At 61.8% G+C, this 57,671-nt stretch carries 49 protein-coding genes (1 of these 49 running past the window's edge); 13 read left to right on the forward strand and 36 right to left on the reverse strand.

The window, feature by feature from the left end:
* Positions 1-354: 354 nt before the first annotated feature.
* Positions 355-2,880, forward strand: a complete 2,526-nt coding sequence (gene hrpB, locus SFU85_01840; protein ID MDX6765509.1) for an ATP-dependent helicase HrpB — start codon at positions 355-357, stop codon at positions 2,878-2,880.
* A gap of 220 nt (positions 2,881-3,100) precedes the next feature.
* On the opposite strand, the gene SFU85_01845 is transcribed toward hrpB, so the two are convergent.
* Both SFU85_01845 and SFU85_01850 read right to left on the reverse strand, forming a co-directional pair.
* Complete coding sequence (locus SFU85_01845) at positions 3,101-4,072, reverse strand: cation diffusion facilitator family transporter (protein MDX6765510.1); 972 nt, start codon at positions 4,070-4,072, stop codon at positions 3,101-3,103.
* Positions 4,073-4,490: 418 nt separating this feature from the next.
* Positions 4,491-6,386, reverse strand: a complete 1,896-nt coding sequence (locus SFU85_01850; GenBank protein MDX6765511.1) for a TIGR03790 family protein — start codon at positions 6,384-6,386, stop codon at positions 4,491-4,493.
* A gap of 120 nt (positions 6,387-6,506) precedes the next feature.
* Between SFU85_01850 and recN the strand changes: the two genes are divergently transcribed.
* Entirely contained in the window at positions 6,507-8,174 is a 1,668-nt protein-coding gene (gene recN, locus SFU85_01855) for a DNA repair protein RecN (GenBank protein MDX6765512.1), read from the forward strand.
* A 348-nt stretch (positions 8,175-8,522) separates the two neighbouring features.
* On the opposite strand, the gene SFU85_01860 is transcribed toward recN, so the two are convergent.
* The 10 genes from SFU85_01860 to uvrA all read right to left on the reverse strand — a co-directional run bounded on the left by SFU85_01860 (position 8,523) and on the right by uvrA (position 20,583).
* A complete protein-coding gene (locus SFU85_01860) occupies positions 8,523-8,966 on the reverse strand; it encodes a biopolymer transporter ExbD (protein ID MDX6765513.1) in 444 nt (147 codons plus the stop codon).
* 33 nt (positions 8,967-8,999) lie between these two features.
* On the reverse strand, positions 9,000-9,512 hold the full coding sequence (locus SFU85_01865; protein MDX6765514.1) for a biopolymer transporter ExbD: 513 nt from the start codon (positions 9,510-9,512) through the stop codon (positions 9,000-9,002).
* A gap of 30 nt (positions 9,513-9,542) precedes the next feature.
* On the reverse strand, positions 9,543-10,316 hold the full coding sequence (locus SFU85_01870; protein ID MDX6765515.1) for a MotA/TolQ/ExbB proton channel family protein: 774 nt from the start codon (positions 10,314-10,316) through the stop codon (positions 9,543-9,545).
* Positions 10,317-10,435: 119 nt separating this feature from the next.
* Positions 10,436-11,176: a 16S rRNA (uracil(1498)-N(3))-methyltransferase gene (locus SFU85_01875; GenBank protein ID MDX6765516.1), complete on the reverse strand. Its 741-nt coding sequence runs from the start codon at positions 11,174-11,176 to the stop codon at positions 10,436-10,438.
* Between the two features lie 36 nt (positions 11,177-11,212).
* A complete protein-coding gene (gene dnaJ, locus SFU85_01880) occupies positions 11,213-12,361 on the reverse strand; it encodes a molecular chaperone DnaJ (GenBank protein MDX6765517.1) in 1,149 nt (382 codons plus the stop codon).
* Between the two features lie 88 nt (positions 12,362-12,449).
* Positions 12,450-13,022: a nucleotide exchange factor GrpE gene (grpE, locus tag SFU85_01885; GenBank protein MDX6765518.1), complete on the reverse strand. Its 573-nt coding sequence runs from the start codon at positions 13,020-13,022 to the stop codon at positions 12,450-12,452.
* Complete coding sequence (locus SFU85_01890) at positions 13,019-14,455, reverse strand: GAF domain-containing SpoIIE family protein phosphatase (protein ID MDX6765519.1); 1,437 nt, start codon at positions 14,453-14,455, stop codon at positions 13,019-13,021. The genes grpE and SFU85_01890 overlap by 4 nt, the downstream gene beginning before the upstream one ends.
* Positions 14,456-14,534: 79 nt before the next feature.
* Positions 14,535-15,035: an STAS domain-containing protein gene (locus tag SFU85_01895; GenBank protein ID MDX6765520.1), complete on the reverse strand. Its 501-nt coding sequence runs from the start codon at positions 15,033-15,035 to the stop codon at positions 14,535-14,537.
* Positions 15,036-15,143: 108 nt separating this feature from the next.
* Positions 15,144-17,633, reverse strand: coding sequence for a tetratricopeptide repeat protein (locus SFU85_01900; GenBank protein MDX6765521.1), 2,490 nt, complete (start codon positions 17,631-17,633; stop codon positions 15,144-15,146).
* Between the two features lie 13 nt (positions 17,634-17,646).
* Positions 17,647-20,583 carry an excinuclease ABC subunit UvrA gene (uvrA, locus tag SFU85_01905; protein MDX6765522.1) on the reverse strand — a complete coding sequence of 979 codons (2,937 nt, stop codon included), beginning with the start codon at positions 20,581-20,583 and terminating at the stop codon, positions 17,647-17,649.
* Between the two features lie 108 nt (positions 20,584-20,691).
* On the opposite strand from uvrA, the gene raiA reads away from it, so the two are divergent.
* Complete coding sequence (gene raiA, locus SFU85_01910) at positions 20,692-21,045, forward strand: ribosome-associated translation inhibitor RaiA (GenBank protein MDX6765523.1); 354 nt, start codon at positions 20,692-20,694, stop codon at positions 21,043-21,045.
* An 18-nt stretch (positions 21,046-21,063) separates the two neighbouring features.
* On the opposite strand, the gene SFU85_01915 is transcribed toward raiA, so the two are convergent.
* The 10 genes from SFU85_01915 to SFU85_01960 form a co-directional block, all read right to left on the reverse strand.
* Entirely contained in the window at positions 21,064-23,295 is a 2,232-nt protein-coding gene (locus SFU85_01915; GenBank protein MDX6765524.1) for a hypothetical protein, read from the reverse strand.
* A complete protein-coding gene (locus tag SFU85_01920; protein ID MDX6765525.1) occupies positions 23,292-23,981 on the reverse strand; it encodes a hypothetical protein in 690 nt (229 codons plus the stop codon). Before SFU85_01920 ends, SFU85_01915 begins: the two co-directional genes overlap by 4 nt.
* A gap of 44 nt (positions 23,982-24,025) precedes the next feature.
* Entirely contained in the window at positions 24,026-24,541 is a 516-nt protein-coding gene (locus tag SFU85_01925; GenBank protein MDX6765526.1) for a cysteine hydrolase family protein, read from the reverse strand.
* 19 nt (positions 24,542-24,560) lie between these two features.
* Positions 24,561-26,084 carry an adenylosuccinate synthetase gene (locus SFU85_01930; protein MDX6765527.1) on the reverse strand — a complete coding sequence of 508 codons (1,524 nt, stop codon included), beginning with the start codon at positions 26,082-26,084 and terminating at the stop codon, positions 24,561-24,563.
* 440 nt (positions 26,085-26,524) lie between these two features.
* On the reverse strand, positions 26,525-27,250 hold the full coding sequence (locus tag SFU85_01935) for a superoxide dismutase (protein MDX6765528.1): 726 nt from the start codon (positions 27,248-27,250) through the stop codon (positions 26,525-26,527).
* A gap of 142 nt (positions 27,251-27,392) precedes the next feature.
* The gene (locus SFU85_01940) at positions 27,393-27,719 is read right to left on the reverse strand and encodes a zinc ribbon domain-containing protein YjdM (GenBank protein MDX6765529.1); all 327 of its coding nucleotides are present in this window, start codon (positions 27,717-27,719) and stop codon (positions 27,393-27,395) included.
* Positions 27,716-29,386 (reverse strand): tetratricopeptide repeat protein, encoded by a 1,671-nt coding sequence (locus SFU85_01945; GenBank protein ID MDX6765530.1) that lies wholly within the window; start codon positions 29,384-29,386, stop codon positions 27,716-27,718. Before SFU85_01945 ends, SFU85_01940 begins: the two co-directional genes overlap by 4 nt.
* 200 nt (positions 29,387-29,586) lie before the next feature.
* Positions 29,587-30,465, reverse strand: a complete 879-nt coding sequence (gene hisG / locus SFU85_01950; protein ID MDX6765531.1) for an ATP phosphoribosyltransferase — start codon at positions 30,463-30,465, stop codon at positions 29,587-29,589.
* Between the two features lie 132 nt (positions 30,466-30,597).
* On the reverse strand, positions 30,598-31,911 hold the full coding sequence (gene xylA, locus SFU85_01955) for a xylose isomerase (protein ID MDX6765532.1): 1,314 nt from the start codon (positions 31,909-31,911) through the stop codon (positions 30,598-30,600).
* A gap of 109 nt (positions 31,912-32,020) precedes the next feature.
* Complete coding sequence (locus SFU85_01960; GenBank protein ID MDX6765533.1) at positions 32,021-33,052, reverse strand: sugar phosphate isomerase/epimerase; 1,032 nt, start codon at positions 33,050-33,052, stop codon at positions 32,021-32,023.
* A 116-nt stretch (positions 33,053-33,168) separates the two neighbouring features.
* Between SFU85_01960 and SFU85_01965 the strand changes: the two genes are divergently transcribed.
* From SFU85_01965 to SFU85_01985, 5 genes are read left to right on the forward strand one after another with little or no spacing between them, the layout of a single operon-like run.
* Positions 33,169-34,059 carry a hypothetical protein gene (locus SFU85_01965; protein ID MDX6765534.1) on the forward strand — a complete coding sequence of 297 codons (891 nt, stop codon included), beginning with the start codon at positions 33,169-33,171 and terminating at the stop codon, positions 34,057-34,059.
* A gap of 56 nt (positions 34,060-34,115) precedes the next feature.
* Positions 34,116-35,390, forward strand: a complete 1,275-nt coding sequence (gene hemL / locus SFU85_01970) for a glutamate-1-semialdehyde 2,1-aminomutase (GenBank protein MDX6765535.1) — start codon at positions 34,116-34,118, stop codon at positions 35,388-35,390.
* Positions 35,387-37,147, forward strand: a complete 1,761-nt coding sequence (locus SFU85_01975) for a SpoIVB peptidase S55 domain-containing protein (GenBank protein ID MDX6765536.1) — start codon at positions 35,387-35,389, stop codon at positions 37,145-37,147. Before hemL ends, SFU85_01975 begins: the two co-directional genes overlap by 4 nt.
* Entirely contained in the window at positions 37,144-39,255 is a 2,112-nt protein-coding gene (locus SFU85_01980; GenBank protein ID MDX6765537.1) for a WD40 repeat domain-containing protein, read from the forward strand. The genes SFU85_01975 and SFU85_01980 overlap by 4 nt, the downstream gene beginning before the upstream one ends.
* A 3-nt stretch (positions 39,256-39,258) precedes the next feature.
* Complete coding sequence (locus tag SFU85_01985; protein ID MDX6765538.1) at positions 39,259-39,930, forward strand: UDP-N-acetylglucosamine diphosphorylase; 672 nt, start codon at positions 39,259-39,261, stop codon at positions 39,928-39,930.
* Positions 39,931-40,093: 163 nt separating this feature from the next.
* On the opposite strand, the gene SFU85_01990 is transcribed toward SFU85_01985, so the two are convergent.
* The 7 genes from SFU85_01990 to gcvT all read right to left on the reverse strand — a co-directional run bounded on the left by SFU85_01990 (position 40,094) and on the right by gcvT (position 46,723).
* Positions 40,094-40,567: a hypothetical protein gene (locus SFU85_01990; GenBank protein ID MDX6765539.1), complete on the reverse strand. Its 474-nt coding sequence runs from the start codon at positions 40,565-40,567 to the stop codon at positions 40,094-40,096.
* 276 nt (positions 40,568-40,843) lie between these two features.
* Entirely contained in the window at positions 40,844-42,211 is a 1,368-nt protein-coding gene (locus SFU85_01995; protein ID MDX6765540.1) for a cytochrome c peroxidase, read from the reverse strand.
* Positions 42,212-42,473: 262 nt separating this feature from the next.
* The gene (locus SFU85_02000; protein MDX6765541.1) at positions 42,474-43,670 is read right to left on the reverse strand and encodes a hypothetical protein; all 1,197 of its coding nucleotides are present in this window, start codon (positions 43,668-43,670) and stop codon (positions 42,474-42,476) included.
* A gap of 13 nt (positions 43,671-43,683) precedes the next feature.
* Positions 43,684-44,625: a hypothetical protein gene (locus SFU85_02005; protein MDX6765542.1), complete on the reverse strand. Its 942-nt coding sequence runs from the start codon at positions 44,623-44,625 to the stop codon at positions 43,684-43,686.
* The gene (locus SFU85_02010) at positions 44,622-45,230 is read right to left on the reverse strand and encodes a hypothetical protein (protein MDX6765543.1); all 609 of its coding nucleotides are present in this window, start codon (positions 45,228-45,230) and stop codon (positions 44,622-44,624) included. The genes SFU85_02005 and SFU85_02010 overlap by 4 nt, the downstream gene beginning before the upstream one ends.
* 3 nt (positions 45,231-45,233) lie before the next feature.
* The gene (gene gcvH / locus SFU85_02015; GenBank protein ID MDX6765544.1) at positions 45,234-45,614 is read right to left on the reverse strand and encodes a glycine cleavage system protein GcvH; all 381 of its coding nucleotides are present in this window, start codon (positions 45,612-45,614) and stop codon (positions 45,234-45,236) included.
* Positions 45,611-46,723, reverse strand: a complete 1,113-nt coding sequence (gene gcvT / locus SFU85_02020; GenBank protein ID MDX6765545.1) for a glycine cleavage system aminomethyltransferase GcvT — start codon at positions 46,721-46,723, stop codon at positions 45,611-45,613. The genes gcvH and gcvT overlap by 4 nt, the downstream gene beginning before the upstream one ends.
* Before the next feature lie 249 nt (positions 46,724-46,972).
* On the opposite strand from gcvT, the gene SFU85_02025 reads away from it, so the two are divergent.
* The 4 genes from SFU85_02025 to SFU85_02040 all read left to right on the forward strand — a co-directional run bounded on the left by SFU85_02025 (position 46,973) and on the right by SFU85_02040 (position 49,372).
* Complete coding sequence (locus SFU85_02025) at positions 46,973-48,088, forward strand: PLP-dependent aminotransferase family protein (GenBank protein ID MDX6765546.1); 1,116 nt, start codon at positions 46,973-46,975, stop codon at positions 48,086-48,088.
* 114 nt (positions 48,089-48,202) lie between these two features.
* Positions 48,203-48,580, forward strand: a complete 378-nt coding sequence (locus SFU85_02030) for a response regulator (GenBank protein MDX6765547.1) — start codon at positions 48,203-48,205, stop codon at positions 48,578-48,580.
* 200 nt (positions 48,581-48,780) lie between these two features.
* Entirely contained in the window at positions 48,781-48,969 is a 189-nt protein-coding gene (locus SFU85_02035; protein MDX6765548.1) for a Flp family type IVb pilin, read from the forward strand.
* Positions 48,970-49,183: 214 nt separating this feature from the next.
* Positions 49,184-49,372, forward strand: coding sequence for a Flp family type IVb pilin (locus SFU85_02040; protein ID MDX6765549.1), 189 nt, complete (start codon positions 49,184-49,186; stop codon positions 49,370-49,372).
* 63 nt (positions 49,373-49,435) lie between these two features.
* Here SFU85_02040 and SFU85_02045 read toward each other — a convergent pair whose 3' ends face one another.
* Genes SFU85_02045 through ccoN form a run of 7 tightly spaced genes read right to left on the reverse strand, consistent with a single transcriptional unit; the run spans position 49,436 to position 57,063 of the window.
* The gene (locus SFU85_02045) at positions 49,436-51,814 is read right to left on the reverse strand and encodes a heavy metal translocating P-type ATPase metal-binding domain-containing protein (GenBank protein MDX6765550.1); all 2,379 of its coding nucleotides are present in this window, start codon (positions 51,812-51,814) and stop codon (positions 49,436-49,438) included.
* Complete coding sequence (locus SFU85_02050) at positions 51,811-52,488, reverse strand: sulfite exporter TauE/SafE family protein (protein ID MDX6765551.1); 678 nt, start codon at positions 52,486-52,488, stop codon at positions 51,811-51,813. The genes SFU85_02045 and SFU85_02050 overlap by 4 nt, the downstream gene beginning before the upstream one ends.
* Positions 52,478-52,639 carry a hypothetical protein gene (locus tag SFU85_02055; GenBank protein MDX6765552.1) on the reverse strand — a complete coding sequence of 54 codons (162 nt, stop codon included), beginning with the start codon at positions 52,637-52,639 and terminating at the stop codon, positions 52,478-52,480. The genes SFU85_02050 and SFU85_02055 overlap by 11 nt, the downstream gene beginning before the upstream one ends.
* Complete coding sequence (gene ccoG, locus SFU85_02060) at positions 52,636-54,027, reverse strand: cytochrome c oxidase accessory protein CcoG (protein MDX6765553.1); 1,392 nt, start codon at positions 54,025-54,027, stop codon at positions 52,636-52,638. The genes SFU85_02055 and ccoG overlap by 4 nt, the downstream gene beginning before the upstream one ends.
* On the reverse strand, positions 54,024-54,569 hold the full coding sequence (locus SFU85_02065) for a cbb3-type cytochrome c oxidase N-terminal domain-containing protein (protein MDX6765554.1): 546 nt from the start codon (positions 54,567-54,569) through the stop codon (positions 54,024-54,026). Before SFU85_02065 ends, ccoG begins: the two co-directional genes overlap by 4 nt.
* On the reverse strand, positions 54,566-54,748 hold the full coding sequence (locus SFU85_02070) for a hypothetical protein (protein MDX6765555.1): 183 nt from the start codon (positions 54,746-54,748) through the stop codon (positions 54,566-54,568). The genes SFU85_02065 and SFU85_02070 overlap by 4 nt, the downstream gene beginning before the upstream one ends.
* A complete protein-coding gene (gene ccoN, locus SFU85_02075; GenBank protein MDX6765556.1) occupies positions 54,748-57,063 on the reverse strand; it encodes a cytochrome-c oxidase, cbb3-type subunit I in 2,316 nt (771 codons plus the stop codon). Before ccoN ends, SFU85_02070 begins: the two co-directional genes overlap by 1 nt.
* Positions 57,064-57,579: 516 nt before the next feature.
* On the opposite strand from ccoN, the gene SFU85_02080 reads away from it, so the two are divergent.
* Positions 57,580-57,671: the beginning of an ATP-binding protein gene (locus SFU85_02080; GenBank protein MDX6765557.1), read on the forward strand. It continues 1,366 nt past the right edge of the window; the window shows 92 of its 1,458 coding nt (coding positions 1-92); it begins with the start codon at positions 57,580-57,582; the stop codon falls past the right edge of the window.

Below are 57,671 nucleotides of genomic sequence, written 5' to 3' on the forward strand. Positions count from 1 at the left end.
AAAAAGGACGGGTGAACCCTTTGCGGAGCGGCTGGGACGCATGTGGGAATCTCTCGGCGTGGAGCCGGCGAAGTGGGGCTTTTGGTCGGCCTGGGTCATGAAGTTTGGGAAGTTCATCGCTCCCAGGAAGTATTACCAAGCGACCCTAGCCGATGTCGAGGGGAATGGGTGGTGATAGCGCATAGCCAACAGCTCCCCGTGCGGGCGATGCCCAACGGGGCCTTCGGGACACTTGACTGGCGCTGGAGAGACCGAGCGGGAATGGGGGGCAGTGGACGGACGACGGACGACGGACGACTGACCCATTCAGATCTGCTTGGCCCGGGGCCTGTTGGTGGCTACTCTTTCGCTTCGATGAATCCGAAGGAATTGCCCATTCATGAGATTGCCCCGGCTCTCAATTTGGCCCTGGGCTCGGGCAACCGGATGGTCATCCAGGCGCCGACGGGGTCGGGCAAGTCCACCCAGATCCCGCAGTTCCTGGCCGATCATCCGGCCATGGCCGGGCGGGAAATCATCGTTCTCCAACCGCGAAGGCTGCCCGCCCGCATGTTGGCCAAACGGGTGGCTTGGGAACGCGGGGTGGATTTGGGCGGCGAAGTCGGCTACCAGGTGCGTTTTGACAGCCGTCGCAGCCGCGAGACCCGCATTTGTTTCATCACCGAGGCCATCCTGCTGCGCCGGATGATGGACGATCCGGAATTGAAGGGCGTGGGGGCGGTGGTCTTTGATGAATTCCACGAACGACATCTTTACGCCGACGTTTCCCTGGTTTGCTGCAAAAGACTGCAGGAGACGCTGCGACCCGATCTGCGCCTGGTGGTGATGTCGGCCACGCTGCAGACCGAGGGTCTCCAGGCCTACCTTGAGTCGAGCACGCTTCTGCAATCGGAGGGGCGGACTTTCCCCGTCACCGAGGAGTTCCTTGAGGAAGAGGACACCATCCCGGTGTGGGAGGCGGCGGCGCTGGAACTGGGACGGGCGGTGCGTCGTGGTTGTGAAGGCGACGTCCTCATCTTCATGCCCGGGGCCTACGAGATCAACCGCACGATCCAGGAGGTGCGGATGTTGCAGGAGAACAAGAACTGGCTGGTATTGCCCCTGCACGGGGAGCTGCCGCCACAGCAACAGGACGCGGCCATGGAGGAGTCGGCCACACGCAAGGTGATCGTTTCGACAAACGTGGCGGAAACGTCGCTGACCATTGATGGCATCCGTTTGGTCATTGATTCCGGGCTGGCTCGGGTGGCGCGCTTTGATCCGCACCGGGGCATCAACACCCTGGTCATCGACAAAATCAGCCGGGCCTCGGCCGAACAACGCAAGGGCCGGGCCGGTCGGACCGCACCGGGGCATTGCATGCGCCTGTGGGCGGCGCATGACCACCGGAACCGGGCGGTGGCGGAATTGCCGGAAATCAAGCGGGTGGACCTGGCGGAGATCTGCCTGACGCTTCTGGGGGCAGGCCATGACCCCGCCGCGTTTGAGTGGTTCGAGGCTCCGTTGGAAAACAGCCTCAAGCGGGCGCTGGTGTTGTTGGAGGACTTGGGGGCGATGGAGGCCGGGGCCATCACGGAGTTGGGTCGTCGCATGCTGGCCTTCCCGGTGCATCCGCGGTTTTCCCGGTTGTTGATCGAGGCCGGACAACGCGGATGCGTCCGCCCGGCGGCGCTCATTGCCGCGCTGTGCCAGGGCCGGAGCATTCTCCAGCGGGCGGATTCGCCGCAAATGCGGGAACGGCGCGAGGATGTCCTGGGGGGTGAGGGACGCTCGGATTTTTTCCAACACATGCGGGCCCATCAATATGCCGCGCGGGTCAATTTCCGCGTGGAGGAATGTCGCAAGCTGGGCATCCACGCCCAATCGGCCTCGCAGGCGGGCCAGTTGCAGGAACGGTTTCTCGAGATCGCCAGGAAGCAGGGCATCCCGATCGAGCAGAAGGCGGCCGATGAGGCCTCGATCCGCCGGAGCGTGCTGGCGGCTTTTTCCGACCAGGTGGCCCGGTTGGTCGATGGCGGGACCCTGCGCTGCGAGTTGGTGCATGGTCGCCGCGGGTCGCTGGCGCGGGACAGTGTGGTGCGTGAGGCGGGATTGATGGTGGCGTCCGAGATCAACGAAATCGAGGGCCGGGACAAGGAGTTGAACGTCATCCTGAACCAGGTGACCGAGATCGAGGAAGATTGGTTGCGCGAGTTGCAGCCGGGGGCGTTCCGCGACCGCCATGAGGTGCGCTGGGACCCGGTGGTGCGCAAGGTGCTGGCCGAGCGGGTGGTGGTCTTCCGGGATCTGGTGTTGCGGCGGGAGGCGGCGGCGGTGCCGCCCCCGGAGCAGGCTGCCAGCCTGCTGGCCCGGGCGGTGCAGGATGGGAAGTGTCCGCTGACCCATTGGGACGATGCGGTGGAATCTTGGATTGTGCGCCTGAACTGTCTGGCGGCCTGGTGCCCGGAGTATGAACTCCCTCCCGTGACTAGAGAGGATCGGTTGGCTCTGCTGGAACAGATCTGCCACGGGGGTTACAGCTACAAGGACATCAAGGACCGTCCGGTGGCGCCAGTGGTGCACGGATGGTTATCGCCGTCCCAGCGGGATCTGCTCGACCGGATGGCCCCGGACCGGATCGAATTGCCCGGGGGGCGCAAGGCGCGAATCGTTTACGGGGAGGGCAAGGACCCTGTGGTGGCCTCGCGCATCCAGGATTTGTTCGGATTGCAGGAGGCGCCGAAGGTGGCGGGTGGGAAGATCGGGGTGACGGTGGAAATCCTGGCCCCGAACATGCGGGCGGTGCAGATGACGCGCGATTTGAAGAATTTCTGGGCCGAAACCTACCCGCAGATCAAGCCCGAGCTGGCGCGTCGATATCCCAAGCACCGCTGGATTTGAGATTCAGGGTCTAGGATCCAGAATTCAGGATTCGGGATTCAGGATCTAGGATTCTGGGTGGGGAAGTTAAATTCGAAGCACCCTCCAGTCAGACCAAATGAATGGAGTGGGCGATAAATGCCTTATGCGAGGACGAAGCGGGGGAGCCTCGCCCTCCCGCTGCTTCTGTCGTTTGTTCCCTTCCTCGTGCTCTCGGGGGCGAATCCAGCCGGATACGGTGTTATCCCCGGCTTGAGTTTTTGGGGACAGCGTCACCCGCGGGAGGAGATGGTTTCTGAGGAGCTTCATCCTCGCGGCGCTCCAGAACGTCATCGACCCAGGATGCCGGGTCGTCGAGGGATTCGAGGTGGGTGAAGACAATGGCCCCCGGCAAAACGTTGCGGATATCACCCTCGATCTGTTCCAGCAGGTGGTGGCCGTGTTGCACGCTCCAATCGCCGGGCACCAATACGTGCATGGAGACAAACTTCAGGGCCCCGGCGTGGCGGGTCCAAAGCGCATGGAACTTGATGGCATCGGCTTCGTAGGACTTGAGGACTTTTTCGACGGCTTGACGGTCTTCCTTGGGCAGTGCCGTATCCATGAGGCCGACAACGGAACGCCGGACGATTGAAAAGCCGGTCCACAAGATGTTTGCCGCCACGACCAGCGCGATGATGGGGTCAAGATTCTGCCAGCCGGTGACCGCGACCAGTCCGACCCCGAGAACCACTCCCACCGACGTCCAGACGTCCGTCAACAAATGATGCGCATTTGCTTCCAGGGTGATGGACCGGTGCTTCTTGCCGGCGCGCAAAAGCAACAGGGCGGTGGCCAAATTTGCGAGCGAGGCCCCGGTGGAAATGGCCAACCCAAGGCCCACGGACTCCAAAGGAGCGGGATGAAGAAGCCTGTGGCCAGCTGTGACGGCGATGCAGAGTGCGGCAATCAAGATGAGTGCGCCTTCGAACCCGCTTGAAAAATATTCCGCTTTGCCGTGGCCGTAGGGATGATCTTCGTCCGCCGGTCGCTCCGCCACCGTCAACATGCCCAGGGCCATGACACCCCCAAGCAGATTGACTATGGATTCCAAAGCATCGGAGAGCAGCCCAACAGAACCTGTCAGCCACCAGGCCCCCGTCTTCAGGCCCATGGTAAACAGGGCGGTGAAGATCGACAGCCAGGCGAATTTAGTGAGAGAGGATCTTTCCATAGGAGGATGGGACAGGCTCTAGGCCGGAACAGTTCAGTTCACCACGAAGGACGCGAAGAACGCGAAACAGAAACACATGATTGGGAATACATTTTGAAGTAATCCTACTGCATGACATTTGGATTCGGGTTGACCGATCGGTGAATGGAGTTTTTGCCAGCCAAAATCCGTATGACTTCGCGAACTGAGCGTTTTTCGCGGTAAACAACTGCATAGTTACGGCTAGGGACGATGATAGTGCAACGGGCGGGGAAACCACAGGGTGCACGACCCGGGCCGTAAAGCCAATGATTCGCGCCCTGTCATGGTCATTATCCAATGAGATGGAGCAGGTCACAGAGTTTCTCAGAAAAGAACGAGGCTCCTGACTTCCCGCAGATGCGCAGAGGGTGCTTCGCTCGGGAGGCCGAAGACAAAATCAGGGGATGGCGGGTTTGAATTTTTGGCTGGGGGTGGATGGCGGGGCCAGTGATGAGGGCATGCTATTGGGGGCGGGTGGAGGTGTGTTTGAAGGGGCAGGTGGGGGGCTTCCGGGAAACCGGGGGGTCGCGGCCGGGTGGGCGGAGGAGGGAGCCACCGGAGGCGGGGGTGGGGGCGTGTAGGTGGGTGTTGATGAAGTTAGGCTGGGGGTGCTTGCCGGGGTGGATGGCGGCGTCGATTCCATGGTGGCTTGGTGGGCTTTCATGGCGGGCGACAGGCGGTCCCAGCCGATTTTTCGAGCGTAGGCCAGGGCGGTTTGGGGCACGGCATAGCGTACGGATTCCTTCGGATAGCGTTCCACCAGTTCTTCGTACAGGCGCATGGCTTCGCCGGGTTGTTCGGATTTCTGGAATTGCCCGGCGATTTTCAAACCGAGCCGGATGTTGGTGATGGGACTGGTGCCTTCCTGGCGGGCCTTGTCGTAGCAGGCGCGCACGACATCGGTGGTGGCGCCAAGATCCCGCACCAGATCGGCGCATTCCTCCCAAACGACCGGGCAGGGTCGCGATTCTGCGGCGCGGATCAGGGTGGTGATTTTTTCCAGGTCTTCGCCCGGTTGTTGGGCGAGGAGGCGGAGGGTGCGGGCCACGATCCAGTCGGAGGAACGGTCCTGGCGGCCTTCGGCGATTTGCAGGCTGTTGAGGAAGGAGCGGGGAAAGGGCCGGTAGAGGGGGTCGCCGACGAAGGTGGTCATCCAGGACAATCCGACCTGGGACTGGTAGGCGGCCTCGGCAAAGGTCAGTCCCTCCAGCAATCCACGGAAGAAGATCCCGACCTGCGGGGTCATGCCGAGGTAGGGTTCGTAGACGTTGCCCATGGTGGCGGCGGCGCCGCGGTGGATGAGCGGCCCGGCCCAGAACCGGTCCGGCACACGCAGGCTCTCACCGCTGAAGGAATGGAGGTGGTAGGCCACCGCACCCGGGGCGAAGCGGAAGCCGGGAACGGTGAAGGGGCCGCGGACATCCCGCTCGTACCAGCCGGCGTATAGGGCGACGTCCTCCCACGGTTGTTTGTCGTCGTAGACGGGTTCGGCTTCGTCGAGTTCGGCATTGAAGCCGCCATTGCGGCAGACGGTGAAGGCTTGGCGGATCCAGTCGTCGCCAGCGGTGTAGGGATTGGCGGGATCGCGCAAATTCCGGCTGTCGAAGAAGGCCCTTCCGGCCAGTTCCATTTCCTCGGTGGCCACCGAGTCGCGCATCATGCGGCGCACGTCGTCGGGGGTGGGGCCGTCGAGGCGGGTGACGAGGATGAGGTTGTCGGCCATGAACTGGTTGAATTCGCGGCTGCGGTCGCTGTGGAAGTAGGGATTGGGGATGGCGCTGGAGAGAGGATAGGATCCGAGGGTGAGGAGGGAGAGTTCGGAGTCGACGGCGGCGGCGTTGCTGCGCAGGGGTTCCTTGATGGATTCGGGGGCGATGATGGTGGGGTCGCCTTCGATGCGGAGGGGGATGCCCCGGATGAGGGCGATGGCCCAGATTTGGTTGCCGACGGCCTGTTGGGTGGGGAAGTCCTCGTTGTTGAAGCGGATCTTGCGTGGTTGGCGTTGGAGCCACTGGTTGGATTCCAAGAAACGGGAGATGGGGTTGCGCAGGGTTTGGTCGAATTCCTTGCGGGTGATGGTTTCGTTGGTGGAGGCAGGCAGGCCGAGGATGTGGTCGGCCGGGATTTGCCGGAGGCGGGCGTACTCGGCGGCCAGGGCGGTGGAATCGGGATCGCTGCTGTTGAAGACGACGAGGAGTTTGTCGTGCAGATCGGCGGCGGTGAGGGGGCAGAGCCCGGCCAAGCCCCAGAAGAGAAGGGCGGCGCGACAGAGACCGGCCGGAAAAAACCGCATCCAATAAGGATAGGCGCGTAGCCGGGCAGGGGCCAGAGGGAAAAAGGAGCGAAAACGGAGCCCAAACGAATCGAAAGCGGACACAGTTGACCGCGGGCGATCCGGCGGCAATCTTGGCGGATGCTGCTGACCCTGCGCATCCGCAACCTGGCCCTGATCGAGGACCTGACCTGGGAGCTGGGCCCTGGATTCAACATCCTCACCGGCGAGACCGGGGCGGGGAAATCCATCCTGATTGATGCCTTCAACCTGCTCCTGGGCGAGCGGGCCGACCGCACCCTGATCCGCGACGGGGCGCAGGAATGCGCGGTGGAGGGTCTGCTGGAGGTCTCCCGGCCCGTGGCGGCGAAGATCGGGGCATTGGGCCTGGATGGGGTGGAAGTCGGGGAAGGGGAGCTGTTGCTCAAGCGCACGTTTTCCCTGCAGGGACAGAACCGGCAGTCGGTCAACGGCAGCCCGGTCACTCTGCAGATGCTCAAGCAACTGGGGGATCTGTTGGTCGACCTGCACGGACCGCACGATCACCAGTCACTCCTCTCCAAGGACCAGCAGATCCGCGCGCTGGACGCGGCCGGGCCGTATGCGGACGAATTGTCGAAGGTGCAGGAGGCATGGGCCGTGGTGCAGGCCTTGAAGGGCGAGATCGAGGCCTTGGAAGCGGCCGCGCAGGGGGATGTGAAGCGCCGGCTGGATTTTCTCCAGCACCAGATTTCCGAGATCGAACAGGTTGATCCCAAGCCGGGCGAGGACGAACAGATTGAACAGGAATACCGGGTGGCGACCCATGCGCAACGGATTGTCGAACTGGCCTCCGGCGCGTCGGCATTGCTGGCGGAGGGGGAGGGCAATGTGTTGGAAGTTCTGGCACGGGTGCAGCGTTCCTTGCAGGAATGGGAGGGGCTGGATCCGGCGGCGGAGTCCGTGGTGGCGCAAAACAGCGCCGTGGTCGGCCAGGTGCAGGAATTGTTGCGTGATATCGAGACCCGGGTCCGTTCGGTTGACCTGGATCCCTCCCGGCTGGGCGAACTGGAGGCACGGTTGAATCTTCTCCAGGGACTGAAGCGCAAGTATGGGGGGGGTGTGGCGGCGATTCTGGCGCAGCGCGACCAGATGGTGGTGGAGCGCGACCAACTGGCCCATCTGGAAGAAAACCGGGCCGGGCTGAACAAGCGCTTGGAGGCGGCCTCGACTGCCCTGCGCGCGGCCTCGCAGGCCCTGACCCAATCAAGGGCGGCACATGCGCCTAAGCTGGCCCAGTCGGTGGCCCGTCAATTGAAGTCGCTGGGTTTCAAACAGGCGAGTTTCGAGATCCATCTGGAGCCCAGGAGCGAGCCGAACAGCCGCGGCCTGGATGAGGTGGATTTTGTTTTCGCCCCGAATCCCGGGGAGTCCCCGCGGCCCCTGCGGAGCATTGCCTCCAGTGGCGAAATGGCCCGGGTGATGCTGGCCTTGAAGTCGGTGCTGGCCGAGCAGGACGGGATTCCCATTTTGATTTTTGATGAAATCGACGCCAACGTGGGCGGGGAAACGGCGCTGGCGGTGGGCGAGCGGTTGCGCAAGCTGGCCGATTGCCACCAAGTGCTGTGCATCACCCACCTGCCGCAGGTGGCGGCGGCGGGGCATCGCCATTTCCGGGTGGAAAAGAAGACGGCCAAGGGTCGCACCACCACCCAACTGGAAGACCTGGATGCGGGCGGGCGCAAGGAAGAACTCGGGCGAATGCTGGGCGGGGCGAACGCCAGTGCACTGAAACTGGCGGCCGAATTGTTGGGTCACTTCGGGAAGTGAGTGAGGACAGAGGGCGGGGGAGAGGATTCGGGATTCAGGATCTGGGGGCAATGCCGATAACTGAGGGTGCCTGCCTTGCTGTAATACCCAATTGAATTGAGTGGGCGTAAAAGTGCCTTATGGGAGGGCGAAGCTCCAGCTGAGCCGCCCTTGGAATAGAGACATCAAACCGGCCCGGCAGGAACCTCGCCCTCCCGTTTATTCTGTCGCTCAGTCATTTTAAACTGGTATGTAGGTCGAGGGCGGGGGACAGAGGGCGGGAGCCGGAAACCTCAAAACCGAACGGGGAAAGGATTCCCCGTCTACAAAGGGATCCGGGGTGTGCCGTCCACCAAGGAGACCAACCGATTACTTCGGGGTGGAATCGGCGGGGGCGCGGAAGCTGAGCTTCTTGACCCCGGCGTAGCTGGCGGCATCGAGGACGTTGATGAGACGGCTGTGGACCGTCTTGGCACTGGGGGCGATGATGACCGGAGGCGGGTCGTCGGCCAGGGCTTCGGTGGCGCGCTTCAACTGTGCGCGCAATTCGTTCAATTCCAAGTCGGCCGGTGTGCCGACCGGGGAACCGTTGTAGAAGACCACGCCCTCGGCATCCAGAGTGACGAGGATCGGGGTGGTCGGTGTCCCTGGAATGGTGCTCTTGCCCTCGCCGGGGACCTTGACCCCGAGTTCCTGTTCCTTCTCATTGGCTCCGGCGGAGACCATGAAGAAAAGCAGGAGCACGAACATGACATCCAGCATGGGTGCAATCTGCAATCCGAATTCGCCTTCTTCTCCTCCGCCGCTGGCCATGGTGTGGGTTCCTGGGGTGTGTGGGGTTGGGGTTTACTTGGTTTCGAAGCCGCGGGCGCGCTTGCCCTCTTTGTCTTCATTGATGGCGAAGGAGACATCGGGGACACCGGCCTTGGCGCAGGCCTTCATGACCTCGTGGATGCGCTGGTATTGGGTGTTGACGTCGGCGCGGATGAAGACGCGGAACGGCTTGTTGGGGTCATAGCCCGGGGACTGGGTGTACTGGCCGAGCTGGCTCTTGACCAGGGGAACGAGGTTTTCCGGGTCGGTGATTTTTTGTTCAAGGCCCTTGACCTCGATGGAACCGTCGAGTTTCTCGATGTTGATGTCCATCAGGGCGTCCTTGCCCTCGATTTCCTTGGCGTCGAGTGCCTTGGGGAGGGTGAGGTTGGCGCGCTGCATGGTCACCTCGGTGGTGGCGGTGGCCATGAAGAAGAGGAGCAACACGAGCAGCACGTCGACCATGGGCGCCACTTGGAACTCCATCTCCATCTCGTCTTCCGCCAAGACGGTGGGGACGGTGGGGCCGCTGTGGGGTTGGGACATAGGGCGAGGAAGGCTGGAGCGTGGACGGGATCAGGAGTTGGCGTTCAAGCCCAGGTTGAGGCCTTGCAGTTGCTCGAAGGGGATGAGACGGAGAAGACCGCGGATTTCCCCGTGGACGTCGGCGAAAACGACGGTGGAGGCGTTTTTGAAGTAGTAGAAGAAGACAAAGCCCGGGACGGCGACGACGAGGCCGGCCAGGGTGGCGATGAGCACTTCGGAAATGGCGGAAGAAAGGCCGGTCATGTTGGCGACACCGGATTGGCCGAGGACCGCGAAGGCCTTCATCATCCCGGCGACGGTACCGGCGAGACCGACCATGGGGGAAACGACCCCGATGACCGAGAGGTAGTTGTTCTTGGCCTTGATGCGGGAGGATTGTTGGGTGAAGCCTTCGTTGACGATCTCATCGACGGCATAGCGACCGAGAGTGACCGAGGCGAGGGCCGGTCCCATGACGGCGGTAAGGAAGCACTTGTTGGCCCCGCAGACGTCGAGGGCCTGCTGGTAGTTGCCGCTGACTAGGGCATCGCGGAGCAGGGCGACTACGGCGGGAGGAGCGAGTTTGGCCGTGCGGAGACGGATGAAGAGCTCGACGATCAGACCGAGCATGACCACGGAAGAAAGGAGGAGGATCCACATCACGACGGCCTTGGGGCCGGGAGTGATGAAGATTTCGTAGAACTTCACATCCTTGGGCGCGCCGGAGGCGTCTTCGGCGGCCATCGCAGGAAGCAAGGTTAGGAAAAAGGCGAGGAGGGTGAGGAGCTGCAGGTTGAAACGGGCGAGGATGGGGATTCTTTTCATGGGGGGATGACTGGTAAGGGAAAACAATCGCGCGGCTCTCTTCCGGTGTCAAAAGTAAAAAATACTGATCGCAACTATTTTAGGAGACACGGGGTCGTGCCGTCGCGGGTGGGGGTGGTTCAGGCGGAGGCGCGCTGGAGTTCGTACAGAAGGATGCCCATCGTGTAGAGGGCAGCGGTTTCCGTGCGCAGGACAGTCGGTCCGAGGCTGACCGGAAGGTAGCCCGCGCTGAGGAAGGCCCCGGTTTCCGCCGGGGTGAAGTCGCCTTCGGGTCCGATGAGGAAGGTGAGGTTGTTCCATTGAGGGGTTTGGCGGGCCTCGGCGAGGACGAGATGGAGGGGGCGGGCGCCGGGTTGCAGGGAGGCGATCATTTTGAGTCCGCCCCAGGCTTTCTGGGAGTCGATGAAGGCGGAAACGGAGAGCGGGGGATGAATATCGGGAAGCCAATTCTGGCCGCATTGTTTGCAGGCTTCGAGGGCGGTCTGGGACCATTTTCCCGCCTTGGATTCGGCGCGTTCGCCTTCGAGTTGGACCACGGACCGGTCGGAGAGGATGGGATAAAGGGTAGGCAGACCGAGTTCGGTGCCTTTCTGGATGATGAAATCCATGGCCTTGTTTTTCGGCACAGCCTGGCCGAGACGGAGTTGGAAGGCGGGAGCGGGCGCCTGATGGATGGATTGGACGCGGAAGCGGAGCCCGTCTTTGTCCGCACTGGCCACCGTGGCCCGGGCCTCCCGTCCCTTGCCGTCGAAGACCGCCAAGGCATCGCCTTCTTTCAAGCGCAAAACGGAAAGAGCGTGGTGGGATTCCTCGCGGGAGAGGATTCCGAGGTCGAGATTGGGGGCGAAAAAGCGGTGCATGGAGGTGGTGACAAAGATGGGAACCGGTGGCGTGGGTCAGCGGAAGAAATCCTTGGCTTTCTCGAAGAAGGATTTGGTATCGGGGTTGGTGTCTTCATCGCAGACCGCGGCAAAATCTTCGAGTTTGGCTCGTTGTTCGGCGGTGAGTTTTTTCGGGACCTCGATGTGGACACGGATGTTGAGATCGCCGCGGGTGCCGCCGCGAAGGTCGGGGACCCCTTTGCCACGGAGGCGGAAAACCTTGCCCCCCGGGGTGCCGGCCGGGATTTTCAGTGCGGCCTTGCCCTCGAGCGTGGGCACAATGATTTCACCACCGAGGGCGGCCTTGACGAAGCTGATGGGCACTTCGCACAGGAGATCGTTTTCTTCGCGGTGGAAGAGCGGGTGTTCGCGGACGTGGATGACGATGTAGAGGTCGCCATGGCCACCGCCGCGCAGACCGGCCTCGCCCAGGCCGGGGGAGCGGAGACGCGAACCGGAATCGACGCCGGCGGGCACGCGGATTTTGACCTTGGTGCTTTTTTCGGCACGACCCTCGCCGCCGCAGGAAGTGCAGGGGTGTTCGATGACCACGCCCGATCCATGGCAGCGGGGGCAGCTTTGGACCATGTTGAAGAAACCGCGGCTGACCGAAACCTTGCCCGCGCCGCGACAAGTCGGACAGGCCACGGTTTTGGAGCCTTTGGCCGCCCCACTGCCGGAGCAGGTTTCGCAGTTTTCCAATTTGCGGAGGGTGACCTCTTTTTCGCACCCGGCCACCGCATCCTCGAGACTGATTTCCAGGTCGTAGCGCAGATCGGCCCCGCGGCCGGATTGTTCACGTCCTCCGCCGAAGGCTTCGCCGAAGATGTCCCCGAAGATTCCTCCTCCTCCGCCCGCGCCGAAGACCTCCCGGAAAACATCGAAGGGGTCGTGGAATCCCCCGCCAGCCGCACGTCCGGACCCGCCGCCCTGTTGGAAGGCACTGTGGCCGAAACGGTCGTAGGCGGCTTTTTTATCGGGGTCGCTCAAGACCTCGTAGGCCTCTCCGAGTTCTTTGAATTTTTCCTCGGCCTGTTTGTCGCCCGGGTTTTTGTCGGGATGGTATTTGACCGCCATCTTGCGGTAGGCCTTCTTGATCTCTTCTTCTCCGGCCTCGCGGGAGATGCCGAGGACTTCATAGTAATCGCGTTTGGTGGCGGCCATGGATGGAATCTAGGGGGAATCAGGTCAGGACAAAGGAAAAAACGGGGGCAGGGATCCGGGATCGGGAATCATCATGAGGGACTGGGGATTAGGCGGCGGGTGTTTCCGCCGGGGTGTGGGCCACGACGACCGCGGCCGGACGGAGGAGTCGGTCGCGGAGTTTGTAGCCTTTGCGACGCTGGGCGAGGATGGTGCCCTCTGCTTGTTCGGGGGAGGGTTCTTGGGCGATGGCTTCGTGCAGGTGCGGGTCGAAAACTGCGCCGACGGCCTGGATTTCCTCGACCCCGCAGTCTCCGAGGAAGCGCTGGATCTGGGTGCGAACCATCTGCATGCCCTGGGCGATGGTGCGGGCGTCGGGGGCGGTTTCGGCGGCGGCCAGGCCGAGTTCGAAGTTGTCGATGACGGGCAGGAGGGACTCCAGGAGCGATTCGTTGGCGTAACGAACGGCCTCATCCTTTTCACGGGCCAGGCGTTTGCGGAAGTTGTCGAAATCGGCCTGCATTCGGATCATCTTGTCCTTGGCTTCAGCAAGCTGTTGGAGAAGTGCGGACGGGTCCGGGGAAGCGGAGGATGCGGGGCTTTCGGCGGGGGTTTCCGGGGCGGGCTGCTTGTCCTGGAGATTGTCTGGATTGTCTTGATTGTTTTGGTCTTGGGGATTCATTTTTTCTGGAGGATCAAGAGGGTGATGTCGTCGTTCTGGCTGGCGGTCCCGCGGAAGCGGGCGACCCGCTCCACGATGTTGACCGTCAGGGCGGAGGCTCCGTCTTTGGAGCATTTCCGGAGGGAATCCAGCAGGGGATCCCGACCGAATTCACGCCCTTCCTCGTCGACGGCTTCATTCACGCCGTCGGTGTGCATGAGGAGCGTATCACCCGGTTGCAAGGGAACAACCAAGTCCTGGATCACCATATCGAAGACGTCCCCACTGTCAATTCCCAGGACCATTCCGGGTGATTGGAGGAGGCGGACGACGCTGCTGCCGGCCTGGTGGAAGAGGGGGGCATCATGGCCGGCCTTGGCCAGGGTGATTTCGTTTTTACGGGTGTCGAGGATGGCGTAGGCCATGGTGATGAACATGTCGTTGCGCAGGTCGGGGAAGAGGACGCGGTTGACCCGGCGGAGGAGTTCGGCGGCGGAGGTGCAGCCGCGGGCATGGAGGCGTAGGACACTGCGGCACATGGCCATGACCAGGGAAGCGGGGACCCCCTTGCCGGAGACGTCGGCGATGACGATGCCCCAGCGGTCTTCGTCGACCTGGATGAAATCGAAGTAATCGCCACTGACGTACTTGGCTGGAAGGTTGACGGCGGCCAAATCATAGCCGGAGATGTCGGGGCAACGGGCGGGGAGGAGGATCTGCTGGATTTCCCGGGCGACAAGGAGGTCGCGGTCGAGTTGTTTTTTTTCCGCCAGTTGCGTGTACACGGCGGCGTGGTGCAGGGAAAAGGCGGCCTGGGCGGCAATGGATTGCACCAGGTCGAAGTCGGCTTGGGAGAAGGCGTCCTGGGGGGCGGGGTTGGCTATGGTGAGGAGGCCGAGGGTTTCTTCGCGGTATAGCAGGGTGAGGCAGATGAGGGAATAAGGGGTGAATTCGGGGTCGCGGGAGGGCGGAAAAAACGTACCGGCTTCCTCGCCGTTGAGAAGGAGTCCGCCGCCATGAAGGAAGAGTTCGGCGGGAGGGGAAGGAGGGTCGAGCGGGAGGGGGTGGTCGCGGAGGACGGCGCGGAGTTGCTCCGGACCTTGGAGGGCGCGGGCCCAGGCCTCCGGACCAAGGGGGACGGGCGGTGGAAACAGACCCCGGACCATGGCGGGGAAGAGACGGCGGTGTTGGGATTGGTGGAGGAAGATGGCTCCACTGCGGGCGGAGGTGACGCGCATGACGGCATCGAGAATCATGCCGAGGAGTTGTTCCTGGTTGACGTCGCCGGTGAAGGCCTCGCCGATTTCGTGCATGAATCCGAAGTAGTTTTTCTTTTCCGAGAGGAGCTGGCGGACATGGCGGCGCGCGGCGGTGAGCCGGACGCGGCAATTCCACCACAAGGCGGAAGATGCGACGGCGGCGAGCAGGGCCGCGGCAGCGAGGAAGATGGCCATGGTCGGGGGTGGCATCATGCCGGAAAACGCCCTCCGGTCACGCGGGGAATTTCGGGGAGGGCTGCGGAGGGACGAAGGCTCAGGAAGTCTTGCGTCCGAGTTTGTTTTCCAAAAAGGTGATGACGTCCTGGAATTTGGAAGCGTTGTCGCGGTTGAGTTCGATCAGGTTGCGGTGGGCTTCGAGCATGGTGGTGGCGACGTCTTGTTTGCAGGGTTCCCCCGGGGCCGGGAGGGGACTCAAGGGGGCGGTGGGCGGGGCGGGTGCGGGTTCGAGGTGAAGGATCCGGTCCAGACCGAGGGTGGCAAGGAGTTCGGCGTTGCGCGGGTTGACGTTGACCACGCGGGGCAACTGGCCTCCGGTTTGTTTCTGGATGCGGGCCAGGCCGGCGAGCACACCCATGAACGTGCTGTCCATGTGGGGACACTCCTGGAGGTCGATGGTGAAGGTGTTGACGCCGAGATCGGCCACGGTCTGGGCGTAGGATTTGACCAGGGAAGCGTTTTGGAAAGATCCCATGCCGACGACCTTGATCATGCTGACGGGACCCTCTTGCGAGACAAGTATGGTGGGGGCAACCACGTCTCCACTATAAAAAAGTCCGGCGATCAGTCAATGGCGGGCTTAAGCACCTTGGGGTCAGTGGGTTGTGCTCGGTACCAGTGCCGTTTAAGCGACGCAAAAGCAGAATCAGGCGTCTTCAAAGAGGAAATTGCGGGATTTGAGGTCCTCGATTTTTTTGCGGAATTCCTCGCGGTTCGGGTCGCCCAGGCGTTCGAGGATGCGGTAAATTTCCACCGCGCCGCGGATGTCTCCCTGGTCTTCGCGCATCTGGGCGGCGGCCAGACCCGATTTGATGAACCAATGGAATTCGGGTTCGGGGGATTGTTGCGTGACTTCCGGGGGGAGAAGCCGTCCGTAGACCACATCGAGGTAGGCCTGGAGGGCGAGGTTTTTGCGGTCGAGCCGGGCGAGGGTTTGACCGCGGAGAAAGCCGGCTTCGTTGCGTTGTGAGGTATTGGCGGCGGGGGAGGCGAGGATGGCTTCGGTCACGGCCAGCGCCTGGTCGAGTTTTTTCGGATCCTGGGTGGCCAGGGTGAAGAGTGAGCCGGCTTTGCGGAGGGAGGCTTCGACCCAAGCGGCATCCTCCTTGCGGTTGGCCAGGATGGAATCGGCGACGGTGAGGGCCGCTTCATACTGGCTGAGATTCATGAGGCAGCGGATTTGCAGGAGGCGGGCGTCGATTTTGACCGGGGATTTTTCCGCGACCTTTTCCAGAAGCGGGATGGCTTCTTTGAACTCGCCACGGGTGGCGGCGGCCTTGCCGGCGTAGTAGGCGGCGACCGGGGCGAGGCTGTGGTCGGTATGCGACTGGGTGAATTCCAGAAAACGGGTCTGGGCTTCGGCGAGGTTGCCCTGTTGGTATAGCCAGCGGGCGACTTGGAACTCGGCGTTGATGACGGCCGGGTGGCCGGGGAAGCGCTCGATGAATTGTTGCCATTCTGTGCGCACGGCCTCGCCCTTGAGGAGGTCGAGGTTGACTTCGGTCAGGATGCGCCGGTAGGAGGCATCGGCCAGGCCGCTGTAGGTGGGGAAATCTTTTTCAATTTGGCGGAGCGAGCGGATGGCCGAGGCGGAATCTCCTTTTTCCAAGGCGCCCAGGGCCAATTGGTGGGCGGCCTGGGCCGCGCGTTCAGGGTCATCACCCCGGGCGGAAAGCTCTTGGTAGATTTTCGCAGATTCTTCCGTCTTCCCGTTCTGGTTGAGGAGGCGGGCCTTTTCCATCAAAGCGACCGGACGGTGGCGGGACTGGGGGTTGAGTTGTTCGAGGGCCTGATAGGTGAGATTGAATTGATCGAGATTGCCGGCGCGGGACCAGGCGAGGAGGGCACGGAAGAGGTTGGCTTCTTTTTCGTCCGGGGAATCGGCCGCCCCTACGGCGGCGAGAAACTTTTGGGCAGCGCCCGCATCGTCTTTTTTCTCCGCAAGCCATTCCCCCTGCCGGATGAAGGCGCGGCAGGCGTAGGGTCCGGTTTTGTTCTGGGTGATGACTTCTTCCATGGCGGCAGAGGCCCCCTCCAGATCGCCTTTGCGCTTCAGGCACTCGCCCATGAGGATGCGGGCGGGCCATCGCCATTCCGAACTGGGATAGGAATTGATGAGGAAGTCGAGTTCCGCGATGGCGGCATCGTCGTTCCCCTGGTCGCGGTAGAAGCGGCCGATGGCGAAGAGGCCGACCGTGGATGTGCCCTCTTTTTTGCGCACGAATTGGCGGACGCGCAGACCGGCTTTGGCCAGGGTATTGGATTTTGCGTTGGCTTCCAGGTAACGGACGACGGCGGGTTCGACGACCTTGGGGTCGAGGGCGAGGGAGAAGGCCTGTTCAAAGGCGTCGGAAGCGGCGGTCCAGTTCTCTTTGGCGGCGTGGGCGAGGCCGGTTCCAAACCAGGCGAGGGGAACGAGGTTGCGGGGCCGGGCGCGGGAATCGCCGGTGATTTTGCGGTACCATTCCAGAGCGCGGTCGGGTTCTTTTTCGGCCTGGGCCAGTTCTCCGGTCCAATAGGCGGCTTCATACGTGGTCGCGGGGTCGGGTTTTTCAGAGGCCAGCGATTCGAGGAGCGTGTGGGCGGTGGTGAAGTTGCCGCTGGTGATTAGGATGCGCGATTTCTGCAGGGCGGCCTTGCGGGCGGGAGGCTGGGCGAAGCCGGCAGCGATGATCGGGTCGAGGAGGGCCATGGCCTCGCTGTTTTTCTCCAGCCGGTGTAGAGCGGCAGCGAGTCCGATGCGGACGTCATCGGCAAGGGGGTCTTCCGGGTGGTTTTTCAGGAACGTCTGGTGGCGTTCGGCGGCTTCGGCCCAACGTTCCTGGGCGGCAAGGGTTTGGGCTTCCCAGTAGAGGTATCCGGTGCGGAATTTGTCGTCGCCTTTGGTCGGCGGCGTTTTGAAGATTTCCAATGCCTGGGGCAGCTTGCCTTGGAAAAAATAGGCCTGACCGAGAAGCCATCTAGCCTCGGTTTTGAAATCTGAATCCGGGTATTTGGCGAGGAACTTGGTCAGACGGTCCTCGGCCGCATCATACAGGTTGTCCTGGAAAGTCTGTTGCGCCAGCGACATGGCCCTTCGCTCGAAGAACGAGGATTCGGCGGCCAATGGGGTGACGGCGGCGAACCACCCCAGCACAAGCCAAGAAGCTTTAAAGCAAAGTGGGTTCATCCTGGGGGTCGGGCCGCTGGGTGCCAGCGCGGGGTGCGCGGAGCTTGGGGCCAAGGAATTGTCCGGTGAAACTGGCGGGATGGGCGGCGATTTGTTCGGGAGTGCCTGTGACCACGACAGTTCCCCCGGCGGCTCCACCCCCGGGTCCCAAGTCGATGATATGGTCGGCGTTTTTGATCACATCCAAATGATGTTCAATGATTAAGATCGTATTACCAGCATTACGGAGCTTGAAAAGCATGGAAAGCAGGACTTCGATGTCCGAGAAATGCAGGCCAGTGGTTGGCTCATCGAGAATGTAACAGGTTTTACCGTTTGTTTTACGATAAAGTTCAGCGGCAAGCTTGATTCGCTGGGCTTCGCCGCCGCTGAGGCTGGTGCCTCCCTGGCCCAAGGGAAGGTAACCCAGGCCGACATAGGCGAGGGTCTCGAGCCGGTCCGCCACTTCCGGGATGTTCTTGAAGAGGGTGAGGGCCTGCTCGACGGTCAAGCCCAGGACATCGGCGATGGTGTGGCCCTTGTAGGTGATCTCGAGGGTTTCGCGGTTGAAACGCCGGCCTTTGCAGGCCTCACAAGTCACATGCACGTCGGGCAGGAGCTGCATTTCCATGGTGATGATGCCGTCACCCTGGCAGTGTTCGCAGCGGCCGCCGGGGGTGTTGAAGCTGAAGCGTGATTTGGTGAAGCCGCGCACGCGGGCGAGCGGGAGTTGGGCGAAGAGGTTGCGGATGCCGTCGAAGGCCCCGAGGTAGGTGGCGGCGTTGGAGCGTGGGGAGCGGCCGATGGGGGACTGGTCGATGATGACCGCTTTTTCCAGGGCTTCGAGACCGGTGATGCGGCGGTGGGCCCCGGGCCGTTCCTTGCCGGTGCCGAAATGGCGGAAGAGCGCACGGCTGAGCACATCGTGGATGAGGGTGCTTTTGCCCGATCCGCTGACGCCGGTGATGCAGGTCAGGCAGCCGATGGGGAATCGGACATCGATGTTTTGCAGGTTGTTTTCCGTCACACCCTCGAGAGTGATCCAACCCTGCTCCGGGGCGGTGCGCCGCCCGGTGAAAAGATCGAGTGTTCCTGCGAGGTAGCGACCGGTGAGGGAAGTCGGGTTCTGGATGATCTCCCGAGGGGTGCCCATCCCGGTGATCCGCCCGCCGTGGATGCCGGCGGATGGACCGACTTCCACCACCCAATCGGCTTGGCGGATGGTATCCTCGTCGTGTTCGACCACGACGATGGTGTTGCCCTGGTCGCGGAGGCCTCGGAGGGTGTCGAGCAGGCGGGCGTGATCGCGGGGGTGGAGGCCGATGCTGGGTTCGTCGAGCACGTAGAGGACCCCGGTGAGGCCGGAACCCAGTTGGGAGGCGAGACGGATGCGCTGCATCTCGCCTCCGGAGAGTGTGCCGGTTTCGCGGTCAAGGGTTAGGTAGGGCAGGCCGACCTCGCAGAGGAAGCGCAGGCGGCCGCGGATCTCGGTCAGGAGTTCCCCGCCGATAGCGCGGTCGCGGTCGCTCCATGGATTTTGCTCGAGGAATTCAAGGGCACCGGAGGCGGTGAGGGCGCAGAATTCGTGGATGCCCAGGGGTTGGGCACCAGGGCCACGGTCCAGGCGGACGGCAAGGATTTCCGGGCGGAGTCTTTTCCCGGCGCATTCGCGGCAGGTCTGGCGGGTCATGTAGCGCTTGAGCCGTTGGCGGGCCAGAGGGCTTTCGCTCCGGTCATGCAGGTCCTGGATCCAGGCGGCCAGGCCTTCGAAAGGGCGGGGCTCGGTCACGACCCGGCCGTCGCGCAGCGTGGCCATCGGAACGGGTTCTCCGCGGGAACCCTCAAGGATGAGGTTGCGGAACGATTCCGGCAGGGCGGCCCAGGGCGTGGCAGTGGAAACCCCGGCGTGGCGGGCGAGGTCGCGGAGAAGGGAGCGATGGTGGCCGGTTTGGCGTTTGGGGATTTTGGCCCATGGGGCGATGGCCCCGTCGTCGAGACTTTTGCCGGGGTCGGGCACGCAGAGGGTGGGGTCGGCGATGATTTCCGTGCCCAGTCCGTGGCAGCGGGGACAGGCGCCAAGCGGATTGTTGAATGAAAAGTGCCCGGCACTGAGGTCGGCGAAGCGGTGGCCCGTTTCAGGATCGAAGTTCCGGTGGCTCAGGGCCCATTCCACCGCCGTGCCGCCATCCGCAGGGGGCCAGTGGACGATGACGACCCCGTCGCCCGTTTTCAGGGCGAGTTCGAGCGAATCGGAAAGACGCGAACGGGCCGCGGGTTCGACTTTGAGCCGATCGACAACAACCTCCAGTTGGTGCGTCCGGTTGCGGTCCGGTTTGGGATTTTCGTCGAGAGTGAGGAAGGTTCCGTCGAGGCGGATGCGGGCGAAGCCCTCGCGGCGTAGCCGGTCGAGCAGGCCGCGGAGATCGCCGGCATCCCCGGTGGGGAGCGGGGCCAGAAGCACGAAGCGGTCGCCGGCCGGTTCATCCAGGATGCGGGTGGCCATGTCCTCGACGCTCCAGCGCTGGAGGGGTTTTCCGGTGACCGGGTGGTGGGGGCGTCCTAGGGTGGCGAAGAGGACACGGAGGTGGTCGAAGATTTCCGTGGTGGTGGCGATGGTGGACCGGGGGTTGCCGCTGGCGGTGCGCTGCTCGATGGCGATGGCGGGTGAGAGGCCTTCGATGGAGTCGACGTCGGGCCGGTCGAGACGGTCGAGAAACTGGCGCACGTAAGAAGAGAGGGAAAGCATGTAACGGCGCTGGCCTTCGGCGAAGAGCGTGTCGAAGGCGAGGGAAGATTTGCCCGAGCCGGAGGGGCCGGTGATGACGGTGAGGCGGTTGCGGGGGAGGTCGAGGTCGACTCCTTTGAGGTTGTGGGTGCGCGCCCCGCGGATACGGATGGTTCCGGCGTCCGTGAGGGGTGTGGGGCGGGCGATTTTCATCAACCCGCCAGCCTATGCCCGGAAAGGACGGGTGCAAAGCGCGAATGCGCAGGGAGGGACGGGGGGTTGGAGTTGCCATCATGCCGGGCGAGTCGTAACTTAGGATTGATGCAAATCCATATCAGTTCCCGCCACCTGAAACTGACCGGGGCCATCCAGGCCTTTGTCACCCAAAAAATCAGCCATCTGGAGCACCTGACCGACGACATCATCGCCGCGCATGTGGTGTTGGACCACGATGAGCTGCGCAACCCATCGAAGGCCTTTTCGGTGAAGGTCCATCTGGCGGTGCCGGGGCCGGACATCCACATTGAGGACCACAAGAGCGATCTCTACGCGGCCATTGATGTGGCGGTGAACAAGCTGGAACGGCAGGTGCGGAAGCGCAAAACCAAGATCGTGGACCAAAAGAAGGCCAAAGCGCAGCGGGCTGCGGAGCGTACGAAGCGACTGGGACTTTGAACAAACCGCGCGGTCAATTCACCGGGCACGCACGAAGGTGTATTCGGAATCCCAGGCGGGTTTTTCGACCTGACGCACGCGGATTTTGAATTCGGACGGCAGGTCTTCGGGCAATTTGACCTCGGCGCGCGGTCCCTTGATGTTGACGTTGGGAAGGCTGCCGGGATGGTCCCAGTTGCCGAGCGAGGCGATGCGCGATCCGTAGTCCAGTTCGGCTTCGAAGCGACCGGGAGGCACGAGGTCGGGTGAATCGTTCAGAATCCACAATTCTGCGCTGAAGAGCTCACCGGGTCTCCAGGAAAACTTCGGAACGCGGGCGCTGGCGATGACCGGGCGGCAGGAGGATACGACGGCGAAGTAAGCCGGCTTGGGTTTGTCCGGCCAGTTGATGAGGCTGTTGTTGGCGGCAGTGGGCCACGGTTCATTGAGGCACCAACCGAGGGCCATCGATGCCACCGGCTTCTGCCGCCTGGCTTCCTCATAGAGGCATTTCAATCCCTGGCATTGGAGCATTTGCGAACGCTCGACCAGTTCCTCCAGGGATTTCGACGGACCGAAGTAATGCTCGACGGTGGACAACATCAACCAGGATTCGGGATCACCGGCCCAGGCCCTGAAGGCGTGGTGCCATTCCCAGGATGTCCCGGTGGACGGGGGAAAAAGATCCTTTTCGGGGATGAAGGTGCGCAGGTAATCGGACGGGGATGCCCCCGGGCAACCAAACTCGACGTAAGCCGTGCGCTTGCCGGACTCGCGGGCGAAGATTTGGAAGACTTCCTCCCCTTCCAGAGTGCGGAAGCGGTAGTCGCCATGGACCATGCCCATGAGTGGGGAGGTGGGGAGGAAGGGGGTTTCCGGGTCGAGTTCGTAGCAATTGCGATTGAGCAATCGGAGGGCATGGGACTGGTCGGTCATTTGCGACCAGCTGTTGAAAAGTTCGTTGCCTCCACACCAGATGGCGTGGCAGGCGTGCCCGCGGATCTGGCGGATGATCGAGCGGGACTCGCGGTCAAGGACGCGCAGGTAATAGGAGTCGGGCTCGGTCTCGTAGGAAAGGCAGGCCAGGGGGAATTCCGTCCAGACGAGCAATCCGAGTTCGTCGCAGATGTCGTAAAATTCCGGTTTGTTGACGGCACCGCCACCCCAGCACCGGACGAGGTTGAAGTGGGCGTTCCTGGCCATGCGGAGGAGGGGCAGGTAGGTTTCGCGGGTGACGGTGCCGGGAAAGATCTCGGGCGGCACCCAATTCGAGCCTTTGGCGAAGATTTTGCGGCCATTGACTTCCAGGGTGATGGGCGGGTTGCGGCGGGAGACGGGGGTTCCGCCGGTGGCGGGAAGGGTCCAGGCACCATCGTGCATGACCAGGCGGATGCGACGGAACCCGATCCGTTGTTCGATGGCATCGAGTTCCTCACCGGCCTGGCCGATGAGCTGGACCCGGAGTTTATAGAGGGGTTGTTCGCCGTGACCGTTGGGCCACCAGAGACGGGGAAAGGCGACGCTCTTGGACCAGGATAGCTTTTTCTCCCCGGTGGCGGATTCGTCGAAGCCGAGGGAATTGGTGAAGAGCGGGGCATTGTCGGGATCGAGAAGCGTGATGCGGAGCTGGCCGCGCCCGGGCAGGCTCATTTCGGTACGGACCTCGAGTTTGGCCTCGACCATGCCGCTGTCGAATGTGGTGCGGATGTTGACTTGGTGGATGTGGAAGGCGGGGCGGTATTCCAGGTAGGCGTCTTTCCAGATCCCACTGGGGATGAGGCGGGGGTGGAAATCCCAACCGTAGGAAACCGGCGGCTTGCAGGATCCGTCGGCCTGGGTGCGGTCCCGGCTCCGGTCGTGGGCTTTGGGGGGCGGAAAAAGTACGATGAGGAGTTCGTCGCCAGTCCGGGCCTGTTCGGTCAGGTCGAGGCGGACCGGGGTGAACATGCCTTCCTGTTCGAGCAGGATCTGGTCATTGAGCCAGATTTGAAATCGGTAGTCGATGCCTCCACAGACAAAAAACAAATGGTGGTCCGGCCGGGCGGTGGGCAGCTCCAGGCGGGCCGAGTAGGTCCAGAAGAAGTTTTCCAATCCCGCATACTTCAGGAAATGGTCCTCCCGCCAATACTCCGGCCAATTCTTGGACCGGCCCCAGTCGAGCTGGACGGAGCCGGGAACCGTAGCGGGAACGGTTTGAAGAGGCGTTGATTCGAGGGAGGTGTGGTTTCCCACGACCCAGGAAAGGGGGATTCGGCGGAGTGTGTCGTTCATGCTGCGGTGAAATCCATGATAGGCCAGTGTTCGGATGCATGGAAGGCGGGGCGGGGAAGGCCTGCGGTGGAGGATAAAATGGGAAGATCCCGCCCACGGGTGTAGTCGTAACGGCAGAAGGCGGTTTTCCAGGGTCTCACCGGACGGATGTCGCCGTTTTCCAGGAAGGCAGCGAAAGGCAGGGTGGCGCCGGCGAGCCAGCGGTTTTTTTCTCGCTGCACCCGGGTGTGGGTGACCAAGCCTTCGGGCGAAAAGGCATAGTCCAGGAACCAGTCGGTCCGTTCCGGTTTGGAGGCCAGCAATTGATCGCGGAAGGCGGTCCCCGGGAATCGTAGGCGGCAGCCGTGGTTCTCGGGGGTGAGGTGGATCTCGAAGTAGCTTTCCTGTCCCTCTGGTCGGAAAAAAATCTCGAAGACATCGCCCGTCTGCCAACAAGGCTCCTGAGTGCCCCGGGCGGAGTTGTGGATGTCGCGGTCGGGCAGGACGGCCAGCACATGCCAGGCCTGGTCGGACCATCCAAGAGTGACCTGTCCGGCGAGGAAATCGGTTTCGGGTGCTGGGCGCCAGGGTTGGCCCAAGCCAATGGTGGGATGGTTTTGCCATGCGGCTTCCCATGCGACCAAGTCATCGGGGGGAGGCGGTCCGTACGGGCAAGAATGCGGTCCGGGGTTCATGGCCTCGTCCATGATGGGCCATCTATTCCGGGCGGCAACGGGAAATGACGATTGCCTCAAAAGACATCGCAGGAGTTGACCACCCGGACCCGGGCGCTGAGTGAGCGGAGGGCGATGAGGTGGACCATTTTGTCGGAAGTGGCGCAACCATCAGCCAGCACAGTGGTGGCGTATTTCTCCGCTTGTTTGGACAAGGCGGTGTGGGTGACGCAGTTTTGCGTCAGCATGCCGCATAGGAGTATTTCCCCGATTTCCCTATCATCGAGGTAAGCGGCCAAGCCGGTATCCTGGAAACTGTCGGCGTAGGCCTTGACCATCACGGGGGCATCTGGTGCGGCGGCGAGGATATCGGGATGGAGATCCGCCCCGGAGGTCCCCTCGTTGAAAAAGGGGGCGGGTCCGGAGGCGGACCGGAAGATGTGTTGGATGAGGACGACCTCGATACCGGTATGGCGGGCGCGGTGAATGGTCTGGACGATGGTGGCCAAGGCGGGGTGCACTTCCCAAAGCGGGTAATGTCCGCCGGGGAAATAGTCGTTTTGGACGTCGATGACGATCAGCGCTTTTTTCATGAAATGAGCGGGATCCGGTTCAACCGCGGATCAGATCGATGGTGGGGGGGAGATCCTTGATGATCTGCGAGGGTTCGGGGCCGACACCAAGGTAGCGCAGATTGGGCAGGGGATCCGTCGCCCCGGCCACCTCGACCAGTGCGCGGACCATGGCGGCAGTGTATTGTTTGGCTTGGGGGGGAAGGTCGGAGAATCGCCGGATGCCGGATAGGTCGCCCGTCCAGCCGGGGTGCCGGGAATAGACCGGGCGGAGGGTTTTGCGGACGGCATCATTCCGGGGAACATGGGTGTAACGTTTGCCGGTGGCATCTTCGTAGGCCGTACAGATGAGGAGGTCGCCGTTCCATTCCCCGCGGTGGGTCAGGGCGTCGAGCTTGTTGATCATCAGGTCCTGGTAGCCGCCGTAGCGGAGCGCATCGCCCTTTTCCACGGCGTCATACCAGCCGACCATGCGTTGGCGTCCGGTGCTTGTGCCGTATTCGAGTTTCTTCAAGAGAACGGATAGGGGATGGGCTTCGTCCATCTCGGTCAGAAAGACGTGGGTTCCGACTTTGGTGTCGTAGGCCTTGGCCACGCCGATGGTGTGGATGGGTTGGACCGGGATGCCGGCGCTTTCGAAGAACTCGGGGGTGAAACTGTGGGAGGCGGTGACGTTGGGGGAAAACCCGTGCCGCTTGTCCAGCCAGTAGGCCTGGCCGAATTCGCCCACCACGGTGTGTCCGGCGGCGACTTCGCGCAGGATGATTTCCCTTACTTCGCCGATATTGCGGGTCAGGCGCTGACCGGCTTCCCAATAGGCGTCGGTCAGGTTTTCGAGGTTGAGACTGAAGGGTTCGGCTCCGCGGAAGCGGGTGAAGTCGAATTCCTCCTTGGGGAAAACACCGAGGGCGAGCGCATCGGCGTTGGCACGGAGTTCGGCCTGGGTGAGGGTGTCAAAGAAGGAGGAAAATGTGGACGGGGAAACGCGGCAAACGAACTCGATGGTGCGGAGGGCTCGGTCGGCGCGCTGGGTCAATTTGCGGGTGAAGTCGGCCCGGGGTCCGAGGAAGTCGGCGTAGGTGATCTGCCACTGGCCGGTTTCCTCCATGTAGGCCGGGGTGATGCCCCGCCCGGTGGAACCGCGGGGTTCTTCGCCGAGGACATGCTTGCGGTAATCTTCCCAGGCGAGGTCGAGGAGGCGGTGGGTGAGGTCGGAGACCTGGGTGCGTTCGTCGAGAACGAGGCGGGAGAAGACATCGTGGCCTTTGGCCTCTTTTTCGCGGCCTTCCCAGCCGATCTTGCGGGGGTCGGCGACCACGCCCGCGCCGATGCAGAGGTGGGGAATGGTGGGCAGAACGACGCCGCAGGGGAGGAGGTTGAATTTTTCCCCGGCGACCGTGTGGCCGGAATTGGCCCCGCCGTTGACTTTGAGAACAACGGAGACCGAGGCGGAGGTGGACTGCAATTCGTCGACAACCTCGGGGATGAGGCGGCCCTTGCCTTCGTCACCGAGGGAGATGCCGACGTCGGCGATGAGGCGGCTGGTGAAAGGAGTCAGAGACATGGAAGGGATCAAGCCAAGCGATACGGAGGGCAGGGTTCAAGGCTGGAATTTTCCCTGGAAACCAGGTCGCGGGGCCCATCGCAGGGAAAGAACCGGAACGGGAAGGGAGATCTTGAACCCGTCGCCCTACTCTGGCGAAGCCGATGAAACGCATCCCGCTTGTCTTTTTTAAGCGCGCGGAGATGGAGATGGTTTTTTGGGCGGGAAGGACTGGGGTGAGGACGGTTTACCCAGGACAGATATGCTGGCCCGGATGACCGCCGCCGTGATCCCTTGCAAAGACTTTTCCCGCGTCGGGAGCAGTCCGGGGGCGGTGGGACGTGAGCGAGCAGCCATGATCGGTCTTTTGGGCTTGGATACCCGGCTCGAGGCGGATTTTGAGGGTAGTTTCGACATGGCAGGAGCTCTTCATGAGATGCTACCAGCGAAAGAATGATTCATCAAATTTTTCGGGTAAATCGTTCCGAAACCGCGTCCCAAGCGATGATGTTGAAGAGGGCGGAGAGGTAATCGGCGCGGCGGTTTTGATAGCGGAGGTAGTAGGCGTGTTCCCAGACGTCGAGTCCGAGAAGGGGCTGGTTGCCGTGCATGAGGGGGTTGTCCTGATTGGGGGTGGGTTCGATGACCAGTTTTCCTTCTTTGGAGAGAGAAAGCCAGGCCCAGCCACTGCCGAAGACCTTCAGGGCGGTTTCGGTAAGGGATTTTTTCAGGCCGTCCATGCCGCCGAGATCGCGGTCGATGGCTTTGACCAAGGCCGGGGAGGGCGATGCGGGCTTGGCGGAAAGGCTGGTCCAGAAGAGGGTGTGGTTGACATGGCCTCCGGCGTTGTTGCGTACCAGCGTGCGGAAGGCTTCCGGGACCTGGTCGAGTTTTTGGATCAAATCCACCGGGTTGGTGGTGGGGAGGGCGTTGGGTTGTTCCTTGACCAGTTTGTTGAGATTGTTGACGTAGGCTCCGTGGTGCTTGTCGTGGTGGATGCCCATGGTCTGGGTGTCGATGTGGGGTTCGAGCGCGGCGGGTGCGTAGGGCAGTGGAGGGAGGGAAAAGGGACCGACGACAGGTGCGGGTGCGGCGGCGGTGGAGGAAGTTTGGGCGTTCAAGGCGCCGGGAAGGGCGCTGGCGGCGCTGGCGAGCGCGAGGGTTTTGAGGGCGGTTCTACGGTTCATGGGATGGTCTTGGGTTGAGGGTGCGGTTTTTGAATGCAGGGGCATTTTAGCAACCGGGTGGCAAATCACAAGGCCGGTTCCGATGGCATGATGGCTGAGTCGCACCTTGCGGGCGGTTCAAGAGGAAAGAAATACGACCCCGCTATGCTTTGCGGACGAAGCAGGCTTTAAGGCCGATGGCCACGCCGTCGATTTTGCAGGAGATTTCATGGTCACCTTCGACGAGGAGTATGGGTTTTGATTTGGTGCCGCCTTTCAAGACCTGGGAAGAACCCTTGAGGGGCAGATCCTTGATCAGGGCAACGATGTCGCCATTGGCCAGGATGTTGCCGTGGGCGTCTTTGACCACCCGGGTGGGCTCGGGCTCGGGTTCGCGGGGCCATTCGTGTCCGCAGGTGAGGCACTCCCAATGGCCGGGGTGGGAAATGACGTCGGGCATGCTGCATTCGGGACAGGTGGGAGTACTCATGGGGTGTCTGGGGGAAGTTGTTGGATTTTTTCTCGAACGGAGGTGGGATTCTCGCTCTTTTCCAGGGCCCGGGTCCAGCATTCCCGCGCGCGGGCGGGATGGCCGAGTTTCAGCCAGGCATCGCCGAGATGTTCGAGCACGACGGGATCGCCGGGCATTTTCTTCTCGGCACGGGCGAGATAGGCCCGGGCGTGCCGGTATCGGCCCTGTTGGTAGTGGACCCAACCCAGGCTGTCAAGGTAAGCGCCGTTGGTGGGCTGCAATTCAACCGCCCGCAGGATGAGGGCGCGGGCCTCCTCGAGGCGTTCGCCCCGTTCAGCCAGGGAGTAGCCGAGGAAGTTCAGGGCTTCATGGTCGTCCGGATTCATGTCCAGACAGCGGCGGAGGGCGAGTTCCATGGTGACCCGTTCAGCGGCTTTTTCCGCACAGACGGCTTTGCGGAAGTAGAACTCCCGGTTGAGCAACGAATCCAGCCCGCCGAGGGCGAGCGTTTCCGTTTTGACGAAGGCTTCAAGGGAGGCCGGGTAGTCCCCCTGGGCAAATAGCACCATGGCGCGGAGGTAGGGGAAGGCGGGCAGGTTGGGGAAGCGACGCTGGGCGTCATCCAATGTGGCCAGGCAGGCGGAATGTTCGCCGGCCTTGGTCTGGGCCTCGGCAAGGGCAAAGTAAACGCGGGGTTCTGGAGGAGCGAAAATCACGGCCTGTTGGTAGAACTCAGAGGCTTTGGCCCATTGGCCGAGTTTGGCGTGCAATTCGCCGATGGCAGGGAGGAGTTGACGCTGGGAGGGATCGCGGTCGTAGAGCCATTCGAAGTAGGGAAGGGCCTCCGCGTATTGCTGGAGTTTGAGGTGGCACTCGCCGATGCGCAGGCGGAGCAAGGGCAGGTTGGGGCGGCGTTTTTCTACCACTGAGAATTCGGCCAGGGCCTCTCGGATGTTTCCGGCCTGGAAGGCGGCCTGACCAGAGGCGAGCCGCAAGGAAAGGTTGTCCGGATCGAGGGAGGAAGCCTGTTTGAGAAGAGGTGCGGTTTCGCGGGCGGCTTCGGAAGGCAGGGTTTTGCCGTCGGAAGGGAGGACTTGGATCCACAAGAGGGCTTGGCGGGCGTAGTAATCGGCGCGGTCGGTTTTGATTTTCTGGGCTTCCTGAAAGAGCTGACGCAATCGTGCGGGTTTGTCTTCGGCCAGGGCGACAGAGGCGAGGGTGGCGTAATTGACCACCAGGAGAGGGTTGAGGGTGCGTGATTTTTCCGCCCAAAGGGAGGCCTCCCGGAGCTGATTGAGGTGGACGTGCACGAGGGCACGGAGGGCCATCAATTCCGGGGACTGGGGCTGGCGGGCGAGCGAGGCCGCGACGGATTCGAGAGCTTCCGTGGGGCGGTTGGATTTGAGAAGCGAGAGAGCGACACGGGCTTGGGCGGGGATGTATTGGGGGTCGTCCTGGACCGCTTGGCGGAAACGGGCGAGGGCCTCGGTCGCCCGTCCCTGTTGTTCCAATTGGAGGCCGAGGGCGAAAGCGGCCGCGGCGGCGGCCCGTTGGGGACGGCCCGCAGCTGCCGTGGGGGTGGGATTTTTGTAGTTTTCGAGGTCTTCCTCGATCTCCGGGAGTGGATTGTGAACCTGGGGGGGAAGGGATTGTCCACGAAGCAGCAGCGGGGTGAGTGTGAACACGCACCCCGCAGCAAGCAGTGAGGAGAGAGACCGGGAGCGCACCCGGACAACCTAGAAAGCTAGGACTTGTAGCGCAACCGCTTCTTGTGGCGATTCAGACGGCGACGTTTGCGCCGTTTGTGCTTGGCTATCTTCTCTTTGCGCTTCTTTTTGATCGAACCCATAGTATTGAGAGGCTGGACAGATTATGGACCTTTGTTTCAGTAGACAACTTTATTCAGCGGATATTCAATGATTCCTTCAGCACCCAATTCTTTCAATTGGGGGATGATTTCCCGGACCACGACCTCATCGATGATGGTTTCGATGGCAACCCAATTGCCGTTGGCCAGGGGGGCGACGGTGGGATTGCGCAGGGCGGGCAGGGCTTGGAGGAGTTTTTCCAGCCGTTTGGTGGGGACATTCATCTTCAGGCCGACCTTGTCCCGGGCGTTGAGGGCTCCTTCGAGGAGGAGGGCGAGCGTGGAGAACTTGCGCCGGGCGGCCGGTTTCTTCCAAACGCCATGGTTCACCACCAATTGTGGATAGGATTCCAAGAGGGTGTCCACGATGCGCAACTTGTTGGCCCGGAGCGAACTGCCGGTTTCGGTGATATCGACAATCGCGTCGACCAGCTCGGGCACCTTGACCTCGGTGGCGCCCCAGGAGAATTCGACGTGGGCCTTGATCTTGTGGCGGGCGAGGTAGTCCTTGGTGATATTGACCGCCTCGGTGGCGATGCGCTTGCCCTGGAGGTGGGCGGGTTTGGTGATCTTGGAGTTTTCCGGGACCACCAGAACCCAGCGGGCGGGCGAAGAGGTGGCTTTGTTGAAGGGGAGGTCCTTGACGACCTGGACCTTGGAGCGCGACTCATGCACCCAATCACGCCCGGTGAGACCGGCATCGAGGAAGCCTTCCTCGACGTATTTGGCAATTTCCTGGGCACGCAAAAGGCGGATTTCCAGTTCGGGGTCGTTGATGGAGGGTTTGTAGGACCGGGACGAAACCGTGATATGGAAGCCAGCGCTCTTGAATAGAGCGAGGGTGGCTTCTTGCAGGCTGCCCTTGGGCAGACCCAGCCGTAACGGTTTCGAGCTCATGAAGCCGAAAAGAGTGGCGGCAGGGGGCGGGGGCTGTAAAGACGAAAGATATCCCTTCGCCGAAGCGGGGTCGCGCGGAATCGGCGGGCAAGGCGGGGCCTCCCGCCTTGCCTCATCCCTTCGCTCTTCTTATCAGATGAACTCGTTGATCAGATTTTCCAAGTATTCCTGGCGACCCGAGGTGTTCGGCGTGATTTCGTTCTTCTTGAGGATGTAGGCCTCGAGGTCGGTGAGGGAAACCTTGCCTTTTTCAATGTCGGCCCCGATGCCGGAATCCCAAGTCTGGTAGCGTTGTTTGACGAACTGGTCCAAGCGGCCGTCTTTGCGGATGGCGGCGGCGATTTTGAGACCGCGGGCAAAAGCATCCATGCCGCCGATGTGGGCGTGGAAGAGATCGACCGGCTCGAAGCTTTCCCGGCGCACTTTGGCATCGAAATTCAATCCACCCGTGGTCAGACCGCCGGCTTTGAGGACGGAGAGCATGATCTGGGTGGTGAGGTAGATGCTGGTGGGGAACTGGTCGGTGTCCCAGCCGATGAGTTCATCTCCGGTGTTGGCGTCGATCGAGCCCAAAGCCTGCGCTGCGGCGGCGACTTCCAATTCGTGCTGCATGGTGTGGCCGGCCAGGGTGGCGTGGTTGGTTTCGATGTTCAGTTTGAAGTGTTCGAGCAGTCCGTATTCGCGCAGGAAGTTGAGGCAGGCGGCGGAATCGGAGTCGTACTGGTGGCGGGTGGGTTCCTTTGGCTTGGGCTCGATGTAGAACGGACCGGTGAAGCCGATCTTCTTCTTGTGCTCGACGGCGAGGTGGAGGAAACGGGCGAGGTGGTCCATTTCGCGTTTCAGGTTTGTGTTCCAGAGGGTGCTGTAGCCTTCGCGTCCACCCCAGAAGACGTAACCGGCACCGCCGAGTTCATGCGTGACCTCGAGGGCCTTCTTGACCTGGGCTGCACCATAGGCAAATACATCGGCATTCGGGCTGGTGGCCGCGCCGTGCATGTAGCGGGGATGGACAAAGAGGCAGGCCGTGCCCCACAGGAGCTTGATGCCGGTGCGCTGTTGTTCCTCTTTGAGGACCTTCACCACCTCGTCGAGGTTTTTGTTGCTTTCGGCCAGGGTCGCACCTTCGGGGGCGACATCGCGGTCGTGGAAGCAGTAATAAGGTGCGCCGAGTTTGTCGATGAATTCAAAGGCCACGCGGGCGCGTTTCTGGGCGTTGGCAATGGAGGAAGAGCCGTCGTCCCACGGGCGTAGGGCGGTGCCGATACCGAAGGGATCCTGTCCTGTGCCGCGGAAGGTGTGCCAGTAGGAAACGGCGAAGCGCAGATGGTCCTTCATGGACTTGCCTTCGACCAGCTCGGAGGCGTTGTAGTGCTTGAAAGCGAGCGGGTTTTTGGAGGAGGCACCTTCGAAGGTGATTTTTGAGATGTCAGGGAATGCGGGGTTCATGATCGGGTGATGGTTGGTGTTGGATTTTCAGTTGCGGGTTGGGAAGAAATTGCCGGCGGGCTTTGATGCTCGAAGGGGGAAAAGGGATGCGCGTTCCATTCTCCCCGGATTAAGCCCCCATGCCGTCCTCGAAGGAGCCTTCAGCGACGGGGAAGCAAAGGTGGTCCCGGGTGTAGGCGATGCCGGCGGCGCTGGTGGCGTCAAGCCCGCGATAGGCGCTTTCGGCTTCGACCACCAGGGGCGCGGTGGTACTGCCGGTGATGCGGCAGTAGCGGGCCGGGTAACCGATGCCGATGAGCATCTCGACGTAACGGGGCATGCTGAGGTCGCCGCTGGCCAGATCGACGAATTGCATGGCGCGGTCTTTCCAGTCCGGGGCCATTTTCCGCAACGCAATGCCCGGGCGGATGGTGTAGTTTTTGACATGGGCAGCCAGGACGCGGTCACTGATGGCGCGGAATCGGTCCTCCCAGGATTCACCCTCCCAGCAGTGCGAAGGGTCGGCGTTGACCGTGAGGCAGGGGTCGCCGTCACAGACCTTGACCAGGAGGAGGAAGTCCTCGGCTGTCATGGCCGCGGTTCCAGGGTGGATTTCGTGGGCAAGGAAGATGCCGGCCTGGCGGGCGGTCTGGCGGATTTTGGCCGTTTTGCTTGCGAAGCGCTCGCCGCCTTCCTTGATCAGGTCATAACCCGGGCCGTTCCAAAAGCCCCAGGGGTAGCCACTGGCGGTTTCCCAGCCGAAGGCGGTTCCCCAGAACATGGGGAGAATTTTGACCCCGAGTTGCTGGCAGAGTTCCAGTAAACGAAGGACGTAACTTTCAGCCCAGGCCTCAATTTTTTCCGGTGACAGGGCCGCGACTTCAGCTGGGATGAAGGGTCGGACGGTGGGTGAGGCGGTCCAGGCGGTGGTGTGCACCCAGAAGGGACAGTGGGCGGAGATGCCATCGAGCTTCAGCCCGTGTTGGTCAAAGGCGTTCTGGATTTCCTTGGCGGTTTTGAATTTGGACCCCTCTTGCAGCATGTAATTGGAGGGCTGGGCGCCGGCTGCACCGGACGATTTGGCAAAGGCGAGGAACTGGTCGAGGGTCTTGGCCCCATGCTGGGCGCCTTCGATGCTGGCGTGGAAACACGGCTTTGACATGGATCGCCATATTGGCTTCGTTGTGTTTGAGTGCAACGGAAAATGTTGCTTAGGCTGCCATAATCAACCATTCCTTTTACATGGACTGTTTGGGCAATAAGTTCTATTCAGGCTCTATGAAGTTTTTGAGGATTTTGGCCGCTGGATCAATTGCCTGCACCCTTCTCGGTTTCGGAGTCCTGCGTGCCGAGACCACGCTCGATGCTTTGGAATTGGCATTGAAAAAAGCCCAGCAGATCCATGATGAAAGCAACAAGAATGCCGAGGAAAGTTTTTCCCGGGACATCACCCAGGCAGTGTCGGGGTCCGGTGCGGCGCAGACTTTTTTTGAATCTTGCGGGGGCAAGCTGCCCGCCCCTCCCGACGAACTGTTTGCCGCTCTCCGCAAAGACCGGGACAAGAAAGAACGGGAGCAGATCAGTGGAAAATTCCGCCAAGACCAGGCTCTGACCGTTCTCGACTACACCGAATTGGTACGATTCGCCTACCTCTTTGTATCCGGGGCATCCAACCCGAAGAAGGATCCTGCTTGGCAGGCTTGGCTGGAAAGCAAAACCAAAGAATTCGCCGACTTGCGCAGCACGTTTCTTTCCGGATCTTCCGTCCAGTCGTCGCCGATGCTTCGGCAATATGGACTCGGGGGGAAATTCCGCGGGCGCAAGGAAGGCGAATGGAAACTGGAAGCCATTCCAGACCTGTACAAGGAGTTCGTCGTTGATGCCCGCATGGAAGAGAAGGCACTCAATCCGGCCATCGCTGCCTGGGATCTCTACCTCCAGGCCTTGGAAATCCGCACCGCCAACCCCGGACGATGGGGCAATGTGGAGGGCCCGCGGGCCCAGTTCCTGAAGTTTCAAAGCCTCTTTGCCATCAATCCCACACAGGACATGCTCCTGGCCATGGTGGACATCCTCCAGAACCACCCCCATCATCCCGACTTCGCGGCCATGCAGAAGAAATGCCAGGAATTCCTGGCCCAGTTGAAATCGCAGCGTCCGGCAGGCTGACACCCCGTCCCGGTTTGGGTTGCCCTCGCCCAATCGGATGCTACGTTGCGCTTCGCATGTGGCCGAATTCCGCGGCGCTCTTCGAGCGCGCATTGCAGGTGATTCCCGGGGGCGTCAACTCGCCCGTCCGTGCTTTTCGCGCTGTGGGAGGGAATCCCTTCTTCGCCCGCTCGGCTTCCGGGGCTTGTCTTTTCGATGTCGATGGCAACCGCTACGTCGACTACGTCTGCACCTGGGGTCCGGCCATTCTCGGTCATGCCGCAGAGCCGGTCCGCCGCGCGGTCTCCCAAGCCCTCGAGTCCGGTACCAGTTTCGGTGTTCCCGGCCCGCTTGAAGTGGAGATGGCTGAGACCATCGTCCGTTGGGTTCCCTCGGTCGAGAAAGTGCGGATGTGCAACAGTGGTACCGAGGCCACCATGTCCTGCATCCGCCTGGCCCGTGGCTTCACCGGTCGTGACAAAATCATCAAATTCGAGGGCTGTTACCATGGTCACGTCGACTCGCTCCTCGTCAAGGCCGGTTCCGGCGCGCTCACCTTCGGCCAGCCGGACAGTGCGGGCATACCCGTTGCCTTTGCCACCCAGACCCTCACCCTGCCGTTCAACAACCCGGCCCGCCTCAAGACCGCCTTCCAGGAGCATGGCGATGAACTGGCCGCTGTCATCCTGGAACCCATCCCGGCCAATGCCGGTCTCATCCCTCCGCATCCTGAATTCCTCCATGCCCTGCGCACCCTCTGTGACCACTACGGCACGCTCCTGGTTTTTGACGAGGTCATGACCGGTTTCCGATTGGCCCGCGGCGGGGCCCAGGAACTCCTCGGCATCACCCCGGACCTCAGCGCTTTCGGCAAGGTCATTGGTGGTGGGCTGCCCGTCGGGGCCTTCGGCGGACGGGCCGGGATCATGGATCATTTGGCCCCCCTCGGCCCGGTCTATCAAGCCGGAACGCTCTCAGGCAACCCGCTGGCCATGGCCGCGGGTTTGGCCCAGTTGCGGGAGCTTGAAGCCCGCGATGGCTTCCGCCTCCTGGAGGAATCCGGCGCCGCGCTGGAGTCCGGGCTGCGCGGCATCCTGGCTCGCTGGGGCAAACCCTTCCAATTGATCCGCCGCGGTTCGATGTTCTGCCTCTTTTTCACGGCGCGGGAAATCCACAACCTCGATGACGCCAAGACCAGCGATACCGCGCTCTTCGCCCGCTTCTTCCACAACCTCCTGCGCGAAGGGGTTTATTTTCCACCTTCGCAGTTCGAAACCTGTTTCCTCTCCCTGGCCCACGGCAGCGCGGACATCGAGGCCACGCTCCTGGCGGTGGAAAAGGCCCTGCCGTGAAATACCTGGCATGGGATTGGAACCTGGGATGGACCCTGGCTTTGGTCCTCAGTACAACTTCTGTTCCTGCTGCCCCATTGCCGCAGATCTATCCGGTTGAAGATTTGCGTCCGGGCCAGCGCGGAATCACCCGCACCGTGCTCCAGGGCACCCAAATCGAAGAAATCCAGACGGAAATCCTCGGTGTGCAAAAGGCCGCCCTGGGTGCCGGCCACGACCTCATCATTGGCCGCCTCATCGATCCGCGCACGGAAAAAACCGGGGCCGTGCATGGCATGAGCGGCAGTCCGTTGTACATCGACGGCAAACTCGTCGGCGCCCTCTCGCGTCGCATCACCCTCTTCGAGAAGGACGGCCATTGCGGGTTCACCCCGGCGGCCGACATGTTCGATGTTGAACGTCGCAGTTCGTCCACCGCTCCCGAACCTTGGCAGGGTGGTTGGTGGACCTTGCTCGCGGCCCCCTTCACGGGCAGTGGTTGCGGCTCCGCCGGACAATGGCTTTCCGTGCCGCTTCCCGTCCCGGGTTGGGGGCCGGCCATGGAACAGGCCTTCAAGCCCTTCTTCGAAAACATCCCCGGCTTCCTTCCTGTTGCCGCGGCCGCAGGTCGCGCCGACTCTTCTTCTCGCCTGCCGCTTCCGCTCAAGGACGGTTCCCCGCTCGCGGTTGTTCTGGTGGATGGCGACTTCTCCATGGCGGGCACCGGCACCCTGACTTGGACCGATGGCCACCGCTTCATGGCGTTCGGCCACCCCATGATGGGACTCGGGTCCGCCGCACTGCCCGTGGCACCGGCCGAGATCATCACCACCATCCCCAGCTACTTCATGCCGCACAAGCTTTCCAATGCCGGGAGTGTCAGTGGCACGCTCACCCAGGACCGCCTGAGCGCAATCAGTGGCACCCTCGACCGTGCACCGGCCATGGCCCCCTATCGGATCAAGCGCACCCACAACGGCGAACCCCGCCCGGACCTCAAGGGCCGACTGGCCCTCCACCCCCGTCTCAGCCCCATGTTGGTCGCGATGTTGATGGCGCGCACCCTGAATGACGAACAGGACACCTCGGAGTATGTCACCGTTCGTCTGCACGGCAGCATCCAGCTTCAGGGTCTGCCGGCATTGGTTCTTGACGGGGTCTACAGTGGGGACGACAGCGAACGCATGCGGGCGGTGATGGATCAGGCCCTGCCGCTCCTGCGGCTCTGCCGCGATTTTCCACGCCAGGTGGCCATCGAAGGACTGGAACTTTCTGTGGAGTCATTTGAAAAAGATGCCACCTGGCAGATTGACGATCTGCGACCCTCCGCCACCACCGTCCGGCCGGGAGAATCGATCAGACTCCTGACCCGTCTGCGCAGCCCGGCGGGAGTGGAACGCTGGGTGGAGCAAGTTTTGGCCCTGCCCGAAGAAGTGCGAGAAGGGACCGTGGAAGTCCGCGTGCTGGCCGGAAGCGAGCTCCGCCAAGAACGCCTCAATGACCGCGACCTGGGGCGAATGGACCAGCCGCGTGATTTCCTGCGCGCCTTGGACGTCTCGGCTGATGCCGACCGCCTTTATGCCCAGGTCAACCTCCTCGGTCCGGCCGTGGCCACGGGTGGATTCCTCCAGGCCGGGTTGCCCGGCAGCATCGCCCGGCAGCAGGCCGGCACACCGGATCCTGTCCGTTCCACCCGCCGCACCGTGGCCGAGGTCTCCGCACCGCAACAGGGTGTGGTCGCCGGTTCCCGCCAGTTCACCCTCAGGATCATCCCATGAATAAATTCCAATATTTGGTTATACTCTCCGTTTTCCTAACGGGTGCGCCGCTCCAAGCGGTGCAAACCACCCGCATCCTCATCGATTCCTTCTCCGATTGGGCCGAAGGCCGTCCACAGGGCACGGCGGTGGTGGAGCCCGGACGGCTGTCTACCGCTCCCTCGTTCGCCCCGGTGGCGGAACTCAAGTCCGCCGTCCTCTGGGCCGGAGCCCTCGAACGCAACGGTTCGGTTCTGCTCGCCGCCGGGAAGCCGGGTGCTGTCTGGCGTCTGACCCCCTCCGGTCGCCTCGACAAGCTCACCGAATTCCAGGAACCCGACGTTTATGCGGTCGCGTCCGGACCCAAGGGTGAAGTTTATGCCGCACCTTCCCCGGGTGGAAAAATTTTCCGTCTCGGCGACCAGGGCCGGTTCGAGGAATTCTATCAGACCGGCGAGGACTTTGTTTGGGATTTGAAAGTGTCCCCCAGTGGTGTTCTTTTCGCCGCCACCGGCACCAAGGGGAAGATCCACCGCATCACGGGCAAGGGCCAGGGGCAGGTGTGGTTTGACTCCGATGAGGCCCATATCCGCTGTCTCGCATTCGACAGCGGGGGCAACCTCCTGGCTGGAAGTTCGGGAAGAGGTTTGCTCTACCGCATCACGGGCCGGGACCAGGGGGTCGTGCTCCTCGACAGCGGAAAGGACGAGATCGCCGCCCTTGCGGTGGATTCAACAGGACGCATCTTCGCTGCTGCTTCATCCGGCACTGGAGGCAGCGGGGGCGGGGGTTCCTCGCCCGAACGTCCGCGCAGTGCCCGCCCGGCCATCACCCTGGAGACCGATGGGGAATCGCCACTGTCTTCCGTCGCCGCTTCATCCTCTACCCCGGGATCCGATTCCGTCCGCAGTCCTGCGGGTTCCTGCACTACGGACCTCTACGTTCTGGGTCGCGACCTCAGCCCGCAGAAACTGCGCGAATTCAAGGATGACATCGCCGCCCTGGCTGTTTCCGGCAACAAGACCTATGCCGCCTCCGCCGCCGATGGACGCATGTATCAGGTCAACGACGGCCGCGAAATCGCCCTGCTCGGGGGCATTGAGAAACAGCCGGTCATCGCCCTGCTAGGCCAGGGCGGCATCCTCACCGCATTGAGCCAGGGTCGCAGCCGGGTCTGGCGTTCCGGACCGGAAGGGGGTGGGACCTACCAGTCGAGGGTGATGGATTCCAAGACCTTCGCCCGCTGGGGTGCGTTCCGTGCCCAGGGGGAGGGGGACTGGACGGTGCGGACCCGCAGTGGCAACACCAGTGACCCCGACAAATCCTGGTATCCCTGGATGCCGCTGGACGGTGGAAAAATCGCCAGCCCGCAGGCCCGTTATCTCCAATTTGAAGTGAAACTCGAACGCGGGTCACTGGAACAGGTGGAAGTTTTCCTTCTCCCGGTGAACCAGCCCCCGCGCATCGATCTGCTGCGGGTGTTGGAGCCGGATACCGCTTACGAGGTCATGCTTCAGCCCGCGCCGCCGCCCCAGCCCCAGGGCGCGGACCAACTGGCCAAGGGGGCCGATGGCCCGCCCCTGCCACCCGCCCGTTTCCAACCCTCGACCGTCCGCGGTGCCCGCTCCGCTGCCTGGCAGGCATCCGACCCGAACGGCGACCGTCTGCGTTTCGCTGTCTATCTCAAAAGGGAAGGGGAAGGCGCCTGGGAATTGTTGGAAAAAGAATGGCTGCAGCCGGTTTTTTCGTGGGATGCCAGCGGCTGGCCCGACGGAGCCTACCGCTTCCGGGTTGTGGCTGACGACGGGCTCGACAATCCGGAAGAGGGAACCCTTCAAACGGAAAAAATCAGCGAAGCCCTGACCGTGGACCACACCCCGCCTTCGGCTGTGATCGTCCGCAAGACCCCGCTTCTGGTGGAAATCGCTGTTTCCGACCAGACCAGTGCGATTGCAGCCGCCTACTGTTCCACCAATGGCCATGACTTTGAACCACTCCTGCCTGCCGACGGCATCAACGACAGTCTGCGCGAAACATTCCTTCTGCGCCGAAAGGAAGGCGCCACGTTGTTCTTCCGTGTCGAGGACAGCCATGGCAATGTCACTGGACTCCGGATTTTGCCGGACTGATCTATGTTTGCTCCATCCACCCTTCTCGATCTTGCCTCCACCGCCCACGCGACTCTTTTTGATGGGGCCGGCCAGGCTTGGGAGGTTCTTCCGCGTATCGCCGCCTACCTCGATGCCAATCTCCGGCCGGGCAACCATGGAAGGGTTGTCGGCACCCCCCATATTGGTGGGCGCGTGTTCATCGGCGAGGGCACGGTGGTTGAACCCGGCGCCTGCATCCTCGGTCCGGCCTGGATCGGCAAGGACTGCCACATCCGCCACGGGGCCTACATCCGCGAGCAGGTCATCGTGGGTGACGGCTGTGTCGTTGGCAACAGCACGGAGATCAAAAACAGCGTATTATTCAACGGCGTCCAAGTACCCCACTTCAGTTACGTCGGTGATTCCATCCTCGGTCACAGGGTCCACCTGGGAGCGGGGGTGATTCTCTCAAACTTTCGGTTAGATGGCCGGCCTATCATGGTGCGTGCCGGGGGAGACAAGATCCCGAGCGGCCTGCGCAAATTCGGGGCCATCATTGGTGACCGGGCCGAAGTGGGCTGCCATTCAGTCCTCAACCCCGGATCGGTCCTCGGCCGGGAAGCCCTTGTCTATCCGGGCACCATTTGGCAGGGCTTTCTTCCCGCCGGCAAGACAGCGCGGATGCCCGAGCCGTTCGGTAAAATCGTCGGTTGATTCCCAACCAGCCTTGCTGGTTTGCCGGTGATGCGGCAGCCCGCTTGATGTTTGACTGCTGCTTGAGGTGCAAGCAGGGACAAAAATTCAGCAACAGATTGGCTATCAGAGCCTACCTCCGGCCGGACTGGAATAGCTGGAAGGCGATGATCGTCTGGAGGAATCAGCGCTGGCCGGTATTGGGGGGGATGATTTGTTCGGCGGCGGGGGTGGTCGGCGTGGTGCTGGTCGGGGTGACGGAGTAGGTGGCGGACGGGGCGCCCTCATTCCAGCGCAGGGCCAGGGCCCGGCCTTTCTGGTAGCTGCCGTTCCAGTCGCTGACCTGGGTGATGCCCTCGCCCTGGACCAGGATGGCGTGGGCGCCGAGTTCGGCCGCTTCTTTCTGCATGGCGCGCAGAATGGCATCGTCGGAGGCAAGGGTGCTGGCCTTGCTGCCGACGGTGCCAATGACGGTGTAGGGCCGTGCCGGCTTTTCAAAGAGGATTTCCACCTGGGCAGAATTGGTCGGCTGGTAGAGGGTGCTGCTGGTGCGGGCAGCCGAGCCGGTGGTGCAAGAAGTGAGGGCCAGAAGTCCGAGAACAGCGGGAGCCAGGATCAAGACGAATGGGATGCGGGCGCTTTTCGTTTGGGTGATCATGACCTCAAAAGGAGCGAGCCGCAGGAGGGACAAGCTAAAAGTTGAAGGAGGGCGGATGGGGGGATCCAGTTTTAGGTTTTAAGTATTGAGTTTAAGCATCGGAGGGTAGGTCTCAAAACGAAGACGGGAAAGTTGAGGCAGATGCTAGATGGCGGATTTTCGGGAACTGGAAACGGAAAACTGAACACTGAAAACAGGGAACGGGGAACGGGGAACGGGGAAGGGGGAAGGGGGAAGGGATTCCCCGTCTACAGAGGGCTGCGGAAGGCGGAATGGTCAGGGGACGCTGTACGTGAAACGGTAGAACATCTTGTTGGCGGATGTGGGGAAATTCCGAACGATCATTCCATTGGCGTCCGAGGTGATCGTGGCGACATCGGTCCAAGTCGTCAGGTCGGTGGAAGATTGCAGTTGGTAGTCGAGGTTGGCGGCGGCGTTGCAGGTCAGGGTCATGGTGCCATTGCCGTTGAGGACCATGGAGGTCGCGGAGTCAGGGAGTACGATCAGGCTCAAGTTGCCGTTGACGTCGAAGGGATTGGACCATTTGGGGTCGGTGTAGACGTTGGAACCGGTGAGGGTTTTGAGGAAGGCCTCGAGGTCGGCGCGTTGCTGGGCGGTGAGATTGAGGTTTTGCACCTGGCCGCCGGGGCGTTGCAGGCGGGGGTCCAAGTTGGTGTTGTTGGCGGGGATCGCATTGTAGTGGGCGATGACCGCAGCCAGCGTGGTGAGCGACCCGTCGTGCATGAAAGGGCCGTTGGTGGTGCTTCCGCCGGGAGCCATGAGATCACGCAGGCTGGGGGACCGGGTATTGGTCAGGTCGGTCCCGCCGGAGAGAGAGGCGACGATGCCGTTGTTGCGGCTGTTGGGATCGATGTCGAATTCCGGAGGGCGGTGACAGCCGGCGCAACCGGCACCATTCGGACCCGGCGCGGCGAGGTAGAGGGCCTTGCCGGCATTTTCGTTGGCGGTGAAGTTGGGGAAGTTTTGATTCTCCCCGTTGACTTGGGCCCGGCCGGTATCGTATTTGCTGTCGAAGGACTGGATGCTGCGCACGAATTGGGCCAGGGATTGTTGGATACGGGATTCCGTGATGTCCGGAGTGTCGAAGGTCATGGCGAAAAGGACGCGGTATTCCGGGATGGCGGAAAGTTTGCTCTCGAGATCGGTAAAGGCGGGGTCACCGGAGGTGCCGCTGAAGCCCATTTCGGTGTGGTCCTGGATGGGCTGGGTGGTCTGGGCCTCGAGGCTGGCGGCGCGTTCGTTCCAAAAGAACTTGGCCTCGGTGCCGAAGCGGGCATTGATGAGTCGCATGGAGTGGCGGCCGGTGGTGCCATTGACGCCGACGCTGGCGGTGGCGTTGTCGGAGAACGCATGGGCCTGCTGGTGGCAGGAACTGCAACTGACGGTGTTGTTTCTCGAGAGGCGTTTGTCGTGGAAGAGGACGCGCCCGAGGGTGGCGCCTGCATCGGTGATGGGATTGCCGGAGGTGTTGTCCTTCGTGATGTAAGCGGGTTTGGTTTGGTTGGCGTAGTTGTCCAGGGAAGTCAGGTCAATGACTCCGTTTTGAGCCTGTAATGGAAGAGGGAGCAGGAAGATCAGGACCGGGAAGTGCCGGTGACCCAATTGCAAAGTAGAGAGAAACATAATAGGGATCAGGAAGGTTGAAGGACTTATGAGTAAAACAAATAGAAGTGCAAATAGTTGCGCCGGTTTTTAAGAAAATGCCAGATCGGGAAGGACTGAGATCGGCTTCAAGCGCCACGGAGCGGGGATGCGGCTTACTAAATCAGGGTTCATCAACCCTCCAAGGGGCAATCGGCAACTGATCCGGCCCTTCATGAACCTTTCCCCAAGGTTCTTGGATTTGGGATGGTTCTTCCACTCCTCTTGTGATCAGGAACCGAAATCAGGGGGTGATTCCCGGAATCGCGCCGCCAATGATCTGGTTCATGCCCACCAGCTCCGAGAACAGGCCGATGTTGCCGGCCAGGAACCAGAGGGAGAAGGAGGGTGGTTTTTCGTGCCGGATCAGGAGGTTGAACGCCAGGGTGAGGGGCAGCACGACGCGGCAGACGGTGCGGGCTTCCGCCCAGACGGCGGGTCCGAGCACAAGCAGAAGCAGGGCGAAGCCGATACCCATGCGCCAGAAGGGGTCATCTTGGTGTTTCTTCAAGTTCAGGGCGAGGTAAAGGGATTGCACGAACAAACAAAACGGAATGGACAAGGTGAGCAGACCGTACAGAGAGGGATGTTTTGCAAAGGAGGCCCAAAATTCACTCAGGGCGGGCCAGACAGCGGTCAAAGGGAGGGCGAAGTTTCCAGAGCCCACGAGTGACCCATGTGCCCTGTAAAGGAAATGGATGTAAACCAACCAAAGGGCAAGCGGAAGGAGGACCAGTGTCAGACGGAGCAGGGAGGAGGGCCACGATGCTGGGTTGTGGAAGCGTCCTTTCCAAACGGCGAGGAGCGAACAGCAGGCGGTTTCGCGGGTGAGGAGGGATAAGCTGAATAAGGTGTTGCCGGCGTATCCCGGGAAAGTCACGGCTGCCAGCCCGAGCACTGCGGAAGGCAGGTCGGTGAGTGATCTGGTTAGGGAAAAAAGCGACCCAGAGCCGAGGGCGCAGGCCACCAAGCAGGACAGGTCCCTGATGGACTGCAGCCTGGTGATCCGGGCCACAAGGACCAGTAGAGCCAGCCAGCAAAGCGGATTGATGAGGGCGAATACCTGGATTTTGCGCACGGGATCCTGGTTCCAAGTGGCCAACCAGACCAGGGCGGGCATGAAGATGCGACGAGCCCGGTAGCTGGGGCTGTCCAAAGCCCGGGTCAGTCCGGGGTGACGGAGCGTGGGGTCGAAGGCCATCTGGACATAGTATTGCGCGTCATAGCCCGCGGGGGAATTGCGCGGCGGGGCCAGTTTCCGGATTTCGGGAAGGCTTGTTTGTTCATGCGATTGCCCGAACAGAATGAGACGCTCGAGTCCCCTGGGTTTCTGGCATGCGAGCACGAACCAATGGGGCGGGATGGATAGCAGGAGAAGCGCGGCTGCGGCGGCACATACGATGACTGCGCCTTTCCCCGACCAAAAGTCCGTCTTAAACACTGGGATCCGCCGTTTAATCGATCAGGAAGGAAGCGTCGAGGAGGTCATCCATGCGGACGTTGGTCAGGATCCACACGCCGGTCTGTGGGTCGAGGCGGTAGAAGAACTGCCAGCGGAGGGGTTTCTTCTCGGTGGAGACGAGGTAGGTGAGCAGCCGCAGGCGCGGGCTGAGGGGGCGGTTGTCGAGCAAGTTGTAAGAAAGAATTTTGCCGTATTCTTGTTCGGACTGGCGTGCCTTCTCCTCGAAGGCCTTGACGGCGGCGGCCTCGCCGGCCAGTTCACTCCCGAGAATGAGGTCGGCGAAGGCTTCCGGGATGGCCCCGCTCTGGAGATTGATGAAAAATTTCTCGTTCTTGAGGAAGACGGGTTCGGGCGGCTTGGCCGAAGAGGGGATGGAAGGGAAGTAATTGCGCAGATCATCGGCCTTGAGATTGGCCAGGGTCCAGTCGTTGCCGATGGGTGCGAAGAAGAGGAAGCGCCAGCGGACAGGGCGTTTTTCGTGTTCGACGATGTAGGTCAAAAGGAGGAGGCGGTCGCCGATGCGGCGGCTATCGAGCAGGTTGTAGTATTTGATCCGTCCGTAGGCCTGGATGCTGCCGCGGGTGACCTGGGTGAAGCTGTCGATGGCATCTTTTTCCTGGAGAAGCTTGGAGCCGTCGAAGAGTTTGAGGAAGGCCTGTTCGATGGACTGTTCGGCGAGGGTGGAAAAGAAGAGTTTGATGCGTTCCTCGACACGGGCGGGGAGGGTGTTGTCAGAAACGGTGTTGCCGCGGGCCTGGACGGGTTCGATGGGCCGGAAGGGAGCCGGGTTCTGCGCGGACAGATGCTGGGTGATGGAGAATAAACAAAGGAAGAGGAGGCGGGAAAGGAAAACGGTGGGAGCTGACCGGGCGGACTGGGAAGCCCGGCTACCCTGGGGTGGGGACAAAGCGGGACGCTGGAAAAGGCCGTTCATCGGGGTTGCAGAAGCGGCAGGAGACGGGATTTGCCGTCCCGGACCAGGGTGGTTCCATGGGCGAAGGCGCAATGTTCAAAGCCAAGTTTGGCTAGGGGCCCGAGCGAGAGACGCAGGGCGGCCGGGTCGGAACAGTATTTGTCCGGGAGGCGGGAGAGACCGGTTTCCGCGAGGTTGATGAGCGCATCGCCAAGGATGAGCAACTTGAGGTGGGGGATGTGAAGGGCGTGTTCCCCGGGGGCTGCCCCGGCGAGGGGCAGGGGGTGGACGCCGTGGATGGAAGGGGCGGTTTCCAGGACGACATCGGGCTTGTAGGAAATGTCACGGGTCGCCATGGCGGAAAAGGCCGTGGGGATATTGAAGGATTTTTTCCAAGCGACGGAAGCTCGCTCGTGGTTGCCGTTGGTCAGCACAATCAGGACGGGCTGGCCGAGTCCGAGAATGGCATCGCGCACTCCCGGGACTTCTTCGATCGGGTCGACAAGGATCACCTTGCCCTCGTGGCTGAAGGCGTGGGCGGTGAGGGTGACGCGTGCCGTTGGGGAATGGGCGGACCATTCCACCAAACCGGGCAGCGGGAAGTGGCATTCCGGTTTGGTCGCCATCGGTTACTTCCGGATCACGTGGGTATAGGCCCGGGCATCGAGAAGCGAGGAGGCTTCGGAGGGATTGGCCAAACGGATTTTGAAAATCCAGGCCTTGCCGTATGGATCGGAGTTGACCAGAGCCGGGTCGGCGGTGAGGTCGGGGTTGGTGGCGGTGATTTCGCCGGAAAGCGGAGAGTAGATGTCGGAGGCCGCCTTGACACTCTCGACCACCGCCACCGGTTCCTTGGCGTTCACGCTCCGACCCACTTTGGGAAGTTCGACAAAAACGACGTCACTGAGTTCGTTCTGGGCGTGATCGGTGATGCCCACGGTGGCGGATTCGCCCTCGAGGAGGATCCATTCGTGGCTTTCGGTGTATTTGAGCGTTTCGGGGATGTTCATTCGGGTTTGCGGTAGAAGGGTCGCTTGACGATGACGGCGGGCAGTGTGTTGCCACGGACTTGGATTTCCAAGGTATTTCCGAGGGTGGCTTCGGGGGTTTCCACCAGGGCCAGACCGATGCCTTTACGGAGGGTGGGGGAAAGGCCTCCACTGGTGACCTTGCCGATGGGGCGTCCGGACTTGAGGACGATGTAGTCGGCGCGGGGTGGGGCACCGGGACCGGTGACTTCAAAGGCGATCAACTTGCGGGCCGGTCCGTTTTCACGCTGCTCACGAAGGACTTCGCGCCCGATGAATTTTTCCGGTTTGTCGAAGGAGACAAACGAGGAAAGGCCGGCTTCGAGCGGTGTGATGGTTTCATCGAGTTCGTGTCCGTAGAGGCTCAACCCGGCTTCGAGACGGAGGGTGTCACGGGCACCGAGTCCGATGGGGACGCAGCCCAGGCCGCGTCCTTCCTTGAGGAGGGCTTTCCAAAGATCCTCGGCAATGGCATCGCTGAAAAAAAGTTCGAACCCGTCCTCGCCGGTGTACCCGGTGCGGGAAACGAGCACGGGTTGTTTGTTGAACGCCCATGTTTCGATGGCGTTGCGTTTGGGGGCGTGGAATTCGTCGGGAAAGACCTTTTGGATGACCTGGACCGCCCGGGGGCCCTGAAGGGCGAGGGCGGCGCGGTGGTCGGGGTCGAAGTCCAGGGTGGCATTGGCATTGAGCCACTTCTTCATCCATTTGAGGTCACGCTCGGTGCGGGCGGCGTTGACCACGAGGAGGAAGTTCTGGTCGTCGAGGCGGAAAACGAGGAGGTCGTCGACGACGCCGGCGGACTCGTTGAGCATGAGGGTGTACTGGCCCTGGCCTGGGGAAAGCTGTCGGACGTCGTTGGTCAGGAGGGTGTTGAGCCAGGCTTCCGAGGAAGTGCCGGACACGAAGACCTGGCCCATGTGGCTGATATCGAAGAGGCCCACGGTGTTGCGGACAGCGGCATGTTCCTCAAGGATGCTGGTGTAGTGGACCGGCATTTCCCAACCGCCAAATTCGATCAATTTGGCCCCGGCTGCCTTGTGCAGGGTGTAGAGCGGAGTCTGCCGGGGTTTGGAATCAGCGGAAGGCATCTGGACAAACTACCGGAGCGTCAAACGAGGTGTCAACCGTCGCCTAAGTCTTCCAAGTCTTGTGATTCGTCTTTGGGCAAATAGCTTGAGCTGAATGCCTTGGACAATGAATCGGGCGAAATCGCGGGTTGGGATTGATGCGACGCCGGGATAAGGTCTAATGGGGGTATGCGCAAAAGGCTGAATCAACCTGAAACAGCCTCCGTCATGCCGCGACGGTTCAGACCGTCGACGGGATTGCTTGAGTTGATGCGTTCGGTGGAAAGGCCGGGTTGGATCAACCTGGGTGCCGGAGTGCCTTCGCCCAAGCTGCTGCCGGTGGCGGCCCTGCAAAAAAGCTTCGTCCGCGCGGGGGCGAAGAACGGCCTGGCCATGTGGGCCTACCAGCGACCGGAGGGGCATGCGGGTTTGCGCGAGGCCCTGGCGGAACGCCTGCGCAACCGAAAGGTCCGAGTCGGGGCCTCCGAAGTCCTGGTGACCAACGGGTGCACCCAGGCCCTCCATCTGGCCCTGGCCTTGCACACCCGGCGTGGCGGCGTGGTGGCCTGTGAGTCGCCGTGTTATTACAACTTGCTTGAGCAAATACACGCGGTGGGGGCGAGGTCGTTGTCCCTGCCGGGTGATCCGGTGCGGGGACTGGATGCCGATCGGATCGCGCCGTGGCTGGAACAATGGCGGCCCGACTGCCTGGTGGTATGTTCCACCCTCTCCAATCCGGGCTGTGCGACCATTCCGGTGCGGTGTCGCGCGGCCCTGGTGGACCTGTGCCGTCAGTTGGGCGTGCGATTGATCGAGGACGACATCTATGGGGAATTGCGTGAGGGTGGGGCCCTGCCGCCCCTGCGATCCTACGACGACGGTAGCACCGTGACCTATGTTTCGTCGACTTGCAAATCGGTGGCACCCGGCTTGCGCGGTGGGCTGATGCTCCCGGGCGACCATTTCGAGCAGGCCGTCAGGCGCAAGTGCATGAGCGATCTGCACGGCCCGACGGTGGCCGAGTCGACCTTGGCGGCTTTTTTGGAATCTGGCGGGATGGAGCCGCACTTGGAGCGCCTGCGTGCGGCCTGCCATCGGAGGCGGGCGCGCCTGCGGAAAGCGGTGGTGCGGTACTTTCCGGCGGGCACGCGGGTGTCCGATCCGGAAGGAGGGTTCCTTCTCTGGGTCGAATGTCCCGGTCGGGTGGATCCGGGACGTTTGCACCAGGAGGCGGCGAAGCGCGGTGTGTCTTTTGCCCCCGGGGAGATTTTTTTTGACCGCGCTTCTCCGAACACCTGCATGCGTTTGAACGCCGCGCGGGCGGAGGAGTCGGAACTGGAGCGCGGGGCCGGCCTTATGTCGGAAGCTTGGGCGGCGTGTGTTTGATTGCGTTCTTGCTAGCATGCAACGTGTGTGTTAGTTTCAGCCGGCATGTTGCGGTTGCAACGAACCTAGGCACCCGATCCTTGCATCCGTTCTAAAGTATCAATCCTCCTGCGCATGGCCTCCATTCTTGTAGTTGATGATGATGTGGGGATCCGCTCCCTGCTTCGGCTGTTGCTGGAGCAATTGAGCCACACGGTGAAGGAAGCGGGCGATGGGGTGGAGGCCCTGGCCATTGCGGCACAGGGCGGGATCGATGTGGTCTTGACGGACTTGATCATGCCGGAGAAAGAAGGCATTGAGACCATCATGGAATTGCATCGCAGGTATCCGGATATGAAAATCATAGCGATGTCTGGAGGAGGCGTGGGCCGGGTGGAGGATTACCTGGCCATGGCTTCGCGGTTGGGGGCGGTTCAGACGTTGAAAAAGCCGTTTGGTTTGAAGGAATTGAACCAAACGCTGACCCTTGTCTTGGCCGCACAGAAACCGTAGTTCGCTTCGGCACTTCTGGCTGGCTGCGACTGGGCAGAAAGTGCCTTTTGTGGTAAAATATTCCTAGTCAAGGAATTATGGGTTCCTGATGATTATTGGCAAACTCCTTTCAGAGAGGCTATTGCGCCAGCGTAAGAAAACTTGGCACAGCACTCGCTATTTGAAACGATGATCTTCAACACCCATCAGGAGCAAAGATTATGATCCATTCACTCTATCTTCTGGTGGCCAGTTCCATAAAACCCCTGCTCAAACGCATAAGCGGTCAAACGCTCATCGAATACGCGATGATCCTTGCCCTGATCTCTATGGTCACCGTGGCGGCTTTGACCCTGATGGGGGGACAATTGCGCACTTTTTTTAGCAGGGTCACCTCGCTGCTCACCTGATTCGCCTCAGATGGACGCACTAGCTCGCAGACTCAGAAGCTTTCTGCGAATCAACATTCCGCTTTATTAGAGTTGATAGATTTGAGTGGTGATGCTGCCTCGCGCATGGATGAATCTGAAATTAACTGTAAAAAATGTTGGTAATCACAACTGTTTTGAATCTAAACTTTAATAGTCGTTAGTATCAAATAGAACCATCAACCAAAGAAAACATATGCTCACCCCCTTGTACACCCAAGCCGTCAGTTGGTTCACTTGCCTCAAAACCCGTAAGGAAGGCCAGACGCTGGTTGAGTATGGTTTGATCCTGGCCTTGGTGGCGATCGTCGTCATCGCTGTGCTCACCGTGCTGGGTCGCCAGCTCCGGACGCTGTTCAGCAGGGTCACCTCGGTTTTGACCTGATTACGGGCCCCTGGCTATCAAGCATCAGGACTCCATGCGTTGCAAGCATGTACGTCTGTTTTTTCAGCGGTCGTGTCGGAAAAACATCCCAACGATGGCCAATGAGGCCAGCGAGCTCAGGGGCATGACCACCGCCGCCAGCAAAGGACCCACCAATCCGGTCAGGGCCATGGCTATCATGACGAGGTTGTAGATCAGGGAGAATATCACGGTGGCCAGGGCCGCGCGGCGACGTGTCCCGGCCAGGGCCAGGAATCGACTCAGACCGCTCAGGTGGTTCCCGAGGATGTAAAAGTCCGAGCGCTGTTCCAGCAAACCCCGGTCGACAGCCGGGGTGCCACGACACCAGGCCTCGTTGAAGGCCAGCGAGTCATTGGCTCCGTCCCCCAGCATCAGGGTGTGGCCGCTGCCGATGGTCCGCAAGCGCGCTCTCTTTTCCTCCGGGGTCAGGCCGGCGAACACATTGTCGTCGGCGAAGCCAAGGGTGCGGGCCAGGGCCTCGACTTTGGCGGAACGGTCGCCACTCAAGATCCACAAATCATAACCGGCCGCCCGCAGCGCGTCGCATTCTCCATCGGCGCCGCGGCGTACTTTCTCGGCGAATTCGAATTGGGCCAGGACCTCCCCACCGCAGGAGAAAACCGTGCCGCCGCAAGGAGCCCCGGCCCAGGACGCCCGGCCCAGTCGCCAGATTGTCTTGTGGCCTGGATCACAGGCTTTATCCGCTCCCTGCGGTCCGGTGGTGCATTCGATGCCGTTCCCAAAGGTTTCGTGCATCTGGAGGGCAAGTGCCGGACGGGGAATGCCGCGTCGCATCAGGGCTTCGCGAAGGGCCCGCGAGACGGGGTGGAGGCTGGATTCGGCCATGGCCAGAAGTATCGATTGTTCCTCCCGGGTCAGGCGGTCAAGCGGGGATTCGGATTCCAGAACCGGGGTATCGAGGGTGAGGGTGCCGGTTTTGTCGAAAACGATGTGTTGGATCGCTCGGGCCCGGGGCCAGAAGTCCGAGCGGCGCACAAAAAAACCCATGCGTCGGGCCGCGGCGGTGGCCAGTTCGTAGGTCAGTGGAACAGCCACCCCGCTGGCGCAGGGACAGGAAACCACCAACACGGCGACGAGGGCACGCCAAGCCGTGTCCGGATGGCCCATGAACATCCAGGCCAGTCCGCCGAGGGTGGCGATACCCACCACCGCGAACAGATAGAAGCGGATGAAGCGTTCCAGGAAGAGATCCCGTGGAGGTGGAGGGCATTCGGCCTGGAGCAGGGCGGGCAGGAGGGCCTGGTCCCACGATTCAAGGGCCTCGAAATCAGCGGCAACCATGCCGACATGCTGGGCGCCTGAGGGCACCACGGCGCCCGTATGTGTGACCTGGGGTTCGGATTCGCCGTTGATCCAGTCGAGCGCAAAAGCGGTTTCCTCTGAAAGCAAACGGGAGCGCACCGGCACGTGTTGCCCGCTATTGAGACGATAGGTCCATCCGGTTTGGATTTGGTCGGGATTGACCGGCGCTTCCGATCCGGGATCGAGCCTCCGGACTGGGCCGGGTTGGAAGCGGCGTTGGAGAAGACGGTTGCGGTTGGCTTCGACCGCGCGTTCCTGGACCCAGCGGCCGACGAGCATGAGGAAGGTGAAGACGGAGACGAAGTCGAGGTAGACGAGATCGCGGTTTCCCGTGGCCCAGGCCAGGAGGGAGGCGGAGTAGGCGGCGGCCAGTCCGAGGGTGATGGGCAGGTCGATGTGGATGATGCCGGCGCGGAGTCCGTTCCAGCTCCGTCGGGCGAAGAGGCTGCCTCCAACCACCAGGCTGAGGGTGGCCAGGACCAGGGCCACGGCATCCAGCACGGGAACGACCGGTTCGTGCGGATCGATGCCGAGGTAATGCGGCAGGGTGAAGAGCATGGCATTCATGGCGAAGGCCCCGCAGAGGCCCAGCCGCCGACCGGGTGCGCCGTTCCGTGGCGCAGGAGCGATCCCTTCTTTTCGTGGACCCAATTGATAACCAAACTGGGCCAAGAGCCGGGCGAAAGCCGGAAGGTCGCATTGCCGGGGGGTCCAGGCGAGTTCCAGCAGGCCGCTTCCGGCATGAACCCGGGCTTCGACCGCGCCGGGCTGGCGGGCGAAGACCTTTTCCACCAGCCAGACGCAGGCCGCGCAGGAAATGCCCTGGATATCCAGACGGGTGCGGGCGATTCTGGTTTGTGAGGCATCACCCTCGCGCTGGATCTCGGCAAGCCAATTCCATTCGGACTGCTGGAAGGGATGGAGTCCTACCGGAGGGGTGGGGTCCTTGATTTCGTAGTAGCGGTCGAGGTTTTCCCGGTGGATCAGGCCGAAAACGAACTCGCAGCCACTGCAACAGAAACGTTCGGTTTCACGGGCGGTCTCGAAGGGGGTTCCGCAGTGAACGCAGAAAATGCGCGGTGGCTGGGCGGTTTTCACGGGCAGAGAGGGCAGGCTTTGGATGCGGGTACAAGGAGCGGCCAGGCCAGGCGGGTGGCCACGATGAGGCAGGCGATCAAGGCCAGGCCTTGTTGGAGTCGTCGCAAGGACGGGGGGGGGAAGAAACGTTGCAGGGCACCCGCTTGGAGGCGGACGGTTTCGAGGAGGGCGACGGTGCCGAGACCGAAGCAGGCCATAAGAAGGGCACCGTGCGTGGCGGAACCGGCCGCAGTGGCGGTGCCGGCGGCGAGCAGCAGGGGGCCACAGGGGATCAAGGGTGTGAAGAAGCCGAGCAGGAGCGCGCCGCGCCAGCCTTGGAGTTGTGCGGCACGTTGGAGGGGTGAACGCCAGGATGCGGGCAGTCGGGCAAAGCGGGCCGGATCCCAGGATAGGGCGATGGCGGCAAAGAGCAGGAGAAAGGCCCAGGGAAGTATTTTCCAGATGGGCTGACCCAGCATCTGGCCGAGCGAGGCCCCGCTCCAACCCAGGGCCGCGCCCAACAGGCTGTAGGCCGTGATGCGGGCGCCGTGGTAAAGCAATCCGTCCCGCAGCCGGGCGCCGGGTCTGGCGGGACATGCGGTACAAGCGAGGGGGCCACACATGCCGGCGCAGTGAAGCGAAGTAACCGCACCCGCAGCCAAGGCGGCCAGTGGGGTGGCGAATTCAGGGGTCATGGGCGGGTGATGCCGATTGGGCGGCGGGTTCCGGCGGTAGTTTTTGCACGGGATGACGGCTGGCCAGAATGAAAAAAACCGTCCATGCCACGATGGGCAGGCAGAATAGGATGATGAGCAGGATCCAGGGTCGCTGGCGGATGAAGTTCATGGGGCGGGGGGTGGGCCGTCGGGGCCGAGGAAGGGCACGCGGCGGCGGAGGGTCAGTTTGCCGTCCTCGGTTTCCAGGCGCAATTGAAGGGTGAGGGAACCACGGAACCGGTCGCGGGGAATTTGGAACACGATCGGTTGCTGGATCTCGCACTCGGCCGGGATTTCCACCACGTCCCCGAAGCCGGATTGGATCAGGCCGGGGGCGGGGGATTCGACACCCAGGCGGAGCCGGAGGGGGTGGTGTTCTTTGTTGGCCACGCGGACCATGAACTGGTTCCGGATCATGTTGCCATCGAGATAATAGGGAGCCCCGGTCATGCGCAGCACCGTGAGGGAGGCCGGCTGGAAATAAGTGAGGGCATAGCCGGCGACACAGGCGCCCAGGGCCAGAAGGATGGAATACAGGACGATGCGTGGCCGGAGCCAGCGGGTTTTCCTGCCGGCCAGTCCGTTGAGGGAGTCGTAGCGGACCAGCCCTCGGGGACGCTCCAGTTTGTCCATGATTTCATCGCAGGCATCGATGCAGTTGGCGCAACCGATGCATTCCATCTGCAGACCCTGGCGGATGTCGATGCCGGTGGGGCAGACCTGCACGCAACGGCGGCAGTCGATGCAGTCCCCCGTGGTGGCGCCCGCCTTGCCCCGCGGTTCGCCACGTTTTTCGTCGTAACCGATGACGAGCGAGTGATCATCGATGAGGGCGGATTGGAAACGCCCGTACGGGCAGAGGATGATGCAGAACTGTTCGCGGAACCAGGCAAAGTCGAAGTAAAAGACACCAGCCAGGGCGAGAACAAGGAGGAAGAGGGGAAAGTGATCGGCGGGGGACTGGTGCATCATGGCCCAAAGGCCGGGGATGGAGACGAAGTACGACAGGGCGATGTGGGCGACGATGAGGGAAAGGAGGAGGAAGAGGGCGTGTTTGAATCCGCGCTTGAGCCATTTTTCTGCGGACCAGGATTGTTGGTCGAGGCGGCGGCGGGCGGGGGCATCACCTTCGATGAGTCGTTCAATGGCGCGGAAGACATGCTCCATGAAAAGGGTTTGGGGGCAGGCCCAACCGCACCAGACGCGGCCGAGGAGGGCGGTGAGGAAGAAGAGGGAAAAGCCGAGGCCGGTGATGAAGAAAAAGAAAAGCCAGAGGTCTTGGGCGGCGGCGGTCAGGCCGAAGAGGTGGAAGCGGCGGTCGGCGACATCGAGGAAGACCGCGGGATGGCCGCCGATTTGAATCCAAGGAAGGGCGATGAAGATCCCCAGGATGATCCAGCCGGATAAACGGCGGAGGAGGGTGAATGGGCCGCGGACATCGGCCGGGTGGAGGAAGTGTCTGGATCCGTCCTCATTGATGGTGGTGACGGAATCCCGCTCCGGTAGGCGGGGCTTCATGGGGAGGAGGCGGGAGGCTGGTGGTGACTGAGGATATAGGCGGCTACTTCGTTGATCTTGCGGGCCCCCAGAACCGGGCCCCAGCTGGGCATGCCCTTGGCTTGAACCCCGTTGGTGATGGTCTGCACGATCTGGGTGGGGTTGCCGCCGTGGATCCAGGTGGCGTCAACGAGATTGGCCCCGATGCCGCCCTGGAGGTTGGCACCATGGCAGGAGGCGCAGGTGGTGTTGAAGGTGGCCTGCCCGGCGCTGCTGGCACCGGGGTCGCGGCTCATGGCCCATAGCTGAGTGTCGGTGAGCGGGCCGGTGGAACGGGCGGCGGCTTTGGCGGTGAGGGCGGCGAGGTTTTTGTCCAGCTTCTCCTGTGGGGTGAGGGACCCGCCGGCCCGGTGCAGGAGGAACCAGTAGGCGAGTGAGAAGATGATGGCCCCGTAGAAGGTCCAGAGCCACCAGTTGGGGAGTTTCTTGTCGAATTCCTCGATACCGTCGTAGGTGTGGGAGCGGATGGGGTCTTCTTCGGGGGGGCGCGGGTTGGTGCTCATGGCTGGTTGGGGGTGCGGGGTTGGTCCGGCTCAAGGGGGAGCCGGGAGAGGCGTTCGATTTCGCGGTCAGGCGAGCGCAGGACGCGGACCACGACCGCGATGAAGACGGTGGCGATGAAGACAAAGGCCATGGCCACCAGGAGGTGGGTCCATTCGGGGAAGGTGACGTGTTTGAACATCAGTGGGCCTTGGCTTGGGTGGCCACTTTTTCCGAATGGCCGAGTTTTTGCAGATAGGCGATGAGGGGGATGATTTCGGTCTCGGCCCGGGCGTTGACCCCGGCGGCCTGGAGGTCGGCGGTGATGGCGGCGGCTTGCTCACGGACCTGGGTTTCGATTTGATCCGGTGTCAGATCGGCGAAGGGTACACCGAGCATGCGCTGGACCCGGATCTTGGAAGGCAGTGCGGAGTAATCGGCCTTGTCCGAGAGCAACCAGGGATAGGCGGGCATGATGCTGCCGGGCGAGGTGTTCCGGGGGTTGTTCATGTGCTGGTAGTGCCAGAGATTGGGGTATTTTCCGCCGACGCGGTGGAGATCGGGGCCGGTGCGCTTGGAACCCCATTGGAAGGGGTAATCGTACATGGATTCACCGAGTTGCGAGGGTTTTCCGTAGCGCAGGGACTCGGCGACGAAGGGCCGGACCATCTGGCTGTGGCAGTTGTAGCAGCCTTCGCGGATGTAGAGGTCGCGCCCGGCCAGTTCCAGCGGGGTGTAGGGAATCTGGCGGATGCCATCGATCTGGGTGGTGCGTTCGAGCAGGATGGTGGGAAGGATCTGGATCAGGCCGCCGGCGGCCACGGCGATGAACGTGAGGATGGTGAAAGGGAGCGAGCTGGCGAGGAGGCGGTTGTACCATTCGGCCCAGCTTTTGAGACCGCCCTCGAGCTGGATGACGGCGGCGGCGCCGACGAGGATGAGGATGGGGAAGGCGAGGAGACTGAGGCCTGCCGGTAGGAACATCCAGAGGAGGGCGGCGCCGACCAGGAGGGTGCAATAAACCACGGGGGCGTTGAGGAAGGAGCCTGCCAGGTTAAGCGAGGGTGCTTGTTCGGGTTCGACCGGGACATCAACCGAGCCATTGATCGTTTCCGCGCCGACGATGGTGCGGAGGAGGTTGTAGGCCATGAGGAGGAATCCGACGATGTAGAGGGTGCCGCCGAAGGCGCGGGTGATGAACATGGCGCGGGCGGAGAGGAGTGGGTCGAGGAAATTGGGATAAGCCAGAACCCCTTCGTCGGTGACGGCGTTGAGCATCAAGCCTTGGGAGATGCCGGAGACCCACATCGAGGCGATGTAGAGGAGGATGCCGGTCATCCCGAGCCAGAAGTGGAGGTCGGCGAGTTTGACCGAGTGGAGGGGACGGTTCCAGAGGCGTGGGGCCATCCAATAGAACATGCCGGCGGCCATGAAGCCGTTCCAACCGAGGGTGCCGCTGTGGACATGGCCGATGGTCCAGTCGGTGTAGTGGGAAAGGGCGTTGACCGACTTGATGGCCAGGAGGGGGCCTTCGAAGGTGGACATGCCGTAGAAGGTCACACCGGCGGCAAAGAATTTCAGCACGGGGTCGGTGCGCAACTTGTCCCAGGCGCCACGGAGGGTGAGGAGGCCGTTGAGCATCCCGCCCCAAGAGGGGGCCCAGAGCATGAGGCTGAAGAGCATGCCGAGGGACTGGAGCCAGACCGGGAGGGCGGTGTTGAGCAGGTGGTGGGGTCCGGCCCAGATATAGATGAAGACCAAGGACCAGAAGTGGACGACCGAGAGTCGGTAGCTGTAGACCGGGCGGCCCGCGGCCTTGGGCATGTAGTAATACATGATGCCGAGGATCGGCGTGGTGAGGAAGAAGGCGACGGCGTTGTGGCCGTACCACCACTGGACCAGCGCGTCTTGAACGCCGCCGAAGAGGGGATAGCCATGGAGCCATCCGGTGGGGATTTGCAGGTGGTTGACGATGTAGAGCATGGCCACCGTGACGATGGTGGAAATGTAGAACCAGATGGCCACATAGAGGGTGGGCTCGCGGCGGCGGGCCAGGGTCCAGAAGAAGTTGACGCCAAAGGTGACCCACATCAACACGACCCCGATGTTGATGGGCCAGATGAGTTCGGCGTATTCCTTGCCTCGGGAGAAGCCGAGCGGGAGGGTGATGGCGGCGGCGACAATGATCAATTGCCAGCCCCAGAAGTGGAGCCAGGAGAGGAAGTTCGAGGCGAGGCGGGCTTTGACCAGACGCTGGGTCGAGTGGTAGATGCCGGCGAACATCATGTTGCCAACGAAGGCGAAGATGGCGGCGTTGGTGTGGAGCGGGCGCAAACGTCCGAAAGTCAGCCAGGAGGTGTCGAAGTTGAGGAAGTGGAAGGCGAGCTGGAAGGCGATGAAGACGCCGGCGGCCATGCCCACGACACCCCAGAAGACTGAGGCCAGCATGAACCAGCGCACAATGGTGTCATTGAATTCGATGCGCAAAGTCGAGGGTGAGGAAGTCGATTCGTTCATGGTTTCATGGGTTATGGGTTTGGATCTGATCGGGTAAGGGAGACAGGGTGGCTGGGAGGCCGGAGGTGCTTTTTCGTCCGGAAACGGGGATTTCATCGGCCAAGGGCATCAGGCTTTCCCTCTCGGGGTTGGAAGCACCGGAGCGCTGGCTCCAGAGAAAAGCGACCGCGAAAAAAGCCACCAAAAGGAGGCTGACGAACATCGTGAGCAACAACACATTCATCGCGAGCTTGTGCGTTTTAATTCAACCATTGCTCAGATGCAACATAAAAACTTATAGATAAGAATACTAATGATTAAGGAATATAATCTTATAGCGAACCTGCTTGCTGGAATTTTATAAACGTATCCGAAGGCAGTTTCATACAATGACCAAAATTGGGTTGTAAAAATTGTTGTTACTCATTTTGCACCAATAAGAAGACCTTTCCATTGACCGATTGGATATCCAGTGCAAAAGTCAAGATGTGGAGGGGCTTTACGCCAGACCATTTCCAATCTTCCGAAAATGATTTCGTGAGGCTTTTTCGCCCGCTTAAAAAGCTGCGGTTTTTCAAGCGCGGATTCAACATTCTACTCTTTTTCGGCTTCTTGTTCGCTCTGACTGC

The sequence above is a fragment of the Candidatus Methylacidiphilales bacterium genome (genome assembly GCA_033875315.1).
Classification (GTDB): Bacteria; Verrucomicrobiota; Verrucomicrobiia; order Methylacidiphilales; family CAZTYG01; genus JANRJG01.

Excerpts from the sequence above, each read along its gene's own strand:
- hrpB (MDX6765509.1), top strand. The coding sequence starts at position 355 with ATGAATCCGAAGGAATTGCCCATTCATGAGATTGCCCCGGCTCTCAAT.
- SFU85_01845 (MDX6765510.1), bottom strand. The coding sequence starts at position 4,072 with ATGGAAAGATCCTCTCTCACTAAATTCGCCTGGCTGTCGATCTTCACC.
- SFU85_01850 (MDX6765511.1), bottom strand. The coding sequence starts at position 6,386 with ATGCGGTTTTTTCCGGCCGGTCTCTGTCGCGCCGCCCTTCTCTTCTGG.
- recN (MDX6765512.1), top strand. The coding sequence starts at position 6,507 with ATGCTGCTGACCCTGCGCATCCGCAACCTGGCCCTGATCGAGGACCTG.
- SFU85_01860 (MDX6765513.1), bottom strand. The coding sequence starts at position 8,966 with ATGGCCAGCGGCGGAGGAGAAGAAGGCGAATTCGGATTGCAGATTGCA.
- SFU85_01865 (MDX6765514.1), bottom strand. The coding sequence starts at position 9,512 with ATGTCCCAACCCCACAGCGGCCCCACCGTCCCCACCGTCTTGGCGGAA.
- SFU85_01870 (MDX6765515.1), bottom strand. The coding sequence starts at position 10,316 with ATGAAAAGAATCCCCATCCTCGCCCGTTTCAACCTGCAGCTCCTCACC.
- SFU85_01875 (MDX6765516.1), bottom strand. The coding sequence starts at position 11,176 with ATGCACCGCTTTTTCGCCCCCAATCTCGACCTCGGAATCCTCTCCCGC.
- dnaJ (MDX6765517.1), bottom strand. The coding sequence starts at position 12,361 with ATGGCCGCCACCAAACGCGATTACTATGAAGTCCTCGGCATCTCCCGC.
- grpE (MDX6765518.1), bottom strand. The coding sequence starts at position 13,022 with ATGAATCCCCAAGACCAAAACAATCAAGACAATCCAGACAATCTCCAG.
- SFU85_01890 (MDX6765519.1), bottom strand. The coding sequence starts at position 14,455 with ATGGCCATCTTCCTCGCTGCCGCGGCCCTGCTCGCCGCCGTCGCATCT.
- uvrA (MDX6765522.1), bottom strand. The coding sequence starts at position 20,583 with ATGAAAATCGCCCGCCCCACACCCCTCACGGACGCCGGAACCATCCGT.
- raiA (MDX6765523.1), top strand. The coding sequence starts at position 20,692 with ATGCAAATCCATATCAGTTCCCGCCACCTGAAACTGACCGGGGCCATC.
- SFU85_01915 (MDX6765524.1), bottom strand. The coding sequence starts at position 23,295 with ATGAACGACACACTCCGCCGAATCCCCCTTTCCTGGGTCGTGGGAAAC.
- SFU85_01920 (MDX6765525.1), bottom strand. The coding sequence starts at position 23,981 with ATGGACGAGGCCATGAACCCCGGACCGCATTCTTGCCCGTACGGACCG.
- SFU85_01925 (MDX6765526.1), bottom strand. The coding sequence starts at position 24,541 with ATGAAAAAAGCGCTGATCGTCATCGACGTCCAAAACGACTATTTCCCC.
- SFU85_01930 (MDX6765527.1), bottom strand. The coding sequence starts at position 26,084 with ATGTCTCTGACTCCTTTCACCAGCCGCCTCATCGCCGACGTCGGCATC.
- SFU85_01935 (MDX6765528.1), bottom strand. The coding sequence starts at position 27,250 with ATGAACCGTAGAACCGCCCTCAAAACCCTCGCGCTCGCCAGCGCCGCC.
- SFU85_01940 (MDX6765529.1), bottom strand. The coding sequence starts at position 27,719 with ATGAGTACTCCCACCTGTCCCGAATGCAGCATGCCCGACGTCATTTCC.
- hisG (MDX6765531.1), bottom strand. The coding sequence starts at position 30,465 with ATGAGCTCGAAACCGTTACGGCTGGGTCTGCCCAAGGGCAGCCTGCAA.
- xylA (MDX6765532.1), bottom strand. The coding sequence starts at position 31,911 with ATGAACCCCGCATTCCCTGACATCTCAAAAATCACCTTCGAAGGTGCC.
- SFU85_01960 (MDX6765533.1), bottom strand. The coding sequence starts at position 33,052 with ATGTCAAAGCCGTGTTTCCACGCCAGCATCGAAGGCGCCCAGCATGGG.
- SFU85_01965 (MDX6765534.1), top strand. The coding sequence starts at position 33,169 with ATGAAGTTTTTGAGGATTTTGGCCGCTGGATCAATTGCCTGCACCCTT.
- hemL (MDX6765535.1), top strand. The coding sequence starts at position 34,116 with ATGTGGCCGAATTCCGCGGCGCTCTTCGAGCGCGCATTGCAGGTGATT.
- SFU85_01980 (MDX6765537.1), top strand. The coding sequence starts at position 37,144 with ATGAATAAATTCCAATATTTGGTTATACTCTCCGTTTTCCTAACGGGT.
- SFU85_01985 (MDX6765538.1), top strand. The coding sequence starts at position 39,259 with ATGTTTGCTCCATCCACCCTTCTCGATCTTGCCTCCACCGCCCACGCG.
- SFU85_01990 (MDX6765539.1), bottom strand. The coding sequence starts at position 40,567 with ATGATCACCCAAACGAAAAGCGCCCGCATCCCATTCGTCTTGATCCTG.
- SFU85_01995 (MDX6765540.1), bottom strand. The coding sequence starts at position 42,211 with ATGTTTCTCTCTACTTTGCAATTGGGTCACCGGCACTTCCCGGTCCTG.
- SFU85_02005 (MDX6765542.1), bottom strand. The coding sequence starts at position 44,625 with ATGAACGGCCTTTTCCAGCGTCCCGCTTTGTCCCCACCCCAGGGTAGC.
- SFU85_02010 (MDX6765543.1), bottom strand. The coding sequence starts at position 45,230 with ATGGCGACCAAACCGGAATGCCACTTCCCGCTGCCCGGTTTGGTGGAA.
- gcvH (MDX6765544.1), bottom strand. The coding sequence starts at position 45,614 with ATGAACATCCCCGAAACGCTCAAATACACCGAAAGCCACGAATGGATC.
- gcvT (MDX6765545.1), bottom strand. The coding sequence starts at position 46,723 with ATGCCTTCCGCTGATTCCAAACCCCGGCAGACTCCGCTCTACACCCTG.
- SFU85_02025 (MDX6765546.1), top strand. The coding sequence starts at position 46,973 with ATGCGTTCGGTGGAAAGGCCGGGTTGGATCAACCTGGGTGCCGGAGTG.
- SFU85_02030 (MDX6765547.1), top strand. The coding sequence starts at position 48,203 with ATGGCCTCCATTCTTGTAGTTGATGATGATGTGGGGATCCGCTCCCTG.
- SFU85_02035 (MDX6765548.1), top strand. The coding sequence starts at position 48,781 with ATGATCCATTCACTCTATCTTCTGGTGGCCAGTTCCATAAAACCCCTG.
- SFU85_02040 (MDX6765549.1), top strand. The coding sequence starts at position 49,184 with ATGCTCACCCCCTTGTACACCCAAGCCGTCAGTTGGTTCACTTGCCTC.
- SFU85_02050 (MDX6765551.1), bottom strand. The coding sequence starts at position 52,488 with ATGACCCCTGAATTCGCCACCCCACTGGCCGCCTTGGCTGCGGGTGCG.
- SFU85_02055 (MDX6765552.1), bottom strand. The coding sequence starts at position 52,639 with ATGAACTTCATCCGCCAGCGACCCTGGATCCTGCTCATCATCCTATTC.
- ccoG (MDX6765553.1), bottom strand. The coding sequence starts at position 54,027 with ATGAAGCCCCGCCTACCGGAGCGGGATTCCGTCACCACCATCAATGAG.
- SFU85_02065 (MDX6765554.1), bottom strand. The coding sequence starts at position 54,569 with ATGAGCACCAACCCGCGCCCCCCCGAAGAAGACCCCATCCGCTCCCAC.
- SFU85_02070 (MDX6765555.1), bottom strand. The coding sequence starts at position 54,748 with ATGTTCAAACACGTCACCTTCCCCGAATGGACCCACCTCCTGGTGGCC.
- ccoN (MDX6765556.1), bottom strand. The coding sequence starts at position 57,063 with ATGAACGAATCGACTTCCTCACCCTCGACTTTGCGCATCGAATTCAAT.